Annotated in this window: 46 protein-coding genes and 1 pseudogene (2 of these 47 only partly in view); 22 read left to right on the top strand and 25 right to left on the bottom strand. The window is 53.7% G+C overall.

Features of this window, described 5'->3' with window-relative positions; genetic code table 11:
- Positions 1 to 157, top strand: the end of a protein-coding gene (locus I9187_RS08375) for a glycosyltransferase family 1 protein (protein ID WP_171238079.1). Its footprint begins 1,034 nt before the window's first position; only the last 157 of its 1,191 coding nucleotides appear in the window; its start codon lies off the left edge, out of view; it ends in the stop codon at positions 155 to 157.
- Between the two features lie 93 nt (positions 158 to 250).
- Here the strand turns inward: I9187_RS08375 and I9187_RS08380 are convergent, their stop codons facing one another.
- Positions 251 to 625, bottom strand: coding sequence for a hypothetical protein (locus I9187_RS08380; protein WP_171721308.1), 375 nt, complete (start codon positions 623 to 625; stop codon positions 251 to 253).
- Between the two features lie 79 nt (positions 626 to 704).
- Positions 705 to 3,674: a rhamnan synthesis F family protein gene (locus I9187_RS08385; protein ID WP_171721307.1), complete on the bottom strand. Its 2,970-nt coding sequence runs from the start codon at positions 3,672 to 3,674 to the stop codon at positions 705 to 707.
- A gap of 531 nt (positions 3,675 to 4,205) precedes the next feature.
- Here I9187_RS08385 and I9187_RS08390 point away from each other — a divergent pair.
- The 5 genes and pseudogenes from I9187_RS08390 (at position 4,206) to rfbA (ending at position 8,429) form a co-directional block, all read left to right on the top strand.
- Positions 4,206 to 4,966: pseudogene (locus I9187_RS08390) on the top strand (IS5 family transposase).
- 112 nt (positions 4,967 to 5,078) lie between these two features.
- Positions 5,079 to 5,648 (top strand): dTDP-4-dehydrorhamnose 3,5-epimerase, encoded by a 570-nt coding sequence (gene rfbC, locus I9187_RS08395; protein WP_171238076.1) that lies wholly within the window; start codon positions 5,079 to 5,081, stop codon positions 5,646 to 5,648.
- Positions 5,645 to 6,685, top strand: a complete 1,041-nt coding sequence (gene rfbB, locus I9187_RS08400) for a dTDP-glucose 4,6-dehydratase (RefSeq protein ID WP_171238075.1) — start codon at positions 5,645 to 5,647, stop codon at positions 6,683 to 6,685. The genes rfbC and rfbB overlap by 4 nt, the downstream gene beginning before the upstream one ends.
- Positions 6,682 to 7,545: a dTDP-4-dehydrorhamnose reductase gene (rfbD, locus tag I9187_RS08405; RefSeq protein WP_245223156.1), complete on the top strand. Its 864-nt coding sequence runs from the start codon at positions 6,682 to 6,684 to the stop codon at positions 7,543 to 7,545. The genes rfbB and rfbD overlap by 4 nt, the downstream gene beginning before the upstream one ends.
- Positions 7,546 to 7,562: 17 nt before the next feature.
- Complete coding sequence (gene rfbA / locus I9187_RS08410; protein ID WP_171238074.1) at positions 7,563 to 8,429, top strand: glucose-1-phosphate thymidylyltransferase RfbA; 867 nt, start codon at positions 7,563 to 7,565, stop codon at positions 8,427 to 8,429.
- Between the two features lie 132 nt (positions 8,430 to 8,561).
- Here rfbA and I9187_RS08415 read toward each other — a convergent pair whose 3' ends face one another.
- Positions 8,562 to 9,425: a glycosyltransferase family 2 protein gene (locus tag I9187_RS08415; protein ID WP_171238073.1), complete on the bottom strand. Its 864-nt coding sequence runs from the start codon at positions 9,423 to 9,425 to the stop codon at positions 8,562 to 8,564.
- A gap of 1,221 nt (positions 9,426 to 10,646) precedes the next feature.
- On the opposite strand from I9187_RS08415, the gene I9187_RS08420 reads away from it, so the two are divergent.
- Positions 10,647 to 11,924 carry a glycoside hydrolase family 99-like domain-containing protein gene (locus tag I9187_RS08420; RefSeq protein ID WP_171238072.1) on the top strand — a complete coding sequence of 426 codons (1,278 nt, stop codon included), beginning with the start codon at positions 10,647 to 10,649 and terminating at the stop codon, positions 11,922 to 11,924.
- Positions 11,925 to 12,947: 1,023 nt separating this feature from the next.
- Here the strand turns inward: I9187_RS08420 and I9187_RS08425 are convergent.
- From I9187_RS08425 to I9187_RS08450, 6 genes are all read right to left on the bottom strand, one after another.
- Positions 12,948 to 15,941, bottom strand: a complete 2,994-nt coding sequence (locus I9187_RS08425) for a glycoside hydrolase family 99-like domain-containing protein (protein WP_209509378.1) — start codon at positions 15,939 to 15,941, stop codon at positions 12,948 to 12,950.
- Positions 15,942 to 16,734: 793 nt separating this feature from the next.
- A complete protein-coding gene (locus I9187_RS08430; protein WP_171238070.1) occupies positions 16,735 to 17,436 on the bottom strand; it encodes a response regulator transcription factor in 702 nt (233 codons plus the stop codon).
- Positions 17,436 to 19,331: a PAS-domain containing protein gene (locus I9187_RS08435; RefSeq protein WP_171620905.1), complete on the bottom strand. Its 1,896-nt coding sequence runs from the start codon at positions 19,329 to 19,331 to the stop codon at positions 17,436 to 17,438. Before I9187_RS08435 ends, I9187_RS08430 begins: the two co-directional genes overlap by 1 nt.
- Before the next feature lie 79 nt (positions 19,332 to 19,410).
- A complete protein-coding gene (locus I9187_RS08440; protein ID WP_209940140.1) occupies positions 19,411 to 21,033 on the bottom strand; it encodes a bifunctional aspartate transaminase/aspartate 4-decarboxylase in 1,623 nt (540 codons plus the stop codon).
- Between the two features lie 18 nt (positions 21,034 to 21,051).
- Positions 21,052 to 22,737 carry an aspartate-alanine antiporter gene (aspT, locus tag I9187_RS08445; RefSeq protein ID WP_171235874.1) on the bottom strand — a complete coding sequence of 562 codons (1,686 nt, stop codon included), beginning with the start codon at positions 22,735 to 22,737 and terminating at the stop codon, positions 21,052 to 21,054.
- 221 nt (positions 22,738 to 22,958) lie between these two features.
- Entirely contained in the window at positions 22,959 to 24,491 is a 1,533-nt protein-coding gene (locus I9187_RS08450) for an alkaline phosphatase family protein (RefSeq protein ID WP_171238068.1), read from the bottom strand.
- Between the two features lie 221 nt (positions 24,492 to 24,712).
- On the opposite strand from I9187_RS08450, the gene I9187_RS08455 reads away from it, so the two are divergent.
- The 4 genes from I9187_RS08455 to I9187_RS08470 are packed head-to-tail and all read left to right on the top strand — an operon-like array spanning position 24,713 to position 28,629.
- Positions 24,713 to 25,837 (top strand): MlaE family lipid ABC transporter permease subunit, encoded by a 1,125-nt coding sequence (locus I9187_RS08455; protein WP_171238067.1) that lies wholly within the window; start codon positions 24,713 to 24,715, stop codon positions 25,835 to 25,837.
- Between the two features lies 1 nt (position 25,838).
- Positions 25,839 to 26,654 (top strand): ATP-binding cassette domain-containing protein, encoded by an 816-nt coding sequence (locus I9187_RS08460; protein ID WP_171721305.1) that lies wholly within the window; start codon positions 25,839 to 25,841, stop codon positions 26,652 to 26,654.
- A gap of 5 nt (positions 26,655 to 26,659) precedes the next feature.
- Positions 26,660 to 27,976: an MlaD family protein gene (locus I9187_RS08465; protein ID WP_171238065.1), complete on the top strand. Its 1,317-nt coding sequence runs from the start codon at positions 26,660 to 26,662 to the stop codon at positions 27,974 to 27,976.
- Positions 27,973 to 28,629 (top strand): ABC-type transport auxiliary lipoprotein family protein, encoded by a 657-nt coding sequence (locus tag I9187_RS08470; protein WP_171238064.1) that lies wholly within the window; start codon positions 27,973 to 27,975, stop codon positions 28,627 to 28,629. Before I9187_RS08465 ends, I9187_RS08470 begins: the two co-directional genes overlap by 4 nt.
- 92 nt (positions 28,630 to 28,721) lie before the next feature.
- On the opposite strand, the gene I9187_RS08475 is transcribed toward I9187_RS08470, so the two are convergent.
- From I9187_RS08475 to I9187_RS08500, 6 genes are read right to left on the bottom strand one after another with little or no spacing between them, the layout of a single operon-like run.
- Positions 28,722 to 30,245, bottom strand: a complete 1,524-nt coding sequence (locus tag I9187_RS08475) for a DHA2 family efflux MFS transporter permease subunit (RefSeq protein WP_171721304.1) — start codon at positions 30,243 to 30,245, stop codon at positions 28,722 to 28,724.
- Positions 30,242 to 31,225: an HlyD family secretion protein gene (locus I9187_RS08480; protein WP_171238062.1), complete on the bottom strand. Its 984-nt coding sequence runs from the start codon at positions 31,223 to 31,225 to the stop codon at positions 30,242 to 30,244. Before I9187_RS08480 ends, I9187_RS08475 begins: the two co-directional genes overlap by 4 nt.
- A 28-nt stretch (positions 31,226 to 31,253) precedes the next feature.
- Positions 31,254 to 31,580 carry a cytochrome C oxidase subunit IV family protein gene (locus I9187_RS08485; RefSeq protein ID WP_245223157.1) on the bottom strand — a complete coding sequence of 109 codons (327 nt, stop codon included), beginning with the start codon at positions 31,578 to 31,580 and terminating at the stop codon, positions 31,254 to 31,256.
- Positions 31,573 to 32,205, bottom strand: coding sequence for a cytochrome c oxidase subunit 3 (locus tag I9187_RS08490; protein ID WP_171238061.1), 633 nt, complete (start codon positions 32,203 to 32,205; stop codon positions 31,573 to 31,575). Before I9187_RS08490 ends, I9187_RS08485 begins: the two co-directional genes overlap by 8 nt.
- Positions 32,202 to 34,292, bottom strand: a complete 2,091-nt coding sequence (locus tag I9187_RS08495; RefSeq protein WP_171238060.1) for a cbb3-type cytochrome c oxidase subunit I — start codon at positions 34,290 to 34,292, stop codon at positions 32,202 to 32,204. Before I9187_RS08495 ends, I9187_RS08490 begins: the two co-directional genes overlap by 4 nt.
- Positions 34,289 to 35,248 (bottom strand): cytochrome ubiquinol oxidase subunit II, encoded by a 960-nt coding sequence (locus tag I9187_RS08500; protein ID WP_171238059.1) that lies wholly within the window; start codon positions 35,246 to 35,248, stop codon positions 34,289 to 34,291. The genes I9187_RS08495 and I9187_RS08500 overlap by 4 nt, the downstream gene beginning before the upstream one ends.
- A 207-nt stretch (positions 35,249 to 35,455) precedes the next feature.
- On the opposite strand from I9187_RS08500, the gene I9187_RS08505 reads away from it, so the two are divergent.
- The 5 genes from I9187_RS08505 (at position 35,456) to I9187_RS08525 (ending at position 42,862) form a co-directional block, all read left to right on the top strand.
- Positions 35,456 to 36,658 (top strand): lytic murein transglycosylase, encoded by a 1,203-nt coding sequence (locus I9187_RS08505; RefSeq protein WP_245223158.1) that lies wholly within the window; start codon positions 35,456 to 35,458, stop codon positions 36,656 to 36,658.
- A gap of 683 nt (positions 36,659 to 37,341) precedes the next feature.
- Positions 37,342 to 38,235, top strand: a complete 894-nt coding sequence (galU, locus tag I9187_RS08510; protein ID WP_171238057.1) for a UTP--glucose-1-phosphate uridylyltransferase GalU — start codon at positions 37,342 to 37,344, stop codon at positions 38,233 to 38,235.
- Positions 38,236 to 38,303: 68 nt separating this feature from the next.
- Positions 38,304 to 39,743 (top strand): mannose-1-phosphate guanylyltransferase/mannose-6-phosphate isomerase, encoded by a 1,440-nt coding sequence (locus I9187_RS08515; protein WP_171238056.1) that lies wholly within the window; start codon positions 38,304 to 38,306, stop codon positions 39,741 to 39,743.
- 246 nt (positions 39,744 to 39,989) lie between these two features.
- Positions 39,990 to 40,979, top strand: a complete 990-nt coding sequence (locus I9187_RS08520; RefSeq protein WP_280922850.1) for a DUF2793 domain-containing protein — start codon at positions 39,990 to 39,992, stop codon at positions 40,977 to 40,979.
- A gap of 578 nt (positions 40,980 to 41,557) precedes the next feature.
- Positions 41,558 to 42,862, top strand: coding sequence for a UDP-glucose/GDP-mannose dehydrogenase family protein (locus I9187_RS08525; RefSeq protein ID WP_171238093.1), 1,305 nt, complete (start codon positions 41,558 to 41,560; stop codon positions 42,860 to 42,862).
- 154 nt (positions 42,863 to 43,016) lie between these two features.
- Here I9187_RS08525 and I9187_RS08530 read toward each other — a convergent pair whose 3' ends face one another.
- The gene (locus tag I9187_RS08530) at positions 43,017 to 44,018 is read right to left on the bottom strand and encodes a sterol desaturase family protein (protein ID WP_171176726.1); all 1,002 of its coding nucleotides are present in this window, start codon (positions 44,016 to 44,018) and stop codon (positions 43,017 to 43,019) included.
- A gap of 107 nt (positions 44,019 to 44,125) precedes the next feature.
- On the opposite strand from I9187_RS08530, the gene I9187_RS08535 reads away from it, so the two are divergent.
- The gene (locus I9187_RS08535) at positions 44,126 to 45,016 is read left to right on the top strand and encodes a LysR family transcriptional regulator (protein ID WP_171238055.1); all 891 of its coding nucleotides are present in this window, start codon (positions 44,126 to 44,128) and stop codon (positions 45,014 to 45,016) included.
- Here the strand turns inward: I9187_RS08535 and I9187_RS08540 are convergent.
- The 3 genes from I9187_RS08540 to I9187_RS08550 are packed head-to-tail and all read right to left on the bottom strand — an operon-like array spanning position 44,989 to position 47,381.
- Positions 44,989 to 46,065, bottom strand: a complete 1,077-nt coding sequence (locus I9187_RS08540; protein WP_171238054.1) for a helix-turn-helix domain-containing protein — start codon at positions 46,063 to 46,065, stop codon at positions 44,989 to 44,991. The two genes, I9187_RS08535 and I9187_RS08540, sit on opposite strands and share 28 nt — an antisense overlap.
- A gap of 57 nt (positions 46,066 to 46,122) precedes the next feature.
- Complete coding sequence (locus I9187_RS08545; RefSeq protein ID WP_171238053.1) at positions 46,123 to 46,860, bottom strand: hypothetical protein; 738 nt, start codon at positions 46,858 to 46,860, stop codon at positions 46,123 to 46,125.
- The gene (locus tag I9187_RS08550; RefSeq protein WP_245223159.1) at positions 46,857 to 47,381 is read right to left on the bottom strand and encodes an RNA polymerase sigma factor; all 525 of its coding nucleotides are present in this window, start codon (positions 47,379 to 47,381) and stop codon (positions 46,857 to 46,859) included. Before I9187_RS08550 ends, I9187_RS08545 begins: the two co-directional genes overlap by 4 nt.
- Positions 47,382 to 47,476: 95 nt before the next feature.
- On the opposite strand from I9187_RS08550, the gene I9187_RS08555 reads away from it, so the two are divergent.
- The 3 genes from I9187_RS08555 to I9187_RS08565 all read left to right on the top strand — a co-directional run bounded on the left by I9187_RS08555 (position 47,477) and on the right by I9187_RS08565 (position 50,460).
- The gene (locus I9187_RS08555; RefSeq protein WP_174827341.1) at positions 47,477 to 47,722 is read left to right on the top strand and encodes a hypothetical protein; all 246 of its coding nucleotides are present in this window, start codon (positions 47,477 to 47,479) and stop codon (positions 47,720 to 47,722) included.
- A complete protein-coding gene (locus I9187_RS08560; RefSeq protein ID WP_174827340.1) occupies positions 47,719 to 48,411 on the top strand; it encodes a c-type cytochrome in 693 nt (230 codons plus the stop codon). Before I9187_RS08555 ends, I9187_RS08560 begins: the two co-directional genes overlap by 4 nt.
- A gap of 264 nt (positions 48,412 to 48,675) precedes the next feature.
- Entirely contained in the window at positions 48,676 to 50,460 is a 1,785-nt protein-coding gene (locus tag I9187_RS08565; RefSeq protein WP_171238051.1) for an ABC transporter ATP-binding protein, read from the top strand.
- Positions 50,461 to 50,795: 335 nt separating this feature from the next.
- On the opposite strand, the gene katG is transcribed toward I9187_RS08565, so the two are convergent.
- The gene (gene katG / locus I9187_RS08570) at positions 50,796 to 52,976 is read right to left on the bottom strand and encodes a catalase/peroxidase HPI (RefSeq protein WP_171238050.1); all 2,181 of its coding nucleotides are present in this window, start codon (positions 52,974 to 52,976) and stop codon (positions 50,796 to 50,798) included.
- 107 nt (positions 52,977 to 53,083) lie between these two features.
- On the opposite strand from katG, the gene I9187_RS08575 reads away from it, so the two are divergent.
- The gene (locus I9187_RS08575; RefSeq protein WP_171238049.1) at positions 53,084 to 54,016 is read left to right on the top strand and encodes a hydrogen peroxide-inducible genes activator; all 933 of its coding nucleotides are present in this window, start codon (positions 53,084 to 53,086) and stop codon (positions 54,014 to 54,016) included.
- Between the two features lie 52 nt (positions 54,017 to 54,068).
- On the opposite strand, the gene I9187_RS08580 is transcribed toward I9187_RS08575, so the two are convergent.
- Genes I9187_RS08580 through I9187_RS08590 form a run of 3 tightly spaced genes read right to left on the bottom strand, consistent with a single transcriptional unit; the run spans position 54,069 to position 55,923 of the window.
- Positions 54,069 to 54,404, bottom strand: a complete 336-nt coding sequence (locus tag I9187_RS08580) for a carboxymuconolactone decarboxylase family protein (protein WP_171238048.1) — start codon at positions 54,402 to 54,404, stop codon at positions 54,069 to 54,071.
- A gap of 11 nt (positions 54,405 to 54,415) precedes the next feature.
- On the bottom strand, positions 54,416 to 55,174 hold the full coding sequence (locus I9187_RS08585) for an amino acid ABC transporter permease (protein ID WP_171238047.1): 759 nt from the start codon (positions 55,172 to 55,174) through the stop codon (positions 54,416 to 54,418).
- Positions 55,175 to 55,182: 8 nt separating this feature from the next.
- The gene (locus I9187_RS08590; RefSeq protein ID WP_171238046.1) at positions 55,183 to 55,923 is read right to left on the bottom strand and encodes an amino acid ABC transporter ATP-binding protein; all 741 of its coding nucleotides are present in this window, start codon (positions 55,921 to 55,923) and stop codon (positions 55,183 to 55,185) included.
- A gap of 121 nt (positions 55,924 to 56,044) precedes the next feature.
- Between I9187_RS08590 and I9187_RS08595 the strand changes: the two genes are divergently transcribed.
- Positions 56,045 to 56,815, top strand: a complete 771-nt coding sequence (locus tag I9187_RS08595; RefSeq protein WP_171235848.1) for a transporter substrate-binding domain-containing protein — start codon at positions 56,045 to 56,047, stop codon at positions 56,813 to 56,815.
- Positions 56,816 to 56,917: 102 nt separating this feature from the next.
- Here I9187_RS08595 and I9187_RS08600 read toward each other — a convergent pair whose 3' ends face one another.
- A complete protein-coding gene (locus I9187_RS08600; RefSeq protein ID WP_171238045.1) occupies positions 56,918 to 57,628 on the bottom strand; it encodes an aspartate/glutamate racemase family protein in 711 nt (236 codons plus the stop codon).
- On the bottom strand, positions 57,625 to 57,671 hold the final stretch of the coding sequence (locus tag I9187_RS08605; protein WP_171238044.1) for a GntR family transcriptional regulator. Its footprint extends 658 nt past the window's final position; only the last 47 of its 705 coding nucleotides appear in the window; its start codon lies off the right edge, out of view; the stop codon is at positions 57,625 to 57,627. The genes I9187_RS08600 and I9187_RS08605 overlap by 4 nt, the downstream gene beginning before the upstream one ends.

The following is a 57,671-nucleotide window of genomic DNA, read 5'->3' on the forward strand; positions in this document are numbered from 1 at the left end:
TTGGTACCAGGCGCTCAGGTCAGGTATCGCCCGGGTGCGTGAGACCAAAGCCTTTGCCCAAAACGCTATGCATACCGCCGAAGCGGTGACAGCCCGGTATGGCTGGGACCGCAATACCGAATGCATCCTTGCCGCCTTGGAAGCCCCGGCATCGTAAGACATGTCTCTCAAGACGGTGTCCGAAGCACGCAAGCACGGAATGATCCGTCAGCAGATTTTCGCGCCCCATGGCGGGGCGTGGTGTTGTCCGTCAGCCCAGCAAACAGTCGAGCGAGCGCCTTGAATCGCGTTTTGCCACGCTGCGGGCAAAGCGGTCGCGGGTCCGGGATCCCAGGGGCAGCGGTGACAGCATCAGGGCCGAAAGCACCTTGTGTGCAACATACTCTTTCGCGGTGCGCGGGACATGAACCCGGGCCTGCGCCAGCTTCTTGCGCAGCTTGAAGATCTCAACCTTGCGCAGCTTTTGCTCTGCCTCCAACGCCGCGTTTCTCTGGGACATAGCCGCGTGATCATGCTGCAGTCGTGCCAGGGTGGCGTCCAAGTCGGCAATAGTGTGGTCGCGCTCGACCAGAACGGTATCGAGCGTTTCCCGGCGCCGGGCCATGGGGCTGACCGGGTTATCCATTTGTGGAAACTCGGGGCAAGACGTGCCGTGCTGGCCAGCGGACTCCGTGCTGACGATGGCCTCCTGGCCGTGGCTAGTTTCAACTGGTCGAGAGCAGAGCACGCGCTACTTCCGCTGGGTCGAACGCAGGAATACTAGATGCGGGACAGGTGATTTCAGAAAGTTGAAAGGAATTGCCAATCTGGGCGATCTCTGTCGCGCGTTCGAGTTCGTCTGCAATGCGATCAGGCGAGACATATGGCATACTTATAATGTTTGGGCTGCGCTCCGACATGTTCTTATGATCGTAATCGTTTGTGATAGCAAGCGCTCCGGCCATAGCAAGCTCGAGAGGCGGATAACTCGGATGTGGACTAAGCATTAACGATATTCCGACGCTTGCCTCGCTCAGCAGAGCCGCGTAATCAGCAAGGGTCAGTTTGCCTGCACAAGAAGCATTTTCCAATTCGTCGATCATTACCTCAGAAAAAGCCTCGCCTGCGAAGACGATCCGCCAAGTACAATTCTTGCCCGGATCGCGCGTCTGCCAAATTCTAAGCCCTTCCACGAGCGTTCCGAAGCAGTTTCGCGGCGTTCCAGGCCTCCCATATGCGAAAATCGTTTTTCCTTTGGGGGTCGGCTTTAGGCTAGACGCGATTTCTGGGTTAATCTCGCACGGTAGGCGAGAAACCGATGAAAAACGATACTTCTCAGTCATGAAATTCGCCAGTTCTTCAGAGTTGATGATCGCTATAGTTTCTTTTGCCCGACCATAGGTCGCTTCTGCGCTGGCGAACGCCTCTCCCCATTGGTAAAATCCCGGCTCATAGTCTTGTATCAGATAAATTAGTCGGTTCTGGGTCCCGTATATTTCATGCTGATCGGCCATCAAGCGAAAAGCGAGATCGGCGGTCCACCAAGCAGTCACGAAGAAATAGTCGTTTTTTCGCAGTCTCATCGCATCATAGCGATCATCGCTTGAAGAGATCACGCTCGCTCCGGAGTTGATATCGCCTGCCCGTGCTTTTAGAACTGGACGACCGACCAATTCGCTGGCTGTCGCGAGCGATGCTCTGTCGACGTCGGTCGAGGTGACTACGAAGCGTATATCTGCGTCGCCCATTTCCCAGAAGACCTGCATTGCGACCTTCAGTGCCGTCGAAATTTCGCCACAAGTTTGATCGGGCTTCAGTGATGGGATTATCACGTTGAGTCTCGGTCGATCAGTAGGATCGGATGCGGTCGCAACAGGGTACACTTGCTGCGCTACATCATAGTACTTGGTCGCCCGCCGCCTGCTCTGTAGGATACGTTTGGACATTCGCCTAAGAGTTACAGCGAGCTCTGACGGACGCACCGACATGGCGACACCGGAAGCTTGATCTGTTTTACTTTCTGCCACGACCGATACACTGGAGTAACCAAGGCTTTCGGCCAAAAAGGTGAGCGATCGCTCGATTGCGTGGGCCAATGTACCGTCTTCCTGACCTGCCTCTTCCGGAAAGTCTTTTGTGGATAGGTCGAAATTCAAAAGCGGACGCAGTACCTCCGGCCTAGCCCAAAACATCATACCTGCCGGAAAGTCAAGGATTTGATCCGCTGTTATGAGAATGCCGAGTTTTGCCATCAGCTCTTGTGCAGATTGAAAATTGTATCCCCAATTCAGCCGACCTTTAATGGTATTTGTGTGCGCGGGATGAACGATGCCAACGCCCTCTTGCTGCAGGATATCAAGGTTCGACGATATAATCTCGGCAGAACCCACTAGGCTTTCAAACAAGTAATCTCCCCAGTCGCAAAGCTCACTATCATGGAGCGATTTTTTTGTATGTAAGTGCAGGACGGCGTCAGCGTTGGCGTGATGCCGCGCAAGGGCGGCCAGAAAAGGCATCACATCGCGACCGCGATTCTCATGAACCTCGACGATGACTTTTATGCCTTCACGGTCCGCAAAATCGTTTAGCTTCTTTGCTTTTTGCAGAGTATCGGTCGTAAGCACAATGCGAGCATCCACACCCAAAGGCTTTAATCGCCTAAGCAATTTCTCTGCGACTTCGACATAGTAGCAGTGAGCGATTGCAAGGATGCGTGTCTGAGAAAGTGTTGAAAAGGGGGTTGTTCCACACTCGCGTGCCAATGGCACAACAAGATGCCCACAAGAGCTAGGTGAGTGATTCCACGACACCTGAATGCCATCAGAGTCGATTAGGCCGTGATGATCTGACGTATGAGCAGGCGGGACGTTTCGCATCGGTAAGTCTTCGTAGGTAGCCTCCCCGCGACACTTGATGTGTTTTCCTAAGAGATGTACCACTTGCGGGGTAAGTACGCACTTTAGGCGAGGATCGTCGAGGTCGACGCCGCCTTCAGTTGTCAAGGTCGCCTTTACAAACGGAAAACCACGTTCGACTAGTTCCACAAACCTGTGAATCGTGACATTGGCCGGGTCATTTAGTAGGTCTTTGTGGTCGAACAATGCACCGACCGTCAGTCCAAGCGATTTCAAACGGTCGGACAGGTGTATTTCGGTTTGGTTGATCAAATCCCATTTCGAATCGTATTCAGTCATGTCTGCAAGTAGGTCGAACGCGGGACCTTCCATCGCTCTATTTCTGAACGTGAAATAGTAGCTTTGGTAGTGCGGACGCAACTCGTTGTTGCGCGTCAGAAACAGTACATCGTCAGACCTCCGGTCGTGTCTCACTAACATACTGCGCAATGCCTCTTGCGACGTGGGGATGATAGAGTCGTTGGTGAAGCTAACCTCTTTGCAATGGTTCAAACCACCGATGAATCGAACAGCGCAGGACCATGCAGCAAAATCAAAACCACGATTGGGCCGAGACAGGATGCACACAAAACGCTCCAAATCTTCCTCGGTGCATTTGAAAACCCCGACACAGTTTGCGACGAGGACGACAGAGAAACCAGCCGCCCGATAGCTATCGACCTGATAACGATGGAGATCTGAAAGGCGACCCCCGGCGGCATACGCAACAAAAATCAACAAACGTGCCTTCTCTGGGAACGGCGAAGCATGGAGGACTTGATAGTCCGCATCGCTTGTCAAAGACGATCCTTGGCTCGGACTGTGGTCGAAGGCTCCCTCGATAAATGGGGCAAAGCGTGCACGAGGCTTTCCGGACTTGTGAAAGACCACGCGCCTCGCAAAGGGGCGTGCAGTCCTGCCGACAAATAGCAATGTTCGAACCCAACCGCGTGGCTTGCCATTAGGATTGAATACAAGTCGAGACATGATGTTGAGAGCCTATGAGATATGGCCGCATGAAAGGGTAAATCTTAGACGAACGGTTATGTAAAGGGTCGTCTATGGTCTTTTGTGTGTTATTGTTTTGAGCTACATCATGATGTATGGTGAGGGCTCCGATCAAAGAACACAAAGATGACATGATAATCCGGTGATGGGTTGCCGCACTCGCACCCGATAGCTTCTTTGCGCTGCCCCAGGTAATCGTTTCAAAGTGATCAAAAAGCGGTATAATAATCTACATGCCAAGCTAAACCTCTAGGGTCAGGACCCATAAACCTGCTGGAATGCCTCAGCGCCACGTGATTCACGCGTCCTAAAGACGAGGGCGGCATGAGCGATTACTTCTGGCTGAGCGAAGCGAAAATGGAGCGACTTCGGCCACACTTTCCTAAATCACGTGGCAAACCGAAGGTGGATGACAGGCGCGTTCTGAGCGGTATCATCTATGTCCTGCGCAACGGATTGCAGTGGCGGGATGCACCGCCAATCTATGGCCCCCACAAAACCCTCTAAAACCGCTTTGTCAGGTGGTCTCGCATAGGTGTTTTCGCTCATAACTTCAGTGATTTGGCTCAGCCAGACAGTGACGGCGACACAATCATGATCGATAGCACTCATCTCAAGGCGCACCGCACCTCGGTAAGTCTCTCAAAAGGGGGATCAAACCCCGAGCCATCGGGCGCACCTAGGGCGGCCTGAATTCAAAACTACACATGGTGTCAGATGGGCGAGGCCGCCCGTTAACCTCCTTTCTGTCGCCCGGCCAAATGAGTGATGCAAAAGGGGCTGTCGTCCTTTTGGCCCATCTGCCAAAGGCAAAGCGGCTTCTGGGGGACAAGGGTTACGACGGAGACTGGTTTCGGGCCGCGTTGAAGGATTTGGGGATGCGCGTTTGCATCCCGTCAAGAGCCAAGCGCACCAAGCCTTCGACATACAACAAGCGGCTCTATCGCAAGCGCCACAGGATCGAGAACCCCTTTGCCAGGTTAAAGGATTGGCGGCGCATCGCGACACGCTACGACAGATGCGGAGACCTGTTCCTGTCAGCCATTTGCATCACCGTCGCCGTCATATTCTGGTTACCGAAATGATTCCTGACCCTAATAAATTGCCTACTTTCGAACATGGGATGTGGCGAATCCAGACCACATGTGACATAGCTTCTGAGACATAAAGGCCGACTAAAGAGAAGAAATTAAAAAGATGGAAATAATCGCGCTTTCCATTCCGGACGTGAAGTTAATTACCCCGAGACGTTTTGGCGATCATCGAGGGTTCTTCGAAGAAACCTATAATGCAGAAAGCTTTGCCGCTGCGGGAGTAAACACGCAGTTTGTTCAGGACAATCACTCGCTCTCAAGCGCGGTGAACACTGTGCGCGGACTGCATTTTCAGGCCCCTCCCCGTGCACAGGCGAAACTTGTGCGGTGCGGGCGTGGCAGGCTTTTTGATGTGGCCGTGGATATTCGCAATGGGTCACCAACATTTGGCCACTGGGTCGGAGAAGAGTTGAGTTTTGAAAACGGGCGGATGTTGTTGGTCCCCGCAGGTTTTGCACATGGCTTCGTGACCTTGGAGCCGGATACCGAGATCGTCTACAAATGTTCCGACACCTATGCACCGGAGAAAGAAGGTGCGGTCCTTTGGGATGACCCTGAAATCGGAATTGACTGGCCAAGCAGTAACTCAGCCCCCCAGCTGTCCGAGAAAGACAAGATTGCGCCTTGTCTTCGTGATTTGGAATCCCCTTTTGTTTTTGAGGCTGCTCGATGAAAATTCTTGTCACTGGTGGGGCTGGGTTTATTGGCTCTGCCGTTATTCGACGCGCTATTGTAGACGGACATTCCGTCGTGAATGTTGATGCGCTGACCTATGCTGCCTGCCTGGATAATGTTGCTTCGGTTGCCCAATCACCGGCTTATGCTTTTGAACATGCAGATATCCGCGATGCCGCGGCAATGTCCGCTATCCTGGACAAGCACCAGCCCGATACAATCATGCATCTGGCTGCAGAAAGCCATGTGGACCGTTCAATCGATGGGCCAGCTGCCTTTATCGACACAAATATTACAGGTACTTACGTCTTGCTGGAAGCCGCGCGCGCCTATTGGCAAAACGCAGGCCGGCCGGAAGGTTTCAGGTTCCACCATATTTCAACGGATGAGGTCTTTGGGTCTCTGGGGGCGAGAGGTTTTTTCACCGAAGACAGCCCATATCAACCAAATTCGCCCTATTCCGCGTCAAAAGCGGGGTCGGATCACCTTGTACGCGCCTGGCGGGAAACCTATGGCCTGCCTGTTGTTTTGACGAATTGCTCTAACAATTACGGGCCCTACCAATTTCCGGAAAAGCTGATCCCCGTGGTGATCCTGAATGCCCTGTCCGGGCAACCAATCCCGATTTACGGTAAAGGCGACAACATTCGCGACTGGCTGCATGTCGAAGATCACGCCGAAGCACTGCTGTTGGTGCTGGACAAAGGCGAACTTGGTCGCAGCTACAATATCGGCGGTGAAAACGAGATGACCAATCTCGACCTCGTTAGGATGCTGTGCAAAATCCTGGATCGGCTGAAACCGGGCTCTGCGCCCTACAGTGATCTAATCACGTTTGTCACGGATCGCCCGGGTCACGATCGCCGTTATGCCATCGACCCGACCCGTATCCGCGAGGAACTGAACTGGCGCCCGTCATACACTCCTGAAACCGGGCTTGAACAAACTGTTCAGTGGTATTTGGATAACACAGACTGGTTGCAGGCCTTACAGGCACGCAGTGGTGTAGGCGAGCGATTGGGGACCGGTCGATGAAAGCACTGGTTTTTGGCCATAGTGGTCAGGTGGCGACCGAACTGCGCCGCCGTGCACAACACCATGATGTCAAGGTTGAGGCTTTAGGTCGTGCAGGGGCGGATTTGTCCAATCCTTCGCAATGTGCGGACGCTATCCGAGGTACTGATGCCGACGTCATTATCAATGCGGCGGCATACACAGCAGTGGATAAGGCCGAAGAAGACCTCGATCTTGCGCAACTTATTAACGCAGACTCGCCCGGAGCAATGGCGCGCGCAGCCAAGGCACGGAGCCTGCCCTTTCTGCATATCTCAACGGATTACGTATTCGGCGGATCTGGCACAACCCCTTGGACAACCGATCACCCTACAGCACCTTTAGGCGCTTACGGCAAAACCAAGTTGGACGGAGAACGCCAGATCGCTCAAGCGGGAGGATGGCACGCCATTCTGCGAACAAGTTGGGTGTTTTCGGCCCATGGGAATAATTTTGTCAAAACCATCCTCAGACTTGCCGAAACCCGCGACAGATTGACAATTGTTGCTGACCAGATCGGCGGACCAACACCCGCGGCTGACATTGCCGATGCTCTTCTTGTTATGGCGAAAAGCAAAGCAGGCACTGAAGGCGGGCTATTTCATTTTGCCGGCGCTCCTTATGCCAGCTGGGCGGACTTCGCACGCGAAATCATTGTGCAGTCAGGCCTGACAACTCAGATCGAAGACATCCCCTCGACGGACTACCCTACCCCAGCCCCAAGACCACTGAATTCTCGTTTGAACTGTGATCGCCTGAACGTTGTGTTTGGAATTGGTAGACCGGAGTGGAAAACTGGTCTGAGCGACGTTTTGCGCGAGTTGAATTCAGCAACTGGCTGACCCTGAAAGGACAGAGCATGCAACGTAAAGGCATTATTCTTGCCGGAGGGTCCGGCACCCGACTTTATCCGATCACCATGGCAGTTTCCAAGCAACTGCTGCCGATCTATGACAAGCCGATGATTTTCTACCCTCTGAGTGTTCTGATGCTTGCGCAAATCCGCGAGATTGCAATCATCACAACACCTAAGGATCTGGATCAGTTCCAACGCATGTTGGGCGATGGCAGCCAGTATGGTTTGTCCATAACATGGATTGTCCAGCCATCCCCTGACGGTCTGGCACAGGCATATACTCTGGCCGAGGACTTTCTGGCCGGCGCCCCATCTGCCCTGATTTTGGGAGACAATATCTTCTTTGGTCACGGACTGCCTGGGTTGCTTTTGGAAGCGGACGCACAGAAACAAGGCGGGACTGTTTTCGCCTATCGCGTAGCCGATCCCGAACGCTATGGGGTGGTGGATTTTGAAGGCACCAAAGCGCGCGCGATCATCGAAAAACCCGAAGTTCCTCCATCAAACTATGCGGTGACAGGGCTTTATTTTCTTGACGGTGATGCTTCGGCACGAGCGCACGAAGTTCAACCTTCAGAACGTGGCGAACTGGAGATTACATCATTGCTGGAGATGTACCTGCAGGAGGGTTTGCTGGACGTCCAGACCATGGGGCGCGGCTTTGCTTGGCTGGATACCGGCACGCACGGCTCTTTGCTGGATGCAGGTAACTTTGTTCGAACCATCGAAGCACGTCAGGGTATGCAGACCGGGAGCCTCGACGAAATCGCCTGGGTCAACGGCTGGATTGACGATGCCGCATTGGAAGAACGCGCGCGGCTGTTCGCCAAATCCACCTATGGAGCATATCTAAAGAAGTTGCTCGACTAGAAAGGAAACCCCAACGCGCCGTCGAAGAGCCAAAGCTATAGGCTTGGGTGATTGCGCTTTGGATTGCCTAACAGGTGCATTCTCTTAGAGAGATTTGTTTTAAAATCACGCTTGTATAGTTGCAGCGTATTTTCATGCCGATGGAGATTTGAAGGGGACCGGATGAACGTTTCGGCTCTGCCATACTCCGCGCAAAAATGCACGTTGCTTTGACCGTTTTCTGGCAGAAAACAGGACGACCGGAGACAGCATCTGCAAAACAGCAGAGGCAAGCGCCCGAGTGAAGGCAAAAGGAACCTTGTGTTTTCGGGCCGCATAAACTCTGGACCGCCCCATAAACACTCCCTTCAACCCGGCAACCGCAGCGCTGCTGGGCGAAGATGTGCCCTGAACATGCGTCACCTGCGCGTCGTGAATATAATACAAGGGTCCACAAACCGCCTTGAGCCGAAGGCTTAGGTCATCGTCTTCGTGATATAGGAAAATTTCCGGATCAAACCCACCAACGGCCTCAAAAGCAGAACGGCGAACCAATAACGCTGCACCAAGAAGAACTGGAAGTTCCAGATCACCTTCAGCTTTTTTCGAGCGCAGCATTTCACTGCGTGGTGTAATCACGCTGGAACGGCGAAAACTTGGTTTTCCGGATTTACTCAGGATCCTTGGATTAAAGGCCGATGCGGAAGGATAACGATCCGCTCCTGCCTTCATCGCTTCCAGCGCGCCGGACAATAGCTTCGAATCCGGATTCAAAAACAAAAGCAGATCGGTCTGCGCGTGTTCAGCGCCCAGATTGCAAGCCGTACCAAACCCCTTGTTTTCTTTGTTTCTGAGCAGAATTGCCCCATGCGTTTCGGCCAGTTCTTGTACCGCTTCAACATCATCTGAAGCATTATCCACCAATACAGTGGGTACGCCATTCGGAATGGAGTTCAACATTTCCGGCAAAACACCGCCGCTGTTGAAGCAAACACTTATGATCGTGATCTGTGACAATCTTACCTGCCGAGGAAACAAGAGAAGGGTGATCAGTTCATCGACTCAATCATTGTCGGGGTCAACCCCCGCTGCGGTAAGGCGATTTCGTGGTCTCTGCACTATCACCCATTGAAACAAATGGGTTGCCTTAGTCATTCCGAAACAACTCTACTTAACGAAACAACAGACTAGCTTTTCACCCGAAACAGCATTCGAACTTTAAGTTTACAGGGTCAACAGTTGGCACTTTACCGCCGATTTGCGCTGTGCTCACTTTGGAAGACTGTCGCTGGACTAAGTGTTGCTCTCAATTAGCAGCAGTTGTTCATGCATGCCCCTAACCTCGACTTAAACGGTGCCGTAGGCTGCTAGAAACTGACATCAAGCCGTTTTGGCAGGCAAACTTAGGCAAAACCGTGGAGGTTTGGCGTGGTTGTTGCGCGACAATTAGGATTCTTGAAATTCACCTAACATACGCGCTGACTCACCGAAATTAGGATTGCGTCTCATTCGGATTTAATTCCGGTGTTGAGTTTCCCCCATATAGAATTGACGCAATCAACCTTCCAGCGGAGGTGGATTTACACCAGAACTTCCAATGCATGTGCGTGGGTTTCTTGGCGAAGGGTGAACAGGTTCTTCGCCACGAGTATGGACTAAATAACGGCGTTCAACGGTCGGTTTTTCTATCGTGCGACAACACAGCCCGGCGCAGGGAAACGCGATTGAAGCGTTGAACGGCATTCATGAAAGCTACGAGTATTTGTCGTCAGGTGTGTTACGGCAAACCGCTCTGGACTTCCCCAACCAGAAACATTTTGTTTATGTAAACGTATGGAACAAGTGAGCGGGAGGTTGTCATTTAGAGCCCGAGCGGGAATATGGGGATGCCACTCTTGCGGCGCTTCATGGATCAAAGCTGACGCATTGGTCTAATCTGGGAATGCTTGAAAAGTCGAGCCGCAGCAAAACCAGTAAAGGGTCCGCGAAGCCCAGTCGTTACAGTGCAAGTTAATAATTGCCCAAAAGGGCATTTCGCCTATTGCGGAAACCGGTCAGTGACGGCTCGCTTAAAGACTGGTAAGCGGAGGTTCAAACAAAGTAAGTCATACGGGAGATCAATCATTGAAAATCAACGACTGTGTACGAATAACTAAGCGGCCACAATCTGATTAATCCGAAGAGTTTAAAGCGGTCTCAATCACAAGCGGCCTAAGACGCTTTAGTACGAGAATATCCATGCCCATCAAAGATACCCTGCTATTCTATCTGCTTTCTGCGGCGTCAAAACTCAGCCGTCCGATCTCGTCACGCGCAGCCCGGCGATTTCGAAATTCGGCGAAGAAAAGAGACCCCAAACGAACAACCGCACACAACCAGCAGCTTGGTCGCCAGGGATTTGACGGTTCAGGTCGAGCTGATGAGTTTGTTCCATTCGATCCGCAGCCAAAACCCGAACTTGCTGTGCGGGCAATCGCACACTATTTGCCCCAATTCCATCCATTTAAGGAAAACGATGATTGGTGGGGTAAAGGTTTCACTGAATGGACAAACGTTGGCAAGGCCATTCCGAACTTCCCCGGACACTACCAACCGCATTGTCCTATACACTTGGGCTATTATGACTTGCGGTTGCCTGAAGTTATGGTCGAACAGACCCGGATCGCAAAAGCTTACGGGATCGGCGGTTTTTCATACTACTATTATTGGTTTGGTGGGAAGACCCTGATGGAGGGCCCTTTAGAGCAAATGCTGGGCAACCCTGACGCCGACATGCCCTTCTGCTTGAATTGGGCCAACGAGAACTGGACTCGGCGTTGGGACGGACGCGAGCACGATGTTCTGATCGCACAGAACCACTCGATAGAAGACTCAGTGAGTCTCTTACGACACATCCGCAAGTATATAGAAGATCCGCGCTATATCCGAATAAACGGAAGGCCCGTGTTCATCGTTTATCGAGCAAACATTATTCCTGACATACAGGAAACGACAAAGGTTTGGCGGCAGGAAGCGCAGCGCTGGGGAGAGCCGGACCTCTATCTTATTGCAGCCCAGACCTTTGACATCGGAAATCCCGAGCAACTTGGCTTTGATGCGGCTTTGGAGTTCCCGCCCCAACAGGTGAAGCGCACAGATATCACCGGCGAAATGGAGGTTTACAACCCTGAGTTTACTGGGGCCATACTAGACTATGAGGCGGTGGTAGATGCCGAACTTGACAAGAGCGAACCAGGCTATAAGCTTTTTAGGTCATCTACCCTTTCATGGGACAATACAGCTCGCAACCAGGATGCGTCGCGCATAATGGGCAGGTTCTCGATTGAAGCTTACAAACGCTGGACGGCCCATTTGGGAAATCAAGTTCTTTCTCAAGATAAGTACAACGCTGACGAAAAAATCATTTTCATCAACGCATGGAACGAATGGGCAGAAGGAACGCATCTAGAGCCTGACCAACGTTATGGATTTGCATATCTCCAAGCCACCTATGATGCCCTGCCTAAAAAGCGATAAATACGAAGGCTTAGCAGTATATTATTGAAAACTCAGTTCGCTTTCCACGACGACGAACACAGATTTACATTTCAATTCTGAAAAGGTTCAAACCATTGCAGTTAATGGCTCAAAAACCAGTGATCTAAAGTGCAGTGTTTCTGATTTGATTTGACAGTTGGTCGCCTTGTCGAATGCGTATGTCAGGTAAAGTTTGGCTCAGGAGCTTTTCCTTCCAGATACCCTTGACTGTGGTCATAGTCTAGAACAGGGATCTGCCGCGACGCGTTTTACCGCCGACGGGTGCGTTCGTTCTTATGGTGATTAAGCCGTTCATTCAGATCGGCCTGCTACGCCTCAGCGTTGTCATATAGTTTCTTGCGGAGCGCAACTTCGCAGAGCTACCGCAACACCATCTTACGGAACCCCTAGAAATGCCTTTTGTTTGGCGGGATATCACCTTGGTCTTGGTGTATTGAATGTCATTGATCGCAAGGAGGAGCCGGAAGCCCTACTTGTCGGCCGGATAACAAAAATATATGCCCCACTTGGTAACGATCCTTAACACTCGCAGGTCCTGCTGGGTATAAAACGGCAGAACCCGGGCGTTGAACAGGTCGCCGCCCGTTATTAGAGTCTTGGAGCGTTAGAGTTTAGCGCACGCCGCCTTACAATTGTTTATCACTCAAGTCTGATGATAAACCCGCCCGTCGCCCTTGAGCATTCCGACATATAACGGGCCCTGCATTCCCAGGTAGTCTTGATGGCGCATTGGTGTTGTGAAAAATGGGAAGTGGTGGAGTGGTTTAATAGTCGTCGCTCGCTGAGTTGGAACCCATAGGGAATGTCGCACCAGCCGAAGCAGAAGCAAACTTCTACGTCGCTCTGGAAAGATCAGATGTGGCCGGGCAACTAAGTGAAACCAAACTTCGGCAAACCCGCAGGGGTTCAAGGAGAAAAACTACTCTGCTCCTATCGGGCAAGAGTATCAACGCCGCAAACCCAATTTCACCTCCTCTTACTGGGAACACCAATTAATCGATCTCAAAAAGACTCCAAACGAAATCCCGAAGTCTCCACAAGGTTGACGAATATTCGCTCAACAGCGTGGGCAAGGGTGCCATCTGCCAACCCACGCTCGATATCAAAATCGTTAATATCCAGCTTTAACAAAGGTTCAATAGCTGCGGGCGTGATCCAAAACATGGTTCCAGCAATGAATTGTCCATCTTCGTATTTAACTCCTATCTGACGAGCTATTTTTTTAACATTTTCACGATTGTGACGCATATTAGTTGAATTGTGTTTATGAATTGATTGGTGCGGCGCCAGCATTCCAAGACTTGGGTCAGCTTCAAACTTTTTGAAAGCCGACTTGTCGATCAACGCACTCAATGTGCTCTTGCGGATTGTATCCCCATCGATTCGGTATGCTGATTTCTTACCGTGCACCTTGCACAACGCCCGGTAGTTCAAATGCGCGATGCGCTTCATTGTTAAAAGGAACGGGCGAACGTCCCGGCCCCGGTTGTCTACGAGTTCTACATGCGCTTCCGGCATGCTATTACTAATAGTCAGCGCCGTTTCCAGACTTGTGACCGTTACATAAAGGTCAACCACACCCCTAGGCAGTTCATCGATGAGTTCCTTCAATTCCCGCCACGTATCCGCGTAATGCACATGAGCGCAAATGGCATACTTTGCCTCCGTAGTTTCAGGAATCTCAGGTCGCAAGAAAGGTGCCGCGATAGGGTCATAGTTAGCTAGTACTTTCCGAGTGGCATCCAGATATCCGTACCCGTAGCGTTGGTCAGGCTCCAGGTGAGTTCCTTCTGACCAATTATTCCATGCGTTTATGAAAACGATACGTTCATCGTCCGTCAGGTCAGGATTTTTGACAGTGTTTTCAACATTCGCAGATAGCCACTGGCTGTATCTGGTCAGGCTGAAATCAGTGAATATCGATGCCTTCAAACCCCACCGTGCAGTGCTGTCCCAGGACAACATGGCTGTTCGAAAGGTCTTTTTCGCCGAGGGTTTCTTTCGGACCTCCTTGGACACAATATCACCATAGTCATATATACCGCCTTGAAATCCCTCTTCAAGATTGTCGACGAGTTTGGTTACACTCTTTGCGTCAACAGCGTGGGGCGGGAATTGTATGGCCGCATCTAGTCCAAGCTCTTCCGGCGTCCCGCTATCGACAGTTAGCGGGGAAACGACGTACAAGTCTTTAAGGCCCATCTCTTTTGCCTGTTCCCGCCACATCTGAATTGTTTTCTTGAAGTCGGGGATTAGGTGTGCCCGGCAAACGATGAACAGGGGTCTCCCATTGACACGGATGTATCGTGGGTCCTTCATGAAGCTCTCAAGATACTCAAGCATCGCATGTGAGTCTTCCAGCGAATGGTCCTTATCGATTTGAATTTCCTGATCCAATCCGTCCCAGCGGCTGGTCCAGTTTTCGTTGGCCCAGATCATGCAATACGGCATATCTACGTTGGGGTTGTTGCGCATTGCTTCTAGCGGCTTTTCCATAAGCGGCTTGCCCCCAAACCAATATAAATAATATGCGAACCCGGACACGCCATAATTGCGCGCCAACCTCGCCTGCTCCTCCATTACCTCAGAAAAGCTTAGATCATAGTATCCCAAATGGATCGGGTATTGTGGCTGATGGTGTCCTGCAAAAAGGGCATATGCTTTACTTACATTGGCCCACTTATTGGAACGTTTGCCCGACAATTTATCATACTCGGGAAAAGGATGAAATTCCGGGAGATAAAAGGCAATGGCTTTTACAACGGTTTCGAGCGTCTCGTTAGGCATATAGTCGATAAAGTCTTCCCGCACCTGAGAATATTGAACAACGGGCAGATCTGGTCCTTTTCCGTAGCGACCGAAAGGTGGGATAACCCCTTGCGCCGAACTAGCGCGCCGATCTTGCAGGACTAAATTTACATTGGTGTCACCGGCCAGAATACGCTCAACAAGTTTGGGTGTTTCAAATTTTTCCGGCCAGATTTTCCTGGGTCGTCCCCGGCGTTCACGCAAGCTATTTGACAGACGACGACTTAAGCTGGTGTTACGCCAAAATTTGCTTTGCAAAACCTCATTTGCACGACTCGTTGTGCTCAGAAGATTTTCCATGAGATTGGAAATGATCTCATCGCGCTCTGCCAAGGCTCCCTTGAGCTTGCTGAGAGTATCTTCCTCGACTGATCTTTGTTCTTGCTTGCCTGTTGCATGGATCAGCTTTTCATTGGGGTCTGTCGCGCGAATTTGTGCCTCCTCGGCGAAATAGTGCTCCCGCGGAACATCGGAAATCTCAAAGATCGAGTTCGGCAGCTCTGGCAGTTCACCGTCAGAGGCAATAACAAGATCATAACGAGTATTCGAAACGCCATCCTGGGTATGGCCTTGGGCTAATACGCGAAATGGTGCGCTCTGGTCGTTCGCAATGAGCGAGGCCATGCTCAGACGTTGGCCATAGTGGCGTGTGGTTGGAAAGTAGCGGCCTACAAGTTCTACGAATTCGTCTTTAGAAAGCTCTTTTAAATGGAGCAGCCTATCATTCCCGGATTTGTCCGAGTGCTCTAGCATATTTGGGCTTGATATCAGCAACAACCCATCGGGCCGAAGTACACGACGCAATTCTTGCATAATACGGTCGTGCGGTCCTATATGTTCAGAGGTCGCGAAATAAGTGACCATATCTACAGAAGAATCTGAAAGCGGAATATCCGTGGCGCTGCCGACGCGAAAGAACAGACGAGGATCACGGTAAATTGACTTTGCGTGGTAAACAGCCGACGCACTTATGTCGAGCCCGATGGCAGACTTAGCATTTTCGGCAATAGAAAAAGTTCCATGGCCCTCGCCACAGGCTATGTCCAGAACGTCCAATTCATTGGCTAGACTGCGGGCTATTTGATACCGATGCATATGTTCTAGTTCTATAGTACCTTGCAATTCAGGAAGATAACACCTGCCATCAGTTGGTGGCTTCCTAGGTTTATCCTTACCGCCCTTAGTCATTGAAATTCTGTCCTAGCAATTCTTCGTCGTGAAAGTCGCAAGTATTCCACAAAATGTGCCGTACACAGCAGTGCCTGCCGGGGTAACAGCCTCTTGCTACCAGTACTGCGAGCCACTGATTAGGCTTTTGCAGACTGAGTCTCGGCGACCGACATATTTATTTTACTGGAATTCCAAGCGCAGAAAAGGTGCGATTCATTTATTGTACGTATGCCCCGCGCCCCTTTGGCAGAAAGTGTCCTCGCGGGAAAATGGTTTTAAGCTAAATTCATAGAGTGGCGACGACGTGGGAATAATACCGTCTCAGCTCCTGAAGCTATAGCCGTTTGCGCATGACCTAGAAACTGTAAGAACTGAAACTGCACATAGACCACCTCCGAGCCGGAAGAATGTGCGTGAAAGCAGCACTCGAGGCGAAAGGTGAACACCTCAAAAAACTTTGGGTGCAAATGACGTTTCAACGGAACCGCCAGACCGTGGTGACCTCTGCAGTAGTCGACCGGATCACTGGGCTAAAAGAATCCGAACCTTGCGCAACCGCGAAGTAACCTCGAAAGAGCCCGCATAATCTCAACGATCTGGGCGGCAGTAGCATCAGCCTCCAAGCTGATCACAACATCACAATGCGTTGTCTCAACTGCTGCTCTCGATGGAAACTACCCCACCCACTAGGTCAACGACAAAAATATTGGCGCGAGCAAAAGTCCTTTCACTGGCTCAATATCAATCACCCTGGTCGGCAGCAGCAACCTCCTTCCCGGCGTCAAACGTTTTTTGCAGATCAAGATTTCTGTTACGTCCATTCTACATCGCCCAGAAAGATGTAACCAGCGCCGTAAATCGTTTTTATAAGGCGAGGATTCTTTGGGTCTTCGCCAAGTTTGGTACGAAGCCTGGAAATTCGCACGTCCATGGCCCGGTCAAAACTGTCTCCTGCTGCACCGCCCAACGATTCTTGCATTTGCGCTCTGCTGATAAGACGCTTGGGGCTTTCGAGGAATAGCCTCAGAACCTCTCCTTCTGCATGGCTGAAAGGCGTTTCGGCACCGGCGCCATCCTCAAGAACGTAGCGGTCAAAATGTGCAATCCAGCCGTTGAAAATAGCGGTGTCCGAATGCGAAGTCTGACTGCGTGGGTTACGCAACCTGGCCCGGATCCTGGCCACCACTTCCGCCGGATCGAACGGTTTGGTTATGTAGTCATCAGCCCCAAGTTCCAGCCCAGTCACGCGATCCTGCACCTGTGCCCGACCAGATATGATGATCACCGCAGCACCCTGTTCCAAAGCAAGACGATGAACCAGCGCCAACCCATCGGTATCCGGCAGGGAAAGATCCACAAGACAGACATCCGGCGTCACGCGGTTCAGTGCCGCCTCGAACTCTCGGGCGCGAGAGAAACTCTGTGTTCGGAACCCGGCATCCTCCAAGACGTCGGTCAGGATACGTCGTATCTCGGGTTCGTCATCGAGAATGGTCACCAAAGGTTGGGTCATCAGGCGGCCTTAGCTTGAATCAGTGCGGACAATTGAGCCTGTGAAAACGGTTTACGCAACACCGGCGCCAACGCAAGCGCCTGTTGGTACAGCGGATCAGAATTCGGTAGAGAGGTCATAAGGATGCACGGCACTCCAGAGCCTATTTGCCGCAGAAGATCCAGGCCCGAGCCCCCTCCCTCCAAGCGGATGTCGGACAACACCATCGCGATATCCTCTACATTCGAAAGCAGCGTTAGGGCTTCATCCACCGAATTGGCTTCTATGACTGAAAAACCAAGCTCAACCAGCATGTCTCGGAACTGACCTCGCAACTCGTCGCTGTCTTCCACCAACAACACAAGGCCATCCTGAGAGGGTGGAGCGGAACGATATGGCAATCGCAACACGACCGATGCGCCGGATGGAGTGTTTCTGAGGTTCAGATCACCACCGGCAAGTTTCACCGTGTCATAAACCATGGGCAAGCCCAAACCAGACCCGTCACTGCCTTTAGTCGTGAAAAAGGGGTTCAATGCCTTCTCCAACGCCTCGGACGAAAATCCTGGGCCGGTGTCGGACACTGTGATTTCGACCCATATCTTGCCAATCGCATGTGCGCTGATGGTGATCTGACCCGTGCTTCCGCACGCATCTCGCGCGTTCAGGACAAGGTTCAGCAACGCGTCCTGGACCATCCCTGGATCCAACACTAGTGCCTGATCGGGAAGAGTGTTCACAACAGAAAGCCCCATGCCACGCGGCAGGGATGGGGTGGCCAGAATACGCAGATCTTCCAACAAACCGCGCATGTCTGTGGCCTGCGGCTGGGGCGTACGGTTGCCAGTCATATCTGCGATACGATTCAGCAACTGCCCACCCCGACGCGCTGTTTGTTGAGTGGCTGCAACCAGTTCTTGCGCTTCATCCGGCAGGTCCATCTTGTCCAATCTGGACTGCATCCCAAGGATAATCGTTAGCAAGTTGGAAAAGTCATGCGCCAGGCCGCTGGTCATCTGGGCTGCCATCGCCCGGCGACGAGTCTGCTGCAAGGCGACCCGTGCCTGCGTTTCTTCGGTAATGTCCACGGACATCACATAGACACCCCCTGCCCCATCCGGCGTGAACGAAACTCGGATGCGACGAGCATCCTGATCTTCGGTAAACTCAAAAACTGAAGGCGCGCCATCATAAGCCTTTTGCAAATGGCTTTCCACGCGCTCAAAAGCGACCTCACCCAGCGCCTCGGAAATATGCAGGCCAAGAATATCGGACGGACGCCCCGGCATGACCGCACTCAGACGTCGGTTGGAGTAGTCATAAAGCCCGTCACTGTCCAAATGCGCGATATGCGCAGGCATCATTTCGGTCACAAGGCGCGTTCGGGCTTCAATTTCGGTCAGTTCCCTTTTCGCTTCTTCCAAGGCCGCGATCGTGGCTGCAAGCTTGCGGTTGGTCGCTGATAGTTCCTCGGCGTGCCCGAGCAACTGTTCCGACAGTTCCTCTGATCGCGCCCGCAACAGGTTTTCGGCGCGCCGCGTGCCCGTGATGTCAGTATAGACCGCGACCCATCCTCCTTGAGGCAACGGAGCGCCCTCGATTGAGACAACCTGCCCGTTGGGCCGCACCCGCTCCATGTAATGCGGTTCAAACGCCAGGGCCTGCTTGACCCGCAGATTGACCATGTCCTCGACACTCTCGTCATGTCCATATTCTCCACGGCTGGCGAGGAAATGAATTGTATCCCGAAACGGAGCCCCGGGTTGAACCAACTCGTCCGGTAAATCGAACATTTCCTGAAACCGGCGATTGCTGAGCACAAGCTGCAACTTGCTGTCATAAATGGAAAGCGCCTGACCGATAAGGTTCAGCCCTGCCGTGGTCATCGCCTTTATGCGCTTTTCCGTTATGTCCAAGTTTGCCTTTTCCACAGCACCTGCGTAGCACCTGATTACAGGTACGAATAGTGGGTTTCATTCTTGCGGCAATGCTAATTTATGACCCGCCATGCAGCGGCATTTTATTGGCGGCACGATAAGCTTCGACATAACCTCTGGCTACGGACCGTACGGCGCGGCCGATCTGGGCATAGGCTTCGTCCGGCAGGTTGGCAAAAGACACGCGCGCAGACCAACCCGGCGCATCGAAGCCGCTGCCGTTCAATAGAACAATCCCGTGATCTTCGGCCAGTTTGAACGCAATGTCCAGCGGGTGCACGTTCTTCTTGATCCACGCAACAACATCCTCACCGACATATTTTCGCAACCAATACTCGAAATCGATAATCCCGTAATAGGCATCGTAGTTTTCGCCCCCGTCAACCTGGATCCCCATCGCTTCGGTCAACAGCTTGAACCGTCGATGCACAAGCTCCATGCAAGCGGTTTGATAGTCTTTCTTGGTGTCTACAAGTTCAACAAGCGAAAACAGGGTCATCATGACCTGTTGCGGCAAGGAAAGACCAGCGGTGTGGTTCAGGGCAACATCCCGGCTGTCTGCAACCAGACGGTCTATGAACCTGATCTCACGCGGTGTCAGGCTGAGCGTGCCATAGCGCTTGTCCAGCGCCTGTTTGATCTCTTCACTGTGCTCAGCCAGTTTGAGGTCAAAGATATTGTCCTGCGCCACTGCGATGACACCCAAACGCCAGCCGGTGCAGCCGAAATACTTCGAATACGAATACACGCCGATCGTGTTGCGCGGCATGTACCCCATGACCGATGTGAAATCATGCACGAAGGTTCCATAGACATCATCTGTCAGAACGATGAGATCGGGGCGATGGTTCTCGACCACATCTGCCAGCTTCTCCAAAGATGCCTTGTTCAGCGCAACTGACGAAGGATTGCCCGGATTGACCAGAAAGAAGGCTTTTACTTTGGGGTCTTTCAACGTCTCGACCGCTGCATCGGTCAGCTGGAACGCGTATTCTTCGTCCGTTTCCACATGCACGGATTCGAGGCTGTAATCCTCAAGTTCAGGCATCTCGAGATACGGCGTGAAGATCGGAGTACACAACGCAATCGTATCACCTGGGTTCAGTAATCGGTTGGCTTTGAGCGACTTGAAGATGTAACACATCGCCGCCGTGCCGCCCTCGACTGCAAACAGATCAAATCGCGCATCCGGCTGTCGACCAGAACACATGGCCCACATCAAGTATTCGTGCGCTATGATCTGATTGTGATGCAGAATACGGTCCGGCACCGGGTAATTGTCGCCAATAATCGAGTCCGTCAGTTCGTGAACAAACGCATCTGCATTGAAATCAAACGCAAAAATGGCGTGTTTGACAACGGTAAGCAAAGTGTCCGTGCCGGGCATGTCCGCATTGACCTCAGCCCATTTCAGAAGCCTGTCATGGCATCCCTTGACGGCTGGCATGCCACCCAGACCCGCCGGATGATCCATGACGCGTTTGGCTTCGGTGACGGCAAACTGACCGAGTGCAAAGAACGCTTCACGCGGACGGGTTGCGATCCAGTTGGGATTTCCTCGTCCCGCATTCAGAAACGCGCTGTTGGATTTTCTGGCCTCATCCGAGGCTAGTTTGATCAGCTCATCTTTGATCTGAAAAGGGCTGAGCGCTTCGTAATCGTGCAGTTTCAGACGGTCCATAACACATACCTTTCCAAATCAACTAAGGATCAAAACAACAACCATGCCAAAGATCGTCAACAAAGTGTTCCCAATCGCATAGGGCATCCCATACCCCAGCGCGGGTATTCGACTTTGCGCGGCCTCCTGGATCATCCCAAGCGCAGCGGTTGTTGTTCTCGCGCCAGCGCAGGCGCCAAACAGAATGGCCGGGTGAAACTTGAACACATAGTGGCCAACGTAAACCGAGAAGATCATCGGCAGAGAGGTGGCGACTATTCCCCAAAGCAGCAGCGCAACGCCGGCCTGTTGCAGGCCCGCCACAAAACCGGGACCGGCGCTTATGCCAATCACAGCTATGAAAACGTTTAGGCCAAGGGTGTTCATCAACCACAAAGACGGGCCGGGAATACGCCCGAATGTCGGATGCACAGTTCGCAACCAGCCCAGTAATAAGCCGGCCAAAAGGGCCCCGCCTGTTGTGGATAGGCTAATTGGGAAACCACCCATGGTAATTGCCAGTGTTCCGACCAGACCACCAATGAATATTCCCCAGCCGACAAAAGCCAAGTCTGTTGTCTCGACCGGGCGGTCGGCATACCCAACCCGGGCAATGGCGGCCTCTACATGACGCTTTGATCCAAGAACCGTCAAGATATCACCGCGATGCACAACAGTTCCCGGCAAAAGTGGCAGTTCGACCATGTTTCGCATTAGTTTCGAAACATAGACACCGCGCGCCAGCGAAAGCTTGCTTAGTTCTTCCAGAGTTTTCCCGTGAACCTCTTTGCTGGTGATCAGCACATCCAGCTTCTCGGTCGGCGTGTTCAGCAATTCAGGGGCATCAGCCTCTTTCAGGTGCCCTTCCAAAAGGCCAACCAAATCCGCGCGTCGCCCAGAGAACATGACGAGGTCGCCCGCCTGAAGTACCGTGCTGTCTTCAACCTCGATCACAGCGTCACCGCGCTTGATCCGTTCGGCATAAATACGCACACCAGGCATCAAATCCTTCACCGGCTGGCCCAGCAAATCGCTGTCATCGGGGATTTCGAACGCCCGAGCTTCGATCATGCGATAGGCCGAAACGATACCTTCGCCAGTCTCAACAGAAGCGCTACCACCAAGCTTGGCCTCATATTCTTTGCAAGCGACAACCAGATTCACACCGATCAGACGTGGCCCGAGTTTGGCCAGAATGATGGCCGACCCAATCGTGCCGTAAATATATGTGACTGCGTAGGCAATCGGTATCTGATTGGCATAGGTCTGCGCCTGTTCTGACGACAGACCCAGTTGACTGATCTGGTCGGTCGCCACACCAATTGCGGCAGAAATGGTCTGTGATCCTGCATACAAGCCAGCCGCGAAGCCCAGTTCCAGCCCTGCGACTTTGGCAGATAAGACTGGCACAATCAGGCACAAAGCCAAAACACTGAGTGCGAACAACACCTCTCGTGCGCCGTCTGCCTTGAGACCGCGGATAAACTGCGGGCCGACACCGTATCCAACTGCGAAGATGAACATGATGAAAAAGGTCGATTTGACCGCCGAGTCGATTTGAATATGCGTTTGCCCGATGATCACAGCCGCAAGCAAAGTTGCTGTAACGGTCCCGAGGCTGAAACCAAAAAATTTCTTGGGACCGATCCAGAACCCTATCCCGATCGACAGAAAAACCGCCAGTTCGGGATAGCTGCGCAGCACATTCACAAACCAATCGCCCATTCCTGTCCTCCCCGGAACCCCTTGTGTGCATAAAGGTGTGTTTGGAACTTTGAAATCGCTGACAAGCCGATCTGCACAAATAATTCAGAACCGAAAAACCGCAGCACAATTACCGCTGGCCGTCAGAGCGTAAAACGATGCGTATTTCACAAGGACGATATCGTAAGATATGAATTTGTCTACAATTTTTCAGGGAAAGTTCTAAGCCACACACAGGGCGATCAGTATCGAGAACGGGATTTTGCACCTTCAGATGTAATCGAATGCAGCGAAAGTGTATGGTCCATGTTCTTCATCCGGTGCCGCAGCATCTGACGGCTTAATCGGGCCAAGTCCGGCGCCAGTTCAGGCTTGTCCGCCACATTCTCAAATTCGCCTTTGCTCTGATGGTCAAACAGGATCGGCGGCAGGTCCGCGGCAAACTCGATCAGAGTAAATCGGTCGTCTCGCAGAATTCCCAGGCACGAGTCGCTGTTGCCCGTTTCAAGTTGCTGTTGCCACAGAGTCGAGTTTTCAGGTTCCGAGAAATCCAGCTCGCTGAACGAATAGCTGCGCCAGTCCTCTGGAACTTCACCGCGCAACAGCGGCATCAAGGATCGACCATCCATCGTGTTCGGAGCCGGTTGCCCAATCCAGTCCAGGATCGTTGGCGCGACATCGACCGATTCAGTTGGAACACTCACTCGTGCACCCGCCTGATCATTGTTCCCGGGCAAACGGATCATCAAAGGGGTATGATAGGCTGCGTCATAGACGGTCATCTTACCCCAGCTGTGGCGATCCCCCAGCATTTCGCCATGATCAGCTGTGATCACAAGAATCGTGTCGTCATATTGCCCGCTGTCCTTGAGGTATTTCACCACACGACCGATGTGGTGATCTACTTCTGTTGCCAGACCAAGGTAGACAGCGCGCAGAGTGCGAATGTTCTCGTCCGTCGGCTCGACTTCATCAAAGCCGTGCACAAAGTCTTTGGCTGTATAGGAATCCTGCGTGGGCCCAAAGAACGGGTGCAGGTTCTTCTCAGCTTCCGTGCTGTGCAACCGTTGTGGCAGAGGGATTTCTGCCGGATTGTACATGTCGTTGTACGGCGCGGGTGCGACCAGAGGCGGATGCGGGCGGATATAGGTCAAATGAGCAAACCAACCCTCGCCACAATGAGGCGCGATGCCTTCAAGAAAAGCATCCGTCAGAAACGCAGTGTCACTGTCTTCGGCCCGATAGAGCGCCGGGTCATTCAATTTGGGGGACTGACCGTCTTTCGAGGTGGGTTTGTAAACATCCCAGTGCTGATCGAACTTATATCCCTTTTTCATCAGATGTGCTTGCCAGGGATATGACTCTTCAAGGCGCATTTCGACCACCTCAAGAAACCCGGTCATGGACTGCTCATATGATTTGAGAACCGGATCATTGGCGTCATGGACACGCGGATCGGCAGATGTATCTGTATAGCCGAACAGCAACGGCATGTATCCCGCTTTGCGCATTTCCGTGGCGATATTGGGGGTATCGTGACGCAGTGGCGTTCCATTTCGCACCGAACGGTGGTTCATCGCATATTGCCCGGTCAAAAGCGAAGCCCGCGAAGGCCCGCAGGGGTTGGTGACCGAGTAATGCCGCGTAAAGGTCACAGCCTCTTGCATGAATGCCCGCAAATTCGGAAGATCCACATAATCTGCCAAAGCGCCGCTCAGGCAATCAGCCCGAAGTTGATCAATGATGATGAACAAGACGTTTTTGGCCTGAGACATCTGAACACTCCGCTTCAACCTCGACTCCCACGCGGACTGTGTCTCGCATTCTGGGCTCAAGCAACTGATTAAATAAGTAGCCAACACTTTCTTGTATACCCGAGCCCGAAAACCTGGCCGCACCAAACAAGGCGTGACGCGAGGGCCATCCTGCACCGCAAAAACCCGATCTTTCAGAACAAAGACTTGAAGGCTCAGAGCGTTTTACTTCACATGGCTTTATGACGAAGGCAATGATCTCATCCGAGCGCGACACCGAAGGCACTCATGTCCGTATTTCGGGTGAATTGCTCACGCAATCTTTGGCATCAGTGGAGCATGATTTTGCAGCTATACAACCCTCGGCTGACAAGGTCGTTTTTGATTTGTCCCAGATCGAGGCCCTCGACACCGGAGGTGCATGGTTGATCGCGGACCTTGGTAAGCGTTTCACCTCGAACGGTGGGGCAGTGGAAATTCTGGGGGCAAAGCCTGCACATGCGACGCTTATTGATACCGTAACCCGCTCGATCCCGGGCAAACCCGGCAAGCTCGAAGATCCCCGCAGTTTCATGGATTGGGTGGCAGATGTGGGTCGCGGCACCTTCGGGGCTTGGAAGGACACGCTTTCAATCCTTGAATTTTTGGGACTTACGCTACACCGGCTGTTCCGCACCATGGTCATGCCATGGCGGCTGCGCAAGGCGGCCCTCGTCACGCATATGGAGGAAACCGGTGTCAAAGCCCTTCCCATCGTGGCTCTGATGGGGTTTCTGATCGGTGTTGTTTTGGCTTTTCAAGGCGCGACGCAGCTCAAGCAGTTTGGCGCAGAGATATTTGTAGTGGAGTTGATCTCAATCTCGGTCTTACGAGAGCTTGGGATTTTGTTGACAGCGATCATTGTTGCGGGTCGCTCAGGCTCGGCGTTCACAGCCTCGATCGGTTCGATGAAAGTGCAGGAAGAGATTGATGCCATGCGAACCTTGGGGCTGGACCCGATTGAAGTGCTGGTAATTCCCCGTGTCCTCGCCCTTTTGATCATGTTGCCCATTCTGGGGTTTATCGCGGACATAGCGGGTTTATTCGGTGGCGCCTTGATGAGCTGGATTGATCTGGGCGTAAGCCCCGGCATGTTTCTGACGCGATTGAAGGAGAATACGGATGTCTGGCAACTAGCCGTTGGTCTGATCAAAGCGCCCTTTTTTGCGTTGGTTATTGGAGTAATCTCCTGTTGGCAGGCCATGCAGGTCAGAGGATCTGCACAAAGCGTGGGTCAGCGGACAACCGCATCGGTTGTGCAATCCATCTTCATGGTCATAGTAATTGACGCCCTGTTTTCGATTTTCTTCTCAGAGGTCGGAATCTGACATGAACAGCAGAATACAAGAGGCAACGAGTTCAACGGCGTCACAACGTGACGCTGTGATCCGTGTGCGCGGCCTCAGAAACCAGTTCGGATCGCAGGTGGTGCATGATAATCTGGACCTCGATGTCTGGCGCGGCGAAGTTCTGGGAATTGTCGGCGGGTCCGGCACTGGTAAATCGGTATTGCTCAGAACAATTGTAGGGCTGAACACGCCGGCGGCGGGCAGCATCGAAGTTCTGGGTGTTGATGTCTTGAACGGCCCCGAGGAAGATCGGCGCAGCATCGAACGCCATTGGGGTGTGGCCTTCCAGGACGGCGCTCTGTTTTCGTCATTGACCGTCCTGCAAAACGTAATGGCCCCGCTGCGCGAGCACACGGGTCTGAGCGAAAAGCTGATGGAGTCGCTGGGCTCGCTGAAGATCAGCCTGGTTGGGTTGCCTCAGCTGAGCTGCGGCAAGTTTCCGTCCGAGCTTTCCGGCGGTATGCGCAAGCGCGCGGCGCTGGCCCGGGCATTGGCCTTGGACCCCGAAATCGTGTTTCTGGATGAACCAACCGCCGGATTGGACCCTATTGGGGCGGCGGCTTATGATGAGTTGATTGGCGAATTGCAGCAGGCTCTTGGGTTGACAGTGTTCATGGTCACCCATGATCTGGATAGCCTTTATGCCATCTGCGACCGGATTGCTGTGCTTGCAGAACAGCGCGTACTGGTCGAAGGTCCGATCGAAGACATGGCCAAGGTCGATCATCCTTGGGTGCAGGAATACTTCACAGGCCCCCGCGCCCGCGCAGCACAACAAAAGGGCCAGGACAGGTAGAGGCAATGGAAACCCGAGCGAATTATATCCTGATCGGCGCGTTTACCCTTGCAGGGCTTCTGGGCGCGTTTGGTTTTTTCCTTTGGCTTGCGAAATTTGAGGTCACACGCCAATACGCTTATTACGACGTCTTGTTCGACAATGTCTCAGGGCTTTCCGCTGCGGGAGGTGTGAGCTTCAACGGCCTTCCTGTTGGCCAGGTTATTTCGTTGAATTTGGATGAAGACGACCCCTCGAAAGTCAGAGTTCGCATCGAAGTGGATGCAGATATTCCAATCACCGAGGAAACGATTGCCCAGTTGCAGTCCCTAGGTGTGACCGGGGTTGGCTATGTCGAGTTGACCGGTGGGTCGGCGAGCGCACAACGACTGGCACAAAACAGCGTGATCAAAAGCAAACGCAGCACAATCCAGTCACTGTTTGAAGGCGCACCGAAAGTGTTGGATGAGGCCGTCACACTTTTGGAAAGCCTCAACAAGGTCGTTGACGACAAGAACAGGGAAGCCGTGAGCGGTATACTAGACAATCTTGCGTCGGCTACAGGACGGTTGGACAACACTTTGACAAGCTTTGAGTCTGTCGCCAGCGATATTGGTAATGCCGCCAAGGACATTGGCGAATTCTCTAAGCGTCTGGATCCATTGATCGAAACAGCTCAGACAACGCTTGAGACAGGAACGGATACGCTGGACTCGGTCAAAACCGCATCAGAATCCGCCAAGGCCGCGTTGGACGAAGCAAAAACAACGATCCAAACGGCGGACCAGATCCTGCAAGAGGACATTCGACCTTTCATTGAACGCGGCGCGCAACTGGCTGAACGTTTGACGTTGTTGTCGGACGAAGGCAGCGTCACCTTGGAAATTGTCAACGAAACCGTTCTGAACGCCAACACGACATTGGGGTCGATTACGTCGGCGATGGACACGGCGAAGGGGGCGCTGTCTTCGGCAGAGACGGCGTTCAACTCAGCCAATCGGGTGATGGAAGAAGAAGTCGCGCCTGTGGCTGCTGACATCCGCAAAGCGGCTAATCAAGTGACCGAGACGGTCTCGAACGTGACCGAAAAGATCGATCAAATCTCGGACGACGTTCTAAGCGCATCGAATTCTGCGTCTGAACTGATGGGCACTATCGACGGCATCGTTCAGAACAATCGTCGCCAAGTTTCGGATTTCCTGCGCGTCGGCCTTCCGCAATTTATCCGCTTCATCGAAGAATCCCAACGACTTGTTATCAGTCTCGACCGACTGGTGGATAAGATTGAACGGGATCCCGCACGATTCCTGTTGGGCACTCAAGCATCGGAGTTCCGCCAATGATCAAGCCTGTTTTCGCATTGCTGGCATTTGCCCTGATCGGCGGCTGCGCTGGCCTGGGTACGTTGCAACAGGCGGCCAAGCCCAACGACCTTTATTTATTGACGCCCAAAAGCACCTTTTCGTCCGCACTGCCCCGAATTCAAAAGCAGATCGTTGTCGAGGAACCAACAGCAACTGCGGCAGTGAACACGGATCAGATCGCTATTCAGCCGACGCCCTTGCAGGTGCAGTACCTTCCGCGCGCGCGTTGGGTAGATCGTGCTCCTTTGATCGTTCAAACGCTGTTGGTGGAAAGCTACGAGAATTCGGGAAAAGTTGCGGCGGTTGGTCGATCTACCGTTGGCCTGCGCGCAGACTATGTGATTGCACCTGACCTGCGCGAATTTCAGGGCATTGTGGTCCAAGAAACAGAGACCAGTAAATCGGTCCGCATTGAAGTGCGTATGAATATTAAGGTCATTGACGAGTACGAAGACAAGATTATTGCATCCAGCTCGTTCCAGGAAAATGTCGTGGCCGCCAGTGAACAAACACCTGATCTGATCGAAGCCTTTGACAAGGCCTTGGGCCGCGCGATGCGAGATGCGGTCGAATGGAGCATTCGCAGGATCAACACACATGTGGTGAATAACCCGAGGTCAATCCCTAACTGATCTGTGACTGTCACTTCACTTGAAATCGTGGGGAAACCTTGTTCCCGATCTGGTACAGTCGGGGAAAAGGTATTTATTGAAGCTTCCGTGGATCAATGCACGTGGACAGCCGTCTGGGTTCCCGGCTTTGGCGCACGACAGAAAAACAATAGCGGAATTGTCGCCAGGGCCAGCAGGCCAAGATTGTTGAAAACGGTCAGGTAAGAGATCAGTTCTGCCTGCTTCGCGATTTCCTGACCCAGGATCGCAGCGCCCTGTGGACTGTCAGGTGTCAAGCCAAGCGGGTTCAGGTAAGCTTGCGCCGCAGGGTTATAGGGCGTCACATTCTGGCTTAGGACAGCTGTGTTGGTCTGAAGTCCACGTACGATCCATGTGCCGACCAGAGAGATGCCAACCGATGAGCCCAACTGGCGAGTGACGTTGAACAGGCCAGAGGCTTCGTCTTGCCGGTTTTGGCTGATGCTTTCGAACGCGAGAATAGACATAGGCACAAAGACCAAACCCATCCCTAACCCACTGATGGCTCCGGGCCACGCCAGCTCCCAAAACCCGGCATTGAGGTTGATGGCACCCATCATGAAGTTCCCAATCGCAGTCAGCAACAATCCGGCGCCCGCCAATAAGCGTGGATCGAAACGATGAACCAGTACGGCGCCGGTCAGAACCATCGACAATCCTGCTGTCAAACCGCGCGGAATAAAAAGGTGGCCTGAAGCGATAACGGGGAAATCCAGAAGGTTTTGTACGAGCGTTGGCAGGACTGCAATACCACCAAACAATGAGACCGCAAATCCGGCGATGATCAGATTGCACAGGGCAAAATTGCGGTCCGCAAACAAACGCAGATCCACGACCGCGTTACGCGCGGTCAATGCGTGAACAATAAATCCGATCGCGCCCAGTACCGACGCGACCACAGCCACTTGAATGACACGAGACGACATCCAATCCATGGTTTCGCCCTGATCCAGGACAAATTGCAGACACCCGATGCCAAGTGCCAACAAGGCCAGACCCTTCCAGTCGATCTGTACATCCTCGGTCTTGTCTTCGGGCAATTCCCCGGCCAGCAACAGAAGGGCAAGGGCGGCCACAGGCAAGTTGACGAAAAACACCATCCGCCACGAGAAATACTCGGTCAGGATCGCACCAACCGTCGGCCCAAGAACGGGTGCCACTACGACCCCCAAGCCGAAAACCGCCATCGCCTTCCCACGCTCTTCTCTGGGGAAGGCGTCGAACAGGATCGATTGCGATAATGGGATCAGGAAAGCTCCAAACATGCCTTGGGCCAGCCGAAAGGCAACAATGACTTCGAGGCTCCAGGACAGGCCACACATCATCGACATAACTGCAAAGCCAGTCACTGCTGTCAGGATCAACCGTCGCCGCCCAACACGGCGGGCCACAAAGCCGGTCAGTGGCATTATGACCACCGCCGATACGATATAGCTGGTCAGAATCCATGTCGCTTGGTCGGTTGTCGCCCCAAACGCGGCCTGAATATGCGGCAAGGCAACGTTGACAATCGTGCTGTCCAGCACTTCCAATATGGCGCTGAGAACAACAGCAACCACGATCACCCGGTTTACAGGGCCGGACGCCGCCGAAGTCATTTTCCGTCCGCCGGGCCCGTTGTGTCCACGACAACTTTGCTGCTGCCGCCGACCCGCAAGGGGGCATCGGTTGGGTCAAGTGCGATCCGAACCGGAAAACGCCGTGTGACCTTGACCCAGTTTCCACTGGCATTCTCGGACGGCAGCAACGAGAATGTGTCCCCTGAACCGCGTCCGATTGAGGCCACCTTGCCGGTAAGCTTCACCCCCGGCAGCATGTCGACCTGAACTGTTACAGGCTGCCCGGGCCGGATACGAGGCAACGACGTTTCCTTGAAATTGGCGTCTACCCACCAATCCGAGGACTCAACAATCGAGAATTGAGGCGCGTTGGCAGAGACCGAAGATCCGGGGCGCAACGTCAGATTGGCGATCCAGCCATCTGCGACCGCATAGACCTTGGTCCAAGCCAGGTTTGTTTCGGCGATCTCAAGCTGCGCCTGAGATGACAAGATGTCGTCCTGTTTTGCTTCCAACCCGCTTTGCAGCGCCAACAAGCTGGATTGGCTGGTCGTCAGCCGTGCCGAGGCCTGCGCGAATTCTGATGTCGTCTGGTCCAATGAGGCCTGCGCGACATCACCTGCAGCAAACAGGGCTTTCGCGCGCTCTAGGCTCTTATTTGCAGTGTCATAAGCAGATTGGGCGCTTTGAACGGACGCTTCAGCGGCCGTAATTTGTGTCGAGTACGACTTGGCCTGTTGAATGGCACTGTCCAGATCAGCTTTGGCCGCGTCGACGGAGGCTTTGAACTGAGTGTCGTCAATAGTGAACAGGAGATCGCCATTCTTAACCGATTGGTTATCGGAAATCTGGACTTCCGCCACTTGCCCGGTCACCTGGGCTGCCACATAAATGATGTTGGCGCCGATATAAGCATCCTGGGTGGATGGGTACCGTTCCTCGTGCCGCCAAAACAACAGCAAACCCACACCGATTACTGCCAACATAACAGCAATGGCTATGGTTTTGAGAGGTCTCATGCCGTTTACCTTTGTTGTGCGCTGCCTATTACATCACATGCATATGCATTCGGATCGCCAGGTTGCCCAACACCCAAACCGTACCCAGAATCATAATCAACAAAACCATCGTGGAAAACAGCACAAGGTGCAGGTCTTCCCGGCTGCTGCGACGACGGTCGATATGCAGGAAATAAACTAGCTGCAAAACAAGCTGTGCCAGACCAAGCAATCCAATTGTCAGATACACGCCAGTGGTTTCGATCCCGAATAGATGCGCCACGCCAAACATGGCCAGTGTAAGCAACAGCGACCCGCCATATCCGATCACATAACGTCGCCGCTCACGACGGTGCATTTCAGAGCGCTTATCCATAGGTCAGACCTCCGAAATAAACGATGGTGATTATTCCGATCCAGATCAGGTCAAGGAAGTGCCAGAACAACGCCAGACGCACCACGCGTAAGATAATCAGGTCTGTCATTCCTTTCGCGCGCAATTGAATGCCCAGAACGATCAGCCACAGACATCCCGCCGCAACGTGCAAACCATGCAGCGGGACCAGACCGAAGAATGCCGATAGGAAGCCGCTGCGTTGTGGAACACCGCCTTTTTCCGCCATGGCCATGAAGTCACGCAGTTCAAGAACCAGAAAGCTGAGTCCCAACAAAAGCGTAACCCCAAACCAAAGAATGATGCGCCCGCGCGGCAAGTTGTACTTTAAGGCCAGCATGGCAAGACCGACAGTCAGGCTGCTGGTCAACAGGATCAGGGTTTGAGCAAAGACACTTTTCAGATCGAACAGTTCGTGCGGACCGGGTCCACCCACCTGCGCATCAATCATTGTGATGTAGATTGCAAACATCAGGCCGAAATAGACCAGATCGCTCATCAGGAAGACCCAGAAACCAAAGGTGACAACTTCTGTCGCCTTGTCGGCACTCGCGTGGCGTTCCCCAAGGTTGATGCCCGGATAACTATGCGTTGGTGTGCGTTTCATGTGACTGCCTCCAGATCTGGGCGGGCGAGGCCGCGGTTTTCTGGGGAGGTTTCGTAGTCACGATCCACAGCCTTTTCACTGTGAACTAGGGACAACCAGGCTTCATGATCTCTGCGCACTTCTTCAGCAGCGATGGTGAATTCGGTACTGTCGTCAAAGGTCCAGATGATCACGGCCAGGATCATCAGCACAGTCATCAGGGCCGCCAACCACCAGATCCACCACACCAAAGCAAACATCCAGACTCCGCTGAAAACACAGAGGATAAAGCCGATACCGGTATTGCGCGGCAATTCGATATCTTCATATGCGTCCGGCGTTGGATACGCGATGCCTCGTTCTTTGGCGGCAGCGAAGTCATCACGATCCTTTACCTGTGGGATGATTGCAAAATTGTACGGCGGCGGTGGCGATGGAATCGACCACTCCAATGTACGGCCATCCCATGGATCCCCCACCGGGACACGGGTCTTTTCGCTATCCCGGACACTGACCCACAATTGGATGAGAACCGAAAACAAGGCGCACGTAATCACCAGCGCCCCAACGATGGCGACGATCATGAAAGGGTGGAAGGACGGATCGTCATAGCTGAATGAGCGGCGCGGCATTCCCATCAGCCCGACGAAATAGAGCGGCATGAAGGTCAACAAAAACCCTATGGTCCAAAGAGCGACTGTAACGCGGCCCCAGAACTCGTTCAGGCGGAAACCGAACGCCTTGGGGAACCAATAGTTATAAGCTGCCAACAGACCAAACAGCACACCCGGCAACAGCACGTTGTGGAAATGCGCCACCAGAAACAGCGTGTTGTGCACCTGATAGTCGACCGTTGGATTGGCCAGGATCACTCCGCTAAGGCCACCAATCACAAACAGCATCAGAAATGCCAGCCCATACAGCATCGGAACCGAAAACCGGATCCGCCCTCGCCACAAGGTTGCCATCCAGTCATAGACTTTCACACCGGTCGGAATAGCGATCAGCATGGTTGCAATACCAAAAACGGCGTTGATCAATGCGCTCTGACCCATGGTGAAAAAGTGATGCAGCCAGACCGTGAAGGACAGCACCGCAATCGACATTGTCGCAATAACAAGCGAGTTGTAGCCATATAGCCGCTTGGCCGAGAAAGTCGCGAACACTTCGGAATAGATACCATAGGCAGGCAGAACCAGCAGATAGACCTCGGGGTGACCGAACAGCCAGAACAGGTTGGCGTAGTTCATCATGTTGCCGCCGAGGTCGTTGGTGAAAAAGTGGAAATCCAGATAACGGTCTGCGGCCAGCATCAACGCGGCAACCCCCAAGGGCGGCATCGCAAAAACGATCAGGATCGAACTGCAGATAATCGTCCAGCAATACATCGGCAACCGCATGAAGGTCATTCCCGGCGCCCGCATTTTGTAGATCGTTACGGCAAAGTTGATGCCTGTGAGCGTGGTCCCAATACCCGATACAACGATGGCCCATATCCAATAATCCGGTCCCACTCCCGGATTAAACGCGGCGCCCGTATATGGCGGGTAAGCTGTCCAGCCGCCTGTTGAGAACCTCCCCACCACCAGTGAGACCATCAACATCATGCCAGCGGACACAGTCAAACCCAAACTGATCTGGTTCAATCGGGGAAACGCGACATCGCGCGCCCCGATCATCAGCGGCACAACATAATTGGCAATACCAAAGACGAAGGGCACGGCAACAAAGAAAATCATGATCGTGCCGTGGGTGCTGAAAAGCTCGGCAAAGTGCTCGGCCTCAAGAAATCCATCACCCGGCCCTGCGGCTTGCTGAGCGCGCATGACAACGCCCTCCAACACGCCGCGCGCAAGCATTACGATGGCAAAGACGACATACATGATGCCTATCTTCTTGTGATCGACGCTAGTCAGCCAATCGCGCCACAGCGGTGTCCACAGCCGAAACCAGCTGAGCAGGCCCACCACGGCAATAACGCCAACGATCACGACTCCCGCAGCCGCATTTGCCACGATCTCATTGGCGCTGGGGTCTTGAAGCAACCCGGCAATCGGAAGCGCATCCCAACTGAGGCGGCCCAAAAAGCCAGTTTCGGTTGACGTCATTTTTGCGCCTCCTGCCCGAAGGATGCCGTGCCCGGTTGTTGATCGGCAGGCAAGCCCTCGCCGGTGTGATACCGGTGCAGAATGCTTTGGAACACATCCTCTTCTAGCGTGAAATACAGTGCATCATCAGGCATCTGTGCTGTCCCCAAAGCTGCTTGAACCTCATCCCTGTCAGTTCGCATCGCAAGCGTCTGATAGGTGGCCGCATTCAGCGGGATGCCGCCGGTGCGCACTTTGTCGACCCACGTATCAAAGGCATCTTGCTCCATCGCAACAGTGCGGAACTTCTGTTTTGTGAACCCACGTCCGTTATACTGCGTGTTTTCGCCCTGCATGACCTCTGGAGTATCTGCGACCAGATGCAATTGCGTTGTCATGCCCGGCATCGCGTAAATCTGACCGGCCAGAGAGGGGATCATGAAAGACTGCATCACAGTATCGGTGGTTAATGTCATGGCCACCTGTCGTTTGGTTGGGATTCCAAACTCGCCGACGCTGGCAATGCCCAGATCGGGATAGAGAAACAACCACTTCCAATCCAGACCAACCACCTGAACCTGCACGGCCGGTTCCTCACCAAAACTTGCTGAATACGGGTCGAGCCGGTGCGTCGCCTTCCAAAGATAGAAAGACAGGAGCGCTACGATCAAAACAGGCACGCCCCACATGATAATTTCCAGTTTGGCTGAAAAATCCCAGTCCGGCCTATAGGCAGCGGTTCCACCCCTTCGACGCCGGTATCGAAATGCGATCCAGGGGACCAGAACGAGGACGGGTATGACCGCCACCATGATCAGGGCGGTCGCCCGTAACAGATGAGTTTTCTGAATGGCTGCAATCGGGCCTTGCGGATCCAAAAAACTGTCGCTGGCAACAGCCATTTGCGCAGTTACAGCCAAAATGAACACGGCAGCCACCACGAGCGAGGATAGGGTGGACAATCTGCCTGCGGCCATAACACACAACCCTCTCGTGATCCAAATTCCACCCAACTATCAGCAAATGCGAAAGTTTTCTCAAGACCTTTCCATACTGCAGATTGCCAGGTAAGACTTTCATTCAACCTTGGGCATCAATGGAAAACCGCATCAGTCGAGCCCCGGCCAAAACAGGGACGCAACTTGGTTTTGATACACAAAATACTTGCAATCATAGGTCTTATTTTGACTTCGCAAGCTGCGCTGGCTCAGGATCGCGCTGAAGTTGAACGTCAATTCCAAACCTGGTTGCAAGAGGTGGTCTGGCCAAAAGCGCGTTCCAAAGGGGTTTCACGGGATACGATGCAACAGGCGTTTTCTGGCGTGACCCTGAACTGGAAACTGCCAGATCTGGTCCCGCCCGGACGAAAGGCCAAGACACCAAAAAATCAGAAACAGGCCGAATTCGGCTCGCCTGGGCGGTACTTCAACTCAGGATCCGTTCAGGGTGCCACCTCGGTTGGGCGCAAGATGGCAAAACAGCATTCCGCAATACTTGCCTCGGTCGAGCGCGAAACCGGTGTGCCCGGCCGCATAATCCTGGCAATCTGGGGCAGAGAGAGCGGGTACGGACAGGTGCCCATCCGCCACGACGCGTTTCGCGTTCTATCGACCAAAGCATTCATGAGCACGCGTGCCGAGTATTTTACAAACGAGTTGATTGCGGCCCTTCAAATAGCCGAGGCTGGTTATTTACCTGCCCAAGACATGAAAAGTAGCTGGGCGGGTGCATTGGGTCAGCCACAATTCATGCCATCCAATTATTTGACCTATGCAAGAGACGGCGACGGGGACGGCCGGGCTGACATCTGGGGATCGCCCGCTGACACAATTGCGTCCATCGGCCATTATTTAGACCAACATGGATGGCTAAGCAGTCGAGACTGGGGTTTCGAAGTTTCCGTTCCCGCGAATGTGTCCTGCGCTTTGGAAGGGCCCGATCAGGGCCGACCCATTCACGAATGGGAAAAAATGGGGATACGCCGGATTTCAGGCAGGCCCTTTCCGGACCATGAGCGTGACGGCCTCGGCTATCTGATGATGCCAGCTGGACGCCATGGACCGGCCTTTCTGGTTACACCAAATTTCTATGTGCTCAAAGAATACAACAAAAGCGATCTTTACGCTCTGTTCGTTGGCCATGTTGGAGACCGCATTCAATTCGGTGTCGACGATTTTGTGGGGCAATGGGGTCCGGTCGGTGGGCTGTACCGTTCTGACATCGCCGCAATGCAGCGGACCCTCGAGAAAATGGGCCATGACGTTGGCGGTGCCGATGGTTTGCCGGGGTTCAAAACACGCCGCTCGATTGGCCGGTGGCAAATGACTTCAGGCTTTGCGCCAACTTGCTTTCCGGAACCTGCGATGAAGGCACAACTGACCCCCTGAGGGTGTTCTCAAATCTTGAGTTGTCGCTTGGGCCAACACCAAACCTGCCACGCCGGTCAGCCTGCGAAACCCCAGCGCGCACAGGTTTCATACCCGGGTCACGTCCATTGGAGGTCTTTTGAGTGAATTGTTGCTGATTTCAGAACAGAAGTGTGGGAACAGGCGTCCGCTCCTTATAAAAACACTTTTCCTCAAGAACAGTCTCAAAACCCTACCCTTGATTTGTCTTGACCCCTTTTCATCATCCCCGGATGCGTCGGAAAGATGTGGCTCACACAATTTTTATCACCGCATGAACAAACCGGAAAACGTGCACAAAAAAGCATATATTTTTAAATAAGATACACCCCAGTGAGCCTAGCTTTTTCGGATGGCTGAAGCGATACCCAACTGTTGCCAGATAGCCCAAACTCGGGCTTGGACCGGCTGAACTTCAACCGTAACCACTTCACAGCATGCGAATCCGGATCACTGTTATAATTCTTTAAAAGGCGTCAACTATCATGCGGGTACACAGCCAAGATTGCAGAGCGTGCTTTTGACAGCAGCCGGACAAGGTGGCACGATTTGACCAATTGCCACCCAGGCCATCGGGTATAATTGATTGATCGGGTTACGCAGCCTATGAGAACATGTCGGATTAAATCCGTTTTTCCGGCTGAATATTGAAATTGAGAGGCACCATGACACGCAAGGTCACCAAAGCGATTTTTCCAGTTGCAGGTATGGGAACGCGGTTTTTGCCTGCAACCAAGTCGGTCCCAAAAGAGATCATGACTTTGGTGGATCGCCCATTGGTGCAGTACGCAATCGATGAAGCACGTGCGGCAGGCATTAAGGAGTTTATTTTTGTCACCTCGCGCGGCAAATCTGCGCTCGAAGACTATTTCGACCACAACCTGGTGTTGGAGCAGGAACTTAGGGCCAAGAAAAAAGACAAGTTGCTTGAAATCCTGGACAAGACGAACATGGAAAGCGGCGCGATTGCCTATATACGTCAGCACAAGGCCTTGGGTCTTGGGCACGCCGTTTGGTGCGCCCGCCGCCTGATTGGGGATGAACCCTTTGCCGTCATGCTGCCTGACGATGTAATCGCTGCAGACAAGCCGTGCCTTCAACAAATGATTGAAGCCTACGAGGAAACCGGTGGCAACATGGTCGCGGCTATGGAAGTTTCGCCGGAAAAAACCAGCTCTTACGGGGTTTTGGATGTTGGCGACAGCATCGGTCCTGTCATCCCGGCCAGAGGTATGGTCGAAAAACCCGAGCTGAACGAAGCCCCCTCTAACCTGGCAGTTATAGGCCGCTACGTTCTGCGCCCATCTGTGCTGAACAACCTGAATGCGATGAAGACCGGAAGTGGCGGCGAAATCCAGTTGACTGACGCCATAGCCGAGGACATTGCAGATGGGGTCCCTGTATTTGGTTACAAATTTGACGGACAGCGCTTTGATTGCGGTTCAAAATCGGGCTTTTTGCAAGCCACGGTAGCCTTTGCGCTTGCCCGTGCCGATTTGCGCGATGACCTGAGTCAATATCTGAATGATATTGTCGCCACCGGAAAAGCAGCCCAATAGTTAAGAGCTATTTCATTGCGTAAAACTAAAGAAATACCTTCTGTGATTACCAGTTCAAAGGCATACGCATGACGAATACAGTTCATCCTGTCATTCTTTGCGGAGGATCAGGGACACGTTTATGGCCTCTGTCGCGCAAGAGTTATCCCAAGCAGTTTGTTCCGTTGGTGGGAGAAACCACACTTCTACAAGATTGCGCAGAACGCATGCTTGGGCCATCAGAAGCGCCATATGCAAAGCCGCTGGTTCTGACGAATGAAGCCTTCCGCTTTATCGTCCCGGAACAACTGGCCGAAGTTGGCATTGACCCCGGACCAATTCTGATTGAACCAGAAGGGCGCAACACAGCCCCTGCTATTCTGGCTGCTGCCCTCTATCTTTCGTCGCGCAATCCGGACGCGATCATGCTTGTGGCTCCGTCCGATCATGTGATTCCAGACAAGACCGCGTTCCACAAGGCGGTCGCCGAAGGCGCGCGCGCCGTCAGCGAACGTGGTGATCTGGTGACGTTTGGCATTACGCCCACACGTCCGGAAACGGGGTACGGGTACCTCAAACTCAGTCACGCACCGGATTCGAGTGAACGCGCGGTTCCGCTGGATTGTTTTGTCGAAAAACCAGACGCTGACACCGCACGGTCGATATTGGAAGACGGCAGCTATTTGTGGAATTCGGGTATTTTTCTGTTTGCGGTGCGCGACATCGTGGCTGCATTCGAACAAAATGCAGGAAGTTTGATCGCACCTGTGCAAAAAGCCGTTGTCGAGGCAAAAACCGACTTGGGCTTCCTGAGATTAGACCCTGCCGCTTGGGCCGAAAGCGCAGACATCTCAATCGACTACGCGGTCATGGAAAAAGCGGAAAATCTGAGTGTGGTCCCATTCTCCGCCGGATGGTCTGATGTCGGAAGCTGGACCGCTGTACAAGAACTGTCGGATGTGAATAAAGATGGCGTGGTGACAAACGGTGACGTCACCGCGATCGAATGCCGAAACGTTCTGATACGATCAGAATCGCCCACACAGGAAGTGGTGGCGATGGGGCTTGAGAACGTGATAGCGGTTGCGATGCCCGATGCGGTTCTTGTTGCCAGTATGGACAAGGCACAGGATGTAAAACAAGCCGTAACCGTGTTGAAGGAAAAAGGGGCGAAACAGGCAGAGACGCTGCCGGTAGATCACCGCCCGTGGGGATGGTTCGAAAGCCTGGTGGTCGGTGACAGGTTTCAGGTCAAGCGGATCCATGTCCATCCGGGTGCCGCATTGAGCCTTCAGTCCCATCACCATCGATCCGAGCATTGGATTGTGGTCAAAGGCACCGCCAAAGTCACTATCGACGACAAAGAGCAACTGGTGAGTGAAAACCAATCCGTCTACATCCCATTGGGCGCCACACATCGGATGGAAAACCCAGGCAAAGTTCCTATGGTCCTGATCGAAGTGCAGACGGGCGCTTATTTGGGAGAAGACGACATCATTCGCTACGAAGACATTTATTCCCGCGAGTAATTGGCGAAAGCTCCTGATCTAATCTGGCTGGGCTCTCCTGGCTTGACGATCAAAAGTAAACAACAGGTTTTCCGGGCGGTCGGCCCGGTCACAAAGGTTTGACGCGCTTCGCGGCAGTGTAGCGCGCAACCGATGTTTCGGGCCGACAGCTACAGGAGGCCCCTCGTGTCACAAACCTCACCCCGACTGAACCTTCCCTTTCTGCAACCCTCATAAGCGCAAAAACACGTCACTCACAACGAGGCTCTGCGAGGACTTGATCTGATCGTGCAACTAACGGTCCGCTCAACGAACGCAAATACACCGCCAGTGGTGCCCGAACAGGGCGAGGTTCATGCGGTTGGGGCCGCACCAATAGGTGACTGGGTGGGGCACGCCGGGGACCTTGCCGCCTGGTTGGACAATGCGTGGCATTTCGTGACCCCGTCTTCAGGTTGGCGCGCCTGGGACGAAAACACCGGCGAATTTCAGCTTTGGGATAGCACAGCCTGGGCCCCTGTGCCCGTTAACATGCAAAATCTGGATGGCGTCGGCGTATCGGCATCTTCGGACACAACAAACCGCCTCACAGTGCGAAGCCCCGCCACCTTGCTGACCCACGAGGGCAGTGGGCACCAGCTAAAAATTAACAAGGCCAGCTCTGGTGATACTGCATCACTTCTGTTTCAGTCGAACTGGACAAGTCATGCCGAAATGGGTCTGTCCGGCAGCACTGGATTTTCCATCAAGGTGTCCCCCGACGGTGCGAGCTGGACAGATGCGTTGAGCTTTGATCCCAACACCGGAGCAGCCACAGGTGCAGCCGTCCAAAGTGACGCGTCCGAAACCACCGCTGGCCGCCTTATGCGAGCAGATTTCGGTTACGGCCCCGGTAACCTTTTGGGCTCGGTCTCTGAGAACACTGGCACACCTACCGGAGCCGTCATCCAACGTGGCCATAACGCAAACGGAGAGTACGTGCGGTTCGCCGATGGGACCCAGATCTGCACGTTCACACTGCCCGCGGTTGATTGCACCAATACTGAAGGTGCTCTGTTCGCCAGTTCAGCACTGACCTGGGATTTTCCCATGGCCTTTGCTGCGACACCCTGTGTGAGTGGAAGTGGAGGCGCAGTTGATCGGTTTATCGGTTTGGATACTCCCGACACAACACAGGTTAACTGCAAAGTGCTGTCGGTCCTTTCAGATTCCTCGGCACTGTCTGCGACCGTAATCGTGGTCGGGCGTTGGTACTGACTGAATCGGCCGCCCGCCTCTGGTATCGGGCGGCTGTTTTTCGCATCGGTCTAAGTTGGTCTGTTCCCGAAATCACGTGGGAGCCCACGAAGTCCATCTTTGCGCCCCTGGTATTTAACTGAACCGTCGCCTTTCAACGAAACGTCACTTTTGACCTTATTGGTTCGAAAGCGGCCGATTTTCGGAACCATTTCCCGATTGTCAAAGGACCGTCGCAAAACCAAAGGCTTCATAGCTTTTGATAGCTCCGGCAGTGTCATGCTAACCTTGGTTCGGCTCGGCGACTTTGTGGCCAAGATCTTGAGGATTGGAAACCCTAGCGCACGTCTGATCCCATGTAATAAATATTCTTTGTTCGATGAGATCTCGGTGAAATCAGTTCTGTCTGACCCGAATATCCGCGACCACAGGCATATTTGTCTTTGACGCACACTTAAATAATTCAATGCCTTATTGCCTCAAAAACAGCGAGACTCTATGGGATGCAGCCTGAGGCCTCTTTGAACCATTGAATTTGGCGTCCATTTCTTCGATTGTTCACACATTGTCGGCAGATATTGGTAAAAAAGGATTAAATGATGCGTATTGCGATGATCGGAACCGGTTACGTTGGCCTTGTGTCCGGCGTGTGCTTTTCGGATTTCGGTCACGATGTGATTTGCGTCGATAAGGCAAACCAAAAGATCGACATGCTCAAAGCCGGACGGGTTCCAATTTACGAGCCGGGCCTGGATGTTTTGATGGCCAAAAACGTGGCCGCTGGTCGACTGAGTTTTACCACTAATCTGGCAGATGCGGTGGATGGAGCAGATGCCGTCTTTATTGCGGTGGGCACACCAACCCGGCGCGGTGATGGCCATGCAGACCTGACCTATGTCATGGCCGCCGCAGAGGAAATCGCAAATGCCGTCACTGGCTATACAGTGATCGTCACAAAATCGACTGTACCCGTTGGCACCAACAGACAGGTACAAGAGGTGGTTGCCGCAGCCAACCCAAAGGCGGATTTTGATGTTGCGTCCAATCCAGAGTTTCTGCGCGAAGGTGCCGCAATTGACGATTTTATGCGCCCCGACCGCGTTGTCGTGGGCGTTGAAAACGACCGCGCCGCCGAAGTGATGGCCGAAATCTACCGCCCTCTCTATCTACGAGATTTTCCGATCCTGACAACCGATCTGGAAAGTGCCGAGATGATCAAATATGCCGCAAACGCGTTCTTGGCGACCAAGATCACCTTTATCAACGAAATCGCGGGCCTGTGCGAAAAAGTTGGCGCAGATGTCAAAGAGGTATCCCGAGGCATGGGTCTGGACGGGCGGATTGGCAACAAGTTCCTGCACGCCGGACCCGGCTATGGCGGGTCGTGCTTCCCCAAAGACACTGCGGCACTGGCGCGGATTGGCCAGGATCACGCGTATCCGATGCAGATTACGGAAACCGTCATTCGCGTGAATGACGAAGTCAAAAAGCGCATGATCGAGAAGATCCGCGAAGCTTGTGATGATCGCTTCAACGGCAAAATCATTGCAGTTCTGGGTGTTACGTTCAAACCCAACACGGATGACATGCGCGACGCGCCGTCATTGTCCATTGTCCCCGCCCTGATCGGCGGAGGAGCAAAAGTACGCGTTGTAGATCCACAAGGTAAATCTGAGGGTGAAGCCTTGTTGCCTGGTGTTGACTGGTGCGATGACCCTTATGCGGCAGCAAAAGGAGCTGATGTGCTGGTTCTGCTGACCGAATGGAACGAATTCAGGGCTTTGAACCTTAGCGATTTGGCGGCGGCCATGAGCACCCCCAGAATGGTGGATCTGCGCAATATCTACTCAGAAAGCAAAACCCTGAAGGCAGGTTTCGAAACCTATGTCGGGGTCGGGCGCTGAGCTTACCCGATCTTGTCGTAGAACTTTTTGCGACGCCCCTACCAGCTTGGCCAACTTACCCTGATGCTTCGCAGTAGAATGAGGGGTTACGTCTGGATGTAAATCCCAGTCCTTTGCCGGGTCGTTTCGGGCTCGGCAAAGGACTGGTGCGGCTTTACTCGCCCGCCCAGATCTTGCGCCTGCGTTCTTTAACCATTTCGTTGCCCTCGTCCGTGCCGTCGTGGAACGTGTTGAACCACTCATCCCAAGGCGTTTCCCAGGTGCCGTAGTTGCAATCGAAGAACCTGTGGTGCAGCTGGTGAAAGAAATCCCCGACTTGAAACTTGGCTTTGTTACCAAGTTTCACGTGCTCGAATCCGGCATGAGAGGTCGGCGCGCCAATGCCGTGATGAAACAGCAGGAAGATGGCGTGGACCGGATGCGACGGCAGAAGGAAAAAGATCGTCGTGTCGAACATCAAAAAGAAGCTTTCGACGGGGTGCATAGCAAGGCCGGACCACGGGCCAGTATTGATGTTGCGGTGATGCCAAGCGTGCACTTTGGTGTAAAGCTGGCCGACATGCAGCAGACGGTGTAGCCAATAAAAATGAAAACCTGCCCAGATCGGTACAAAGATTATAACCGCGATGAACCATGTCGGATTGCTGTCGAATGTGATCATGGTGATCCAGCCGTTGGCGTAGGAATACAGGATCAGGCATTCCCAGAACGTCCAGAAGGTCAGCGCCGGGCCTAAGGTCCAAAACATATTGTCCCAGACCTGGTTCTTGAAGGTAAAGACCTTTGCGCCCTTCATCATCGGACGCATGTCATAGCGGTATTCGTCCTGTTGCGTACGGAATTTCCACAGTGCCAGGTGCAAGCCACCGGCAACCACCATCAAGATACAAAAATTGCGAAACCAGATTTCGGCCACCCAATCCCAGCTGAAGGTTTCAATCCGGCCCAGCGATGGGGTCAGGTAAGTCCAGGTGATGATGGCAAAGACCAGCAGAAGCGCGCGCAGCGCCAATGGGTTCCAGCTTTGCAGGAGGTAGCGCAGCGCAGCCAAGGGTTTCATCGGCCAATCCCAGTACGGAGACGTCTGAATTGGCAATTGTGGTGTAAAGTTCCAGATTTTGCGCTTGGGACGCGGAGGCAAGGCTGGTTTTGTCATGGTGTGGCTCGTTCATGCTGTTCGCTGCCAGCACGCTAGAGCAACTTGGGCAAGGCTCAGCACGGTTTGTCTTGCAGGTCAGGGCAAGTTTTGCTTAGCCTTTCAAAATGTCGTCACGTATCCCCTCTCTCAACTGGTTACGCGTCTTTGAGGCGGCCGCGCGTACCGAAAGCTTTGCCCGGGCGGCGGTGCAGCTGAACATGTCCGCCGCAGCCGTCAGCCAACAAGTCAAGGCGCTGGAAACCCAGTTGGGCACCCCTCTGTTCCACCGCCACGCCCATGCCGTCACCCTGACCGAGTCCGGGCGGGCCTACTTGCCGTCGGTGCAACAGTCACTGTTGATGCTGGAAACCGCCACCACCGGCCTGTTTGGCGAAACGCGGGGGCAGCGACTTTATGTGCAGTCTGTGTTGCTTTTCGCCCATGGAATCCTGGCCAAGGGCCTTTCAACATTTCAAGCCGGGCATCCTGATATCAACTTGTCACTGGCCACCGGAAACATCGTTTCGGATTTTGCCAATCGATTTACTGATTTGCAGATTGTGTTTGGCAACCCTGCTCTGTTTGGCACCGAAGGTGATGAGCTGGTTCGAGAAGTTCTTTACCCTGTTGCACCACCAGCAATCGCTGCACAGATCAAAACCCCACAAGACTTGCTGGAGCACACATTGATCGAGGTCTCAACGCACCGCGCAAGTTGGCCGCATTGGTTCGAAAGTCTACGCTTGCCTGCAGGACAGGCTCGGTACTTTTTCGCTGACAATTCGATCATGGCAGCAGAATTATCAGCCAGTGGGATGGGTATCGCCCTTGCCCGCGCGCCTGCTTCAGATCGGATCACAGAAAGGACGGGTCTAGTGCCATGCCTACCGGAGGCTTCAGTTGCCGGACAAGAAGCATACCACCTGATCTACCCATCGCTTGCAACCATGCGCAAACCCGCCCGCACCTTTCGTGACTGGCTGCTGGACTACAGCGCCGCAGTCCAGACTCGATAACGCCCTTGCCCCGTGACCTCTCGCACCAAACCTCGGCGGCTAAACAGATCGAAATTGCGCTGAACCGCCGCGCGGGACGCTTCGGTCAAGTCTTCGGCCAACGGAGCGGAGACCATCGGCCACGATGCCAGAACCTCGATCAGACGCGGTGGCGTGCGCCCGCTCAGATCTTGCGTGACGTCCCGGGCTTTGTTCTCCCACGCACTGATCCGGTCGAGATGCAAGAGACCCGCAAGGGCCGCCTGCCCTGCCCCTCGTATCCAGGATCCCAACTTTTCCGTCGGTTCGCCTGCCCCACGCAAGGCACCAGGGCCAGACAAGGCAAGCGGCATAAACAGGGCACCACCACGTCCCATGGACGCAGCGTGCCGCGCCGCAATCACGGCGGCCTCTGTGTCTTGTCCAATACCCTGCGCGATCGCGCGCCATGCATGAAACGCAATTGCCGATTGCGTCACCGGATGCAAACCTTCAGCGCTTTGCATAACTTCCGCCAAATCCACAACAGCCTCGGGCGCGGCATCAGAACCCTTTGCCAGACGGTCCAGAAACGCGGTCAGCCCGCTTTCCCATCCCCCTTCTGCAGGAGCAGCGCCCGAGCTTAATCGGCGCACAGCCCAACCCGCACGGAACAAAGCTTGCACATCGTCGTGGGTCGCGCCAATGCGCAGACCAGTCCACAAGGCCAATCGGTCCACACTGACCCGATCGCCGGTCCACCAGCCCAGATCAGACGTCTCCATCAAAGCCAGACGATGGGTCCATCCTTTAGGTCCAGCACGTAACCGTTCGTCCAGCGCCCCAAAAGTCAGCGCCAGATCCGCAAGCTCTGCCGACAAGTCTGACTGCGCCGCCCGCCAATCACGCGGGTCAAACAACAAACGCCGATCAGATCGGGGGCCGGGCGGGAAATAATCCTCCTCCGCCACCTCATCGGGTGGCAAAAACCACAAATCCTCTTCTTCGGTCGGATCACCGTCAAAAATACTGGCCGGGCCGAGATCTTCGGCCTCATCCTCCGGAAGCGGCATGGGTTTCTTCGAATTCATACCGGTATTCTTCGGGCATTTGCACCGGTTCACAAGAGGCTTTCCAAAAGATTACGATCAGCCTGCAAAGGTCCGGGTCAGAACGTCCAACTCATTCTGCAAATCGGTCTGCGGCGAACTGCCCAACAGCATGTAACCATAACCATCTTGCGTCCACGTGGCCGTCGCCAACCCGCTCAGCACCGCTTGCTTTATCTCAGCTGGTGGGGCATCTGGCCCCTGACGAAGAACACAAAACGCAAAGGGTTGGCCTTGTTCATCCGCAAAAACAACCTGGATCAGAGGCTTACCTTTGAAGGAAAGAACTTGCGCCCGTTTCAGCTCTAACCCCGGCAAGGATTCCAGCGTTTCACGGTTCAAAGACCGCCCAAGCTGTGCCTCAGCCATCTCAAATTGTTTGTCTAGCGATTTGGTTGAACTGTCTAGCCAGGCTATGGTCTCGGGCACGTAAAGCGACTGATAGATCGCAGCTTGCTGTGCCCAGCCCAGGTCTGCCGGTCGAGTGGCCCAAAAGGTCACGGCAATGGCAGCAATCGCCGCACTCGCTGCGACTGCAACAAGGCGCAGACCACTGCCGCGCGCTGCTGGCATCACCGGATCGGGCATCTCGATAGCTGGCGCCTCAGCCGGAAGTTTCTCAAAAACATCACGAACAATTGGCGCAAATGGATCCAGCGCCATCAGTCGTTGTTCCAGCGTGGTGTCGGTCTCGACCGCAGCCTCAATAGCGCGGCTCTGAGCCTCATCCAAGGTGCCTTCCAGATACGCCACCAGCGTTTCGTCGGAAAACGTCATTTACCACTCCGTCGCGCGGTGTCCGCCGCATCAGGCTGCATCACCGCTTTCAGTTTCTGCCGGGCATTCGAAAGCCGGCTCATAATCGTACCGATGGGAACTTCCAGTAAGGCAGCGGCTTCGCGGTAACTGTACCCTTCGACGAACACAAGCAAAACCGTTTCCCGCTGCGCTTCTGGAAGCTGCATCACTTGTGTAAACACTTCAGTGGCGAAAATATTCGTTTCTGTGTCCGACCCTGTCGCCACAAGGTCTGCTTCGGGCGTTACCGACAATGCCTGCGCCCGACGGACCGAGCGTGATCGCACTTCGTTCAGCCAGATTGACCGGCAGATTGTCATCAGCCAGCTGTCCAGACGATTATGCGACGTGACCTGATGATGACGCTCCAAAGCTCGAAGACATGTCGCCTGCAAAAGGTCATCGGCCACGTCAGACGCCCCAGACAATGCCAGCGCAAACCGCCATACGCGTTTCGAGTGCGTCTGCACCGCATCGCGGACGGCCTGTTCGGAAGTCATTTCAGCATTCATCGAATAAATTGCGACCTATGTGTGTTTGGTTTTCACGGACCGGGCCCGCTCGGCAAAATTGTCATAAACCTTGGAGGAATGAAATGAAACTTCTGTTGAAAGCAGTCACGATTGCGTCGGCGATTGTTGCAACACCTGTTCTTGTCGGCACGTGGACTTTGGACAGCGACAACTCGCACTTGGCTTATGGCACCATAAAGAAAAACGCTGTGGGTGAAGTCAACAGCTTTAGCAAACTCAGCGGGCATGTGACCCAAGATGGTCACGCTGAAATCACCATCGACCTGTCATCAGTCAGACCAATATCGATATTCGAAACGAGCGGATGATTGAATTTGTTTTTCGTAAAGCCGGTTCGGCAATGCTGACAGCTGACTTCGACATGGCCGAAGTATCCGGGCTGTCGATTGGCGAAACCACCACATTAGATGCAGCATCCGTTCTGTCTCTGGTCGGCTCGGACGTTTCTTTCGACACAGAACTGTTTGTCGCGCGACTATCCGAAACTTCGGTCCTGGTCTCCACCAATGATATGGTGTTCCTCAGCGCAGAAGATGCCGGTGTGAACGCAGGCGTCGACAAGCTGATGGAATTGGCAAACTTGCCAAGCATCACCCGAACAGTTCCCATCACGGCCCGGCTTATCTTTCACTCTGACGGCAAACAGGTCGCCGCAACACCAGCAGCAGAAACTGCGGCCGTTGCAGCCGCCGCGTCAGGAGACATCAAGGCAGGTAAGAAGGTTTTTCGCAAATGCAGCGCCTGCCATAAACTGAACGAAGGCAGTAACGCTGTCGGCCCTTCCTTGCATGCCGTTATTGGCAAGCCAGCGGGCCAGGTTGAAGGCTTCAAGTATTCCGCTCCTGTGCAGAACTCTGGCATAGTTTGGACACAGGAAAACTTGAATGCATTTCTGGCCGATCCCAAAGGGTTCCTCCCTGGAAATAGGATGCAATATCGTCAACTTGTTGTCATATCTGCAGAGCGAAAGCTAAGTTTTACCGAGCTTCGACCTTGATTCAGTCGCGCGTTCACCCGCGCACTGATGATCAGGTGATCTTGTTTTCCTTTTGAAGCGCAAAAAAACGCGCGCTCCGGTTTACTTGCTTTTGGTTCGTGGCCCGCATTGTACTTGTTTCAACTCTTTAAAGCCCCTATCTAACTCTCCGCACGATCAACAGCTGGCATGAGCCTCACTGACGCAGTCCGGTATATACCCTTTTGGCCCGGCAAAATTTGGGGTATCTGAACGTGCGCACCGTTTCACGATTTGGAGAACGCAATGATAACGCGCGCCTGGAAAAAATGGCGATCAGGCTACATGGGCCGCCTTGTCGGCGAAAGCTTTTATGCTCAAGGCCCCTTATACGGCATTGCGATTTTGGCAATGATCGTAGTCGCCGTCACCACGGCCGGGTCGGCCTATATGATGGAATACATCGTCGATGCCATGACAAGCCCGGAACTGCGGGGATGGTCACATGTTATTGCTTTGGCTGTTGTGCTGCTATTTCTAACGAAAGCGGTTGCCTCATATATTCAGGCGAACTTTCTGGCGCGCGCTGGCAATCGAATCGTCGCACAACAACAAGAAAAAGTTTATCGAAAACTGCTTCGTCACGGCGTTTCTTTCTTTACTGCAAATGAATCGTCAGACCTGCTGATGCGAACAACAAACGGTGCACAAGCCGCCCGGAGTTTGATTGATGTACTTGTTACAGGCTTTGTCCGTGACGCTCTTACCTTGGTTGGCCTTGTCGCGGTCATGGTATACCAGCAGCCCGTTCTGTCCGTGATGTTCTTTGTTTTAGGTCCTGTCGCTTTGTTGGGGGTGCGGCATCTCCTGAAAAGTGTGCGCAAAATAATGCAGGCCGAGTTCAAGTCGCTGGCCGAGATCATTCGCGTCCTTCAGGAGACATCAGCCGGAATCAAAATCATCAAGGTCTTTTCGTTGGAAGATCGCATGATCGACCGGATGGAGACCGCGATCCGCAAGGTAGAGCAGCGCTCGAACGACATTGCTAGGCTGCAAGCAATCGCCAGCCCACTGATGGAGTTTCTGGCAGGCCTTGCCGTTGCTGGTGTGCTCATTGTCAGCACGATGGATATCGCCGGTACGGAACAACCGACAGCCGGGCAGCTGATGTCCTTCATCACCGCTTTGCTGATGGCTTATGAACCGGCGAAACGCCTGTCGCGTATGCGTGTCCAGATCGAAGCCAATATGGTGGGTGTGAGCATGTTGTTTGGCTTGCTAGACCAACAAGACACGATGACCGAAAGCCCCGATGCCCGAGACCTGACCGAAGGGCCGGGTCACATTGTCCTACGCAACGTGACCTTTGGGTATCAAGGCGCGCTTCCTGTGATCGAAGACATGAACGTCTCGTTCGAAGCAGGTAAGACAACGGCCCTTGTTGGCCAGTCAGGCGGTGGCAAATCCACTTTGTTCGGATTGATCATGCGTTTTTATGATCCAGACGAAGGCGTTGTTGAGATTGACGGACAAGACGTGCGGGAGGTGAGCTTTGCCTCCCTACGTCGAAAGATTTCATATGTAGGTCAGGACACCTTCCTGTTTTCCGCATCAGTCCTTGATAACCTGCGTTACGCGGCCCCTGAAGCGACCGAAGAAGAAGTATTCGAAGCAGCGAAAGCAGCGTACGCCCATGATTTCATCATGGAATTGAAGGACGGGTACGACACTCAGGTCGGTGAAAACGGAACCTTCCTGTCAGGAGGTCAAAAACAGAGAATAGCGATTGCGCGTGCCATTCTGCGCAACGCTGAAATCCTGCTGTTGGACGAAGCCACTAGCGCCCTGGATGCTGAATCGGAATCGTTTGTCAAAAAGGCTTTGGATGCCTTGACTCAGAACGTTACCGTCATCGTTATCGCGCACCGCCTGTCCACAGTGCTCGAGGCAGACAAAATTATTGTGGTTCAGGATGGTGCAATTGTTGAGCAAGGCAATCTGGACGAGTTGATGAAGAAAAGCGGTAGTTTCCGCACTTTGTTTGATCAACAATTCAAACAGCACACGCCTGCAAAGGAAGTCGCGGAGTAACCGCGACTTCCACACAAGCGTTGGTACGTTCGCCAAGAATGCGATGTTCGATATCCATGAGTTTAGTTCAACACAGATGAGCTAGGGTACTTGACCTCTAAACCCGAGCGTTAGGCCTATCGGTCTTAACCGTTAGCTAAAATGAACGAACTGCTAATCGGGCCAGGCTGATACTTTAGTTGTCCTACAGATTTTGTGCACGCGAATACCAACGACTTAGCTAAACCAGCTCGAGTTTAACAACTAGCAATTTTATGAAACGACTGAAGGGTCACTTCCCGAACCCTGAAGCGCGAAACCAGGCGAAGCCACCCTCAACCTGGTTTCTTGATACCTTACGCAAGCAGATCGAACCGGTCGTTGTTCATGATCTTGGTCCACGCTGCCACGAAGTCGCGCACGAACTTCTCGGCATTGTCGTCCTGAGCATAAACCTCGGCATAGCCGCGCAGGATCGAGTTCGACCCGAAGACTAGATCCGTGCTGGTGGCGGTGAACTTGACCTCACCAGAAGCGCGGTCGCGCAGCTCGTAAGTGCCGCCTTCAACCGGATGCCAGCTCAGCGACATGTCCGTCAGGCTTACGAAGAAATCGGTGGTCAGCTGACCCACACGGTCGGTAAAGACACCATGCGCCGTTCCGCCATGGTTAGCACCCAGCACTCGCAGGCCGCCCACCAGAACGGTCATCTCAGATGCGGTCAGGCCCAACAACTGCGAGCGGTCCAGCATCATCGCTTCAGGCGACACGGCGTATTCCTTCAGCTGCCAGTTGCGGAACCCGTCAGCCAGTGGTTCAAGCACCGAGAAGCTGTCTGTGTCGGTCTGTTCGTCCGTCGCGTCACCACGACCAGCCGAGAACGGAACCGTCACATTAAAGCCTGCTGCCTTGATCGACTGTTCCAGACCGACATTACCTGCCAGAACGATCACGTCAGCGACCGACGCTCCGGTTTCAGCAGCAATCGGCTCCAGCACACCCAGCACTTTTGCCAGACGCTCAGGCTCGTTGCCCGCCCAGTCTTTCTGTGGTGCCAAACGGATGCGCGCACCATTTGCGCCACCGCGTTTGTCCGAGCCTCGGAAGGTACGTGCACTGTCCCAGGCGGTGTTGATCATCTCGATCGCTGCCAGGCCACTGTCTGCGATCTTTGCCTTGACGGCTTCTACGTCATAATCAGTCGAACCGACCGGGATTGGGTCCTGCCAGATCAGATCCTCTGCAGGGACGTCCGGACCGTAATAGTTGACGCGTGGACCCATGTCGCGGTGGGTCAGTTTGAACCAGGCACGGGCGAAAGTGTCCGCGAAATAGTCCGGAACAGCCATGAATTTCTGACAGATCGCATTGTATGCCGGATCAACCTTCATCGCCATATCCGCATCTGTCATCATCGGCATCCGGCGGACAGACGGGTCGGTCGGATCGACCGGTTTTTCATCTTCCGGCATGTCCACGGGCTGCCACTGATGGGCACCGGCAGGGGATTTGCCCAGCTCCCATTCGTAGCCGAACAGATAATCGAAATAACCCATGTCGAACTTCAGCGGCTCTTTCGTCCACGCGCCCTCAATGCCTGAAGTGAACGCGTTGGTCGCCTTGCCGTTCTGATCCGGGTTGTCCCAACCCAGGCCCTGGCCAGACACAGGGCAGGCTTCGGGCTCGGAACCGATATTGTCGCCCGCCATAGCGCCGTGCGCCTTACCAACCGTGTGACCGCCGCAGGTCAGCGCTGCGGTCTCTTCGTCATCCATAGCCATACGGGCAAAGGTTTCACGGATATGCAAAGCGGTCCGCGCAGGGTCCGGATTGCCGTTTACACCTTCGGGATTCACATAGATCAGACCCATGTGCACAGCGCCCAGGGGGTTTTCCAACGTGCCGGGTGTTTCCAGATCGCCATAGCGGCTCTCGGACGGGGCGAGCCACTGGTTTTCCGAACCCCAGTACACGTCTTTTTCCGGGCCCCAGATATCTTCGCGACCAAATCCAAATCCAAAGGTTTTCAGGCCCATCGATTCATACGCAACAGTGCCCGACAGGACGATCAGGTCAGCCCAGGACAGTGCGTTGCCGTATTTCTTTTTTACCGGCCACAGCAGACGGCGGGCTTTGTCCAGGCTGGCATTGTCCGGCCACGAGTTGAGCGGAGCAAACCGGATGTTGCCCGACCCCGCGCCGCCACGACCGTCGCCCAGGCGATAGGATCCGGCAGAATGCCAGGCCAGACGGATCATCAGGCCACCATAGTGACCCCAGTCCGCCGGCCACCAGTCTTGACTGTCTGTCAGCAGCACCTCGACATCGGCACGGACGGCTTTGAAATCCAGACCTTTGACCGCTTCACGGTGGTTGTAATCCGCATCCATCGGGTTGGTGCGCGTGTCGTGCTGGCTCAGAATGTCCAGGTTCAGCGCATCCGGCCACCATTTGGTGACTGAATTGCCTGTACCTGTGTTCCCGCCATGCATGACAGGGCAGCCGCCGGTTTGATGATTGTGAGGGTTACCGTCCATTGTAAATCTCCTGAGTATTTACCTAGGGGTTCAGATGCCTTGACTCGTACCCGAACCAAGCGATAAATGGAAATTTGTAATTTCTATCATTGTGATTAGTTTTTCAAATGAAATCACTGACGCTCAAGCACCTGCGTTATTTCGAGGCCCTTGCCACCCATGGTCACTTCGGCAAAGCCGCAACTGCCAGTGCAATTTCGCAGCCAGCGCTTTCCATTCAAATCAAAGAGCTAGAGGCCATCATGGGCGGCCCATTGGTCGAACGGGCGGCGCGTGAAACCCGCTTGACCGCCTTGGGTGAAGACGTGTTGAAGCACAGCCGTGAAATTCTGACCCGAGTCGAGGACTTGGGGAAACTGGTGCAATCACCGTCCGGCCCGCTGTCAGGACGATTAAGGATCGGTTTAATTCCCACAGTTGCGCCTTATCTTCTGCCCTCGATTATCAAGGCCATGTCGCAGCGATTTCCGCAGCTAACGATTGAGCCCAAAGAGACCATCACCGAATCCGTAATCCGCGAAATACTGGACTCACGACTGGATGTCGGGGTCGTTGCGCTGCCGGTGTCGGAACCCAGTCTTCGAGAGTTCTCGTTGTTCAACGAAGATTTTTTGCTGGTCCGCCCGGCGCGAGATGCCAGCCTGCCCATGCCAAGTTCATCGCAGCTCCGAACAATGCGGCTATTGCTGCTTGAAGAAGGCCACTGTTTCCGTGACCAGGCTCTGTCTTTTTGTTCAATCCGCAATATCGAACCGCAACAGGTTATGGAGGGCAGCTCGCTTTCGACCCTTGTACAGATGGTTGGGGCAGGAATTGGCGTCACCCTGATCCCCGAGATGGCCGTTGGGTTGGAAACCCGTTCCGCCGATGTCTCTATTGCCCGGTTCCAGGACACCCCGCCGGCGCGAACAATTGGGCTAGTCTGGCGAAAGACCAACCCGCTGAGTGAAAACCTGCTCAAGATCGGCGCGATCATCCGCAAAACCGCAGAAGAGAACATTTTGAACACTGGGCACAGCGATCAGTCGGCAGCCGAGTGAACCACCTTTAAGCGCGATGCGGCAGGTATTGCCGGATCATTACATTTAGATATCATTCGGAAAACACATCATAGGCTTTGAGCGCCTTGGCGCTGTACGCATACGACGGCCCACCTCCCATATAGGTCGCCATGGCCAAAGCCTCGCACATTTCTTCGCGCGTGGCCCCCAGACGAACCAGCGACTTCACATGAAACCCAATGCAGCTGTCGCAACGAGTCGCGACAGCGATGCCCAACGCGATGAATTCCTTGCTCTTCTCGCTCAGCGCGCCATCGGTTTTGGCCGCCTTACCCATAATACCAAAGCCCCGAACGGTTTCAGGAACTTCCTTTGAGAAAGTCCCGATATTGGCCTCTGTCTCGGCCATGAAGGCTTTCCAGTCCATTTTTTAACTCCTTATCCGCGCTCGTCTGCGCCCATGCGGCGTTCCAACCGGCGCACACCAGCACTGATGATCAGTACGAGGATCAAATATTCAAAGATCAGCAGTGTGTAGATTTCCAGCGGGCGGTATTCCGTCACAACCAATTCATTCGCGCGGCGAGTCAATTCCTGCATCCCGATGACGCTGGCGAAGGCACTCATCTTGACGATGTAGATGAACTGGTTGGCCAGCGGCGGTAGAATACGCCGGATCGCCTGAGGCAGGATCACGTGACGCATGGTCTGCACATAGTTCAGACCTATGGTTTGCGCCGCTTCACGCTGACCGCGCGCGATGGATTGAATACCCGCGCGATAGATCTCGGCCGTGAATGCGCTGTCTGAAATCGCAAGGGTAATGATTGCACCCCAGAATGGATCGATTGGGACGTTCATTCCCATCGACTGGAACACGATAGGCAATCCATAAAAGACCCAAAAAAGCATCGGCAGCAGTGGAATGGCGCGGATGAATTCCACATAGACCCGGTTGACCAAACGCCAGCCGCGTTTCTCGGACAGCCCCGGCAATGCCACCATCAGGCCCACGACAATCGACAGAACCGCCGCGATCAGCGATATCTGGATCGTCGCCCACATGCCCGAGACAAGGAATTTCACGTTGGTCCAGCCCGATGCCGTGGTGGGGTCGATCACATACCAGCCCCAAGTCTGGGACGAGGAACAACCCGCAAGCAACAGCAAGGGCGCTATCAGAAGTAGTTTTTTCATAGCCCCTCTCAGTGCTGCAGAATTTGCGACAGGAATTTACGACACCGCTCGGATTGCGGGTTGGTGAAGAAATGTTCGGGCTTGCCTTCTTCGACGATTTCACCCGCGTCCATGAAGATCATCTTGTCGGCCACCTTGCGCGCAAACCCCATCTCATGGGTCACAACCACCATGGTCATGCCCTCGTTCGCCAACTCGACCATGACATCCAACACTTCCGAGATCATCTCGGGGTCCAACGCCGAGGTTGGCTCATCAAACAACAGAACACGCGGCTCCATGCACAGGGACCGCGCAATGGCAACGCGTTGTTGTTGGCCACCGGACAACTGATTGGGTTTTTTGTCCGCCTGATCAGGAATGTGTACGCGCTCCAGATAGAGACGTGCCTTTTCCTCGGCCTCCTTACGGCTCAGACCCCGCGCTTTGATCGGGCCCAGAGTCAGGTTTTCCAACACGGTCAGATGCGGAAACAGGTTAAACTGTTGAAACACCATTCCAACCTCGGACCGGATAGTCGCCGCAGATTTTGCGTCATCCGTCAGTTCGACCCCGTCCACACAGATGATGCCTTTCTGGTGTTTTTCCAACTGGTTGATACACCGAACGACGGTTGACTTACCTGACCCCGAGGGCCCGCATATCACCACCTTCTCGCCGCTGTTGACCGTCAGGTTTATATCCTTGAGTACGTGAAACGTGTCGAACCACTTGTTCACGCCCACAAGTTCAATTGCGGCGTCTGGCATAAGCTGGTCTGCCCCTGTTTTAGTCAAGTTGTAATATTTTCTTGAGGTTATCTTTCTCTTTCGGGTTAAATCAATGATGAACACGGCGGCAAGACATAAACATCACCAACGGGAGAAAGCGATGAACACTTTTTTGAAAGCAGCGGCAGCAGCCGCGCTGGGTCTGGTATTGTCAGGTGCCGCACAGGCGCAATCCGCACTGAACGAGATTCTGGATTCCGGCGTGCTTAAAGTGGGCACGACCGGTGACTGGAACCCCATGTCGCTGCGCGATCCGGCCACCAACAGCTACAAAGGCTACGACATCGACATCATGAACGAACTGGCCGCCGATCTGGGGGTCGAGGTCGAATATGTGCCGACCGATTGGAAAACGCTGGTCAACGGCGTGGTGGCGGGCAAGTACCACCTGACCGGTTCGGCCTCGATCTCTCCGCCTCGCATGAAGGTGGCCGGTTTCTCGGATAGCTACATCGCGGTGGAATTGTTCCCGTACACGACCAAGGATAAGGCGGACAAATTCGACGGCTATGATTCAATCAACCAACCGGGCGTGACGGTCGCCACAACTCTGGGCACCACGTTTGAAAAGCGCGTGCGTGAATGGTTCCCGAACGCTGAGATCAAGGTCGTGGAAGCCCCGGCCCGCGGTTTTCAGGAAGTGATCGCCGGACGCGCGGATGTGTTCATCACGTCAAATATCGAAGGCTCGACACTTGAGGCGAAGTTCCCGGTGGTTCGCGTCAAGAATGCGGGTCCCCGGTCGCCATCGCCCATCGCGATGATCCTGCCGCAAGGCGATCAGGTCTGGATCAACTACGTGAACAACTGGATCGAAGTGAAAAAAGCGCAAGGCTTCTTCGAAGCTAACCGCGAAAAATGGGGTCTCTGATCCATTTTCAGACATAACCAGCACTTTAGCGCCCGGCCTTCAGGATCGGGCGTTTTCTATTTTGACATGACGGAGCAAAGTGCTTGGCGCACCAATTTTCGATCAATATGTCCGCGGAACCAGACCGGCCTGAAACCATTGAATAAAAGAGACGATAGAAAACACGGGCAACCCAGTAGCCCGTTGGATATCGCGTGCATAGGGGCACATATTTGTGCATTCCAGCACGATTGCACCCAAGTCAGGGTTGTCCGCAACCAAGGTATGCGCCGCCTGAACATTATCTTCACGCGCTTTCTGAACATCCAGCCTTAGCTCATTTCCAAGGATCGCACGGGTGAACTCCTGCCCGCCTTCGGTTGTGCCAATCGGGGTATCCAACGGCACGTTGGCCGCCCGCAGATGATCTTTCGTCAGGGTCGAGGCTGAAATGGTCAAAACCCCTGCGCGCTTGCCCGCAGGCAGAATGCGGTTCACCATCTCGACCTGCATCAAGGACGATGTAGCCACCGGAACCGGGACGGCTTGGGCCAGTTCTTTCTGGAACAGGGACAGGAAACCGCAATTGGTGGTTATGCCATCCACACCATCCCTTACCAGATCCTGCGCCGCGTCGATGAACACGTCCAACATCCCCTCGGCCCGGTGCCGAACCACCCGATCCGGCGAGGCATCACGGACGATGCGATAGAGCACCGGGAATGGCCAGGTCAGCGCGTTGCCCATGTCACCTGGGATTCTGGGGAATTGGGCATCCAGCATCAGAATACCAACCGATGCGCCGTAGATGGATTTTCCGCCTTGCGCAATCATCCCTCGACCTCCTCGATTATGCGGGCCGAGATTTCTTCTGACC

Origin of the sequence: Ruegeria sp. HKCCE4148 (assembly GCF_017872495.1) — a bacterium.
In the GTDB taxonomy this organism is placed as follows: Bacteria; Pseudomonadota; Alphaproteobacteria; order Rhodobacterales; family Rhodobacteraceae; genus Ruegeria.

Coding starts and splice junctions, on each gene's coding strand:
- I9187_RS08565 (WP_171238051.1), top strand. CDS start 48,676: ATGATAACGCGCGCCTGGAAAAAATGGCGATCAGGCTACATGGGCCGC.
- I9187_RS08585 (WP_171238047.1), bottom strand. CDS start 55,174: ATGAAAAAACTACTTCTGATAGCGCCCTTGCTGTTGCTTGCGGGTTGT.
- rfbD (WP_245223156.1), top strand. CDS start 6,682: ATGAAAGCACTGGTTTTTGGCCATAGTGGTCAGGTGGCGACCGAACTG.
- aspT (WP_171235874.1), bottom strand. CDS start 22,737: ATGGGCGATTGGTTTGTGAATGTGCTGCGCAGCTATCCCGAACTGGCG.
- I9187_RS08450 (WP_171238068.1), bottom strand. CDS start 24,491: ATGTCTCAGGCCAAAAACGTCTTGTTCATCATCATTGATCAACTTCGG.
- I9187_RS08595 (WP_171235848.1), top strand. CDS start 56,045: ATGAACACTTTTTTGAAAGCAGCGGCAGCAGCCGCGCTGGGTCTGGTA.
- I9187_RS08540 (WP_171238054.1), bottom strand. CDS start 46,065: ATGAATTCGAAGAAACCCATGCCGCTTCCGGAGGATGAGGCCGAAGAT.
- I9187_RS08500 (WP_171238059.1), bottom strand. CDS start 35,248: ATGGCCGCAGGCAGATTGTCCACCCTATCCTCGCTCGTGGTGGCTGCC.
- I9187_RS08555 (WP_174827341.1), top strand. CDS start 47,477: ATGAAACTTCTGTTGAAAGCAGTCACGATTGCGTCGGCGATTGTTGCA.
- I9187_RS08480 (WP_171238062.1), bottom strand. CDS start 31,225: ATGAGACCTCTCAAAACCATAGCCATTGCTGTTATGTTGGCAGTAATC.
- I9187_RS08485 (WP_245223157.1), bottom strand. CDS start 31,580: ATGGATAAGCGCTCTGAAATGCACCGTCGTGAGCGGCGACGTTATGTG.
- I9187_RS08475 (WP_171721304.1), bottom strand. CDS start 30,245: ATGACTTCGGCGGCGTCCGGCCCTGTAAACCGGGTGATCGTGGTTGCT.
- I9187_RS08580 (WP_171238048.1), bottom strand. CDS start 54,404: ATGGACTGGAAAGCCTTCATGGCCGAGACAGAGGCCAATATCGGGACT.
- I9187_RS08470 (WP_171238064.1), top strand. CDS start 27,973: ATGATCAAGCCTGTTTTCGCATTGCTGGCATTTGCCCTGATCGGCGGC.
- I9187_RS08535 (WP_171238055.1), top strand. CDS start 44,126: ATGTCGTCACGTATCCCCTCTCTCAACTGGTTACGCGTCTTTGAGGCG.
- I9187_RS08455 (WP_171238067.1), top strand. CDS start 24,713: ATGACGAAGGCAATGATCTCATCCGAGCGCGACACCGAAGGCACTCAT.
- I9187_RS08545 (WP_171238053.1), bottom strand. CDS start 46,860: ATGACGTTTTCCGACGAAACGCTGGTGGCGTATCTGGAAGGCACCTTG.
- I9187_RS08440 (WP_209940140.1), bottom strand. CDS start 21,033: ATGGACCGTCTGAAACTGCACGATTACGAAGCGCTCAGCCCTTTTCAG.
- rfbB (WP_171238075.1), top strand. CDS start 5,645: ATGAAAATTCTTGTCACTGGTGGGGCTGGGTTTATTGGCTCTGCCGTT.
- I9187_RS08550 (WP_245223159.1), bottom strand. CDS start 47,381: ATGACTTCCGAACAGGCCGTCCGCGATGCGGTGCAGACGCACTCGAAA.
- I9187_RS08530 (WP_171176726.1), bottom strand. CDS start 44,018: ATGACAAAACCAGCCTTGCCTCCGCGTCCCAAGCGCAAAATCTGGAAC.
- I9187_RS08420 (WP_171238072.1), top strand. CDS start 10,647: ATGCCCATCAAAGATACCCTGCTATTCTATCTGCTTTCTGCGGCGTCA.
- I9187_RS08600 (WP_171238045.1), bottom strand. CDS start 57,628: ATGATTGCGCAAGGCGGAAAATCCATCTACGGCGCATCGGTTGGTATT.
- I9187_RS08490 (WP_171238061.1), bottom strand. CDS start 32,205: ATGAAACGCACACCAACGCATAGTTATCCGGGCATCAACCTTGGGGAA.
- I9187_RS08460 (WP_171721305.1), top strand. CDS start 25,839: ATGAACAGCAGAATACAAGAGGCAACGAGTTCAACGGCGTCACAACGT.
- I9187_RS08465 (WP_171238065.1), top strand. CDS start 26,660: ATGGAAACCCGAGCGAATTATATCCTGATCGGCGCGTTTACCCTTGCA.
- I9187_RS08495 (WP_171238060.1), bottom strand. CDS start 34,292: ATGACGTCAACCGAAACTGGCTTTTTGGGCCGCCTCAGTTGGGATGCG.
- I9187_RS08525 (WP_171238093.1), top strand. CDS start 41,558: ATGCGTATTGCGATGATCGGAACCGGTTACGTTGGCCTTGTGTCCGGC.
- I9187_RS08425 (WP_209509378.1), bottom strand. CDS start 15,941: ATGACTAAGGGCGGTAAGGATAAACCTAGGAAGCCACCAACTGATGGC.
- I9187_RS08515 (WP_171238056.1), top strand. CDS start 38,304: ATGACGAATACAGTTCATCCTGTCATTCTTTGCGGAGGATCAGGGACA.
- I9187_RS08575 (WP_171238049.1), top strand. CDS start 53,084: ATGAAATCACTGACGCTCAAGCACCTGCGTTATTTCGAGGCCCTTGCC.
- galU (WP_171238057.1), top strand. CDS start 37,342: ATGACACGCAAGGTCACCAAAGCGATTTTTCCAGTTGCAGGTATGGGA.
- rfbC (WP_171238076.1), top strand. CDS start 5,079: ATGGAAATAATCGCGCTTTCCATTCCGGACGTGAAGTTAATTACCCCG.
- rfbA (WP_171238074.1), top strand. CDS start 7,563: ATGCAACGTAAAGGCATTATTCTTGCCGGAGGGTCCGGCACCCGACTT.
- I9187_RS08560 (WP_174827340.1), top strand. CDS start 47,719: ATGATTGAATTTGTTTTTCGTAAAGCCGGTTCGGCAATGCTGACAGCT.
- I9187_RS08380 (WP_171721308.1), bottom strand. CDS start 625: ATGGATAACCCGGTCAGCCCCATGGCCCGGCGCCGGGAAACGCTCGAT.
- I9187_RS08430 (WP_171238070.1), bottom strand. CDS start 17,436: ATGACCCAACCTTTGGTGACCATTCTCGATGACGAACCCGAGATACGA.
- katG (WP_171238050.1), bottom strand. CDS start 52,976: ATGGACGGTAACCCTCACAATCATCAAACCGGCGGCTGCCCTGTCATG.
- I9187_RS08590 (WP_171238046.1), bottom strand. CDS start 55,923: ATGCCAGACGCCGCAATTGAACTTGTGGGCGTGAACAAGTGGTTCGAC.